At 69.5% G+C, this 55,430-nt stretch carries 50 protein-coding genes (2 of these 50 cut by a window edge); 21 read left to right on the top strand and 29 right to left on the bottom strand.

Annotated features, from left to right (window positions below; translation table 11 throughout):
• Positions 1-1,175, bottom strand: partial view of an acetyl-CoA C-acetyltransferase gene (locus QWJ38_RS21340; RefSeq protein WP_290361157.1) — the 5' portion only. 4 nt of this gene lie to the left of the window's left edge; 1,175 of the gene's 1,179 nt are visible here — the first part of the coding sequence; the start codon lies at positions 1,173-1,175; the stop codon falls past the left edge of the window.
• Between the two features lie 67 nt (positions 1,176-1,242).
• The gene (gene phaC, locus QWJ38_RS21335; RefSeq protein ID WP_290361156.1) at positions 1,243-2,949 is read right to left on the bottom strand and encodes a class I poly(R)-hydroxyalkanoic acid synthase; all 1,707 of its coding nucleotides are present in this window, start codon (positions 2,947-2,949) and stop codon (positions 1,243-1,245) included.
• Between the two features lie 107 nt (positions 2,950-3,056).
• Here phaC and QWJ38_RS21330 point away from each other — a divergent pair, with 107 nt between their 5' ends.
• Entirely contained in the window at positions 3,057-3,350 is a 294-nt protein-coding gene (locus QWJ38_RS21330; protein ID WP_290361155.1) for a hypothetical protein, read from the top strand.
• On the opposite strand, the gene pgeF is transcribed toward QWJ38_RS21330, so the two are convergent.
• Together pgeF and maiA are read right to left on the bottom strand one after the other, a co-directional pair.
• Positions 3,282-3,989, bottom strand: a complete 708-nt coding sequence (gene pgeF, locus QWJ38_RS21325; RefSeq protein WP_290361154.1) for a peptidoglycan editing factor PgeF — start codon at positions 3,987-3,989, stop codon at positions 3,282-3,284. The two genes, QWJ38_RS21330 and pgeF, sit on opposite strands and share 69 nt — an antisense overlap.
• Before the next feature lie 136 nt (positions 3,990-4,125).
• Positions 4,126-4,761: a maleylacetoacetate isomerase gene (gene maiA, locus QWJ38_RS21320; RefSeq protein WP_290361153.1), complete on the bottom strand. Its 636-nt coding sequence runs from the start codon at positions 4,759-4,761 to the stop codon at positions 4,126-4,128.
• Positions 4,762-4,980: 219 nt separating this feature from the next.
• On the opposite strand from maiA, the gene QWJ38_RS21315 reads away from it, so the two are divergent.
• Together QWJ38_RS21315 and QWJ38_RS21310 are read left to right on the top strand one after the other, a co-directional pair.
• Positions 4,981-5,541, top strand: coding sequence for an NUDIX hydrolase (locus QWJ38_RS21315; protein WP_290361152.1), 561 nt, complete (start codon positions 4,981-4,983; stop codon positions 5,539-5,541).
• 69 nt (positions 5,542-5,610) lie between these two features.
• Positions 5,611-6,378 (top strand): TspO-related membrane protein, encoded by a 768-nt coding sequence (locus QWJ38_RS21310; RefSeq protein WP_290361151.1) that lies wholly within the window; start codon positions 5,611-5,613, stop codon positions 6,376-6,378.
• Between the two features lie 10 nt (positions 6,379-6,388).
• Here the strand turns inward: QWJ38_RS21310 and QWJ38_RS21305 are convergent, their stop codons facing one another.
• Entirely contained in the window at positions 6,389-8,290 is a 1,902-nt protein-coding gene (locus tag QWJ38_RS21305; RefSeq protein ID WP_290361150.1) for a bifunctional diguanylate cyclase/phosphodiesterase, read from the bottom strand.
• A gap of 34 nt (positions 8,291-8,324) precedes the next feature.
• Positions 8,325-9,023: a transglutaminase-like cysteine peptidase gene (locus tag QWJ38_RS21300; protein ID WP_290361149.1), complete on the bottom strand. Its 699-nt coding sequence runs from the start codon at positions 9,021-9,023 to the stop codon at positions 8,325-8,327.
• A gap of 137 nt (positions 9,024-9,160) precedes the next feature.
• Between QWJ38_RS21300 and QWJ38_RS21295 the strand changes: the two genes are divergently transcribed.
• Positions 9,161-10,036 carry an HDOD domain-containing protein gene (locus tag QWJ38_RS21295; RefSeq protein ID WP_290361148.1) on the top strand — a complete coding sequence of 292 codons (876 nt, stop codon included), beginning with the start codon at positions 9,161-9,163 and terminating at the stop codon, positions 10,034-10,036.
• Positions 10,037-10,051: 15 nt separating this feature from the next.
• Here QWJ38_RS21295 and QWJ38_RS21290 read toward each other — a convergent pair whose 3' ends face one another.
• Genes QWJ38_RS21290 through QWJ38_RS21275 form a run of 4 tightly spaced genes read right to left on the bottom strand, consistent with a single transcriptional unit; the run spans position 10,052 to position 12,957 of the window.
• Entirely contained in the window at positions 10,052-10,519 is a 468-nt protein-coding gene (locus QWJ38_RS21290; RefSeq protein ID WP_290361147.1) for a DUF6152 family protein, read from the bottom strand.
• 10 nt (positions 10,520-10,529) lie between these two features.
• A complete protein-coding gene (locus QWJ38_RS21285; protein WP_290361146.1) occupies positions 10,530-10,937 on the bottom strand; it encodes a hypothetical protein in 408 nt (135 codons plus the stop codon).
• Positions 10,934-11,812, bottom strand: a complete 879-nt coding sequence (locus tag QWJ38_RS21280; RefSeq protein WP_290361145.1) for a delta(1)-pyrroline-2-carboxylate reductase family protein — start codon at positions 11,810-11,812, stop codon at positions 10,934-10,936. The genes QWJ38_RS21285 and QWJ38_RS21280 overlap by 4 nt, the downstream gene beginning before the upstream one ends.
• Positions 11,813-11,826: 14 nt before the next feature.
• Positions 11,827-12,957, bottom strand: coding sequence for a DUF3667 domain-containing protein (locus QWJ38_RS21275; RefSeq protein ID WP_290361144.1), 1,131 nt, complete (start codon positions 12,955-12,957; stop codon positions 11,827-11,829).
• Between the two features lie 75 nt (positions 12,958-13,032).
• Between QWJ38_RS21275 and QWJ38_RS21270 the strand changes: the two genes are divergently transcribed.
• Positions 13,033-13,593, top strand: a complete 561-nt coding sequence (locus tag QWJ38_RS21270; RefSeq protein ID WP_290361143.1) for a hypothetical protein — start codon at positions 13,033-13,035, stop codon at positions 13,591-13,593.
• On the opposite strand, the gene QWJ38_RS21265 is transcribed toward QWJ38_RS21270, so the two are convergent.
• From QWJ38_RS21265 to aceE, 4 genes are read right to left on the bottom strand one after another with little or no spacing between them, the layout of a single operon-like run.
• Positions 13,587-14,504 (bottom strand): TIGR01777 family oxidoreductase, encoded by a 918-nt coding sequence (locus QWJ38_RS21265; RefSeq protein WP_290361308.1) that lies wholly within the window; start codon positions 14,502-14,504, stop codon positions 13,587-13,589. The genes QWJ38_RS21270 and QWJ38_RS21265 overlap by 7 nt on opposite strands.
• Positions 14,505-14,522: 18 nt before the next feature.
• Positions 14,523-16,310, bottom strand: coding sequence for a dihydrolipoyl dehydrogenase (gene lpdA, locus QWJ38_RS21260; RefSeq protein WP_290361142.1), 1,788 nt, complete (start codon positions 16,308-16,310; stop codon positions 14,523-14,525).
• Positions 16,311-16,325: 15 nt separating this feature from the next.
• The gene (gene aceF / locus QWJ38_RS21255; RefSeq protein ID WP_290361141.1) at positions 16,326-17,999 is read right to left on the bottom strand and encodes a dihydrolipoyllysine-residue acetyltransferase; all 1,674 of its coding nucleotides are present in this window, start codon (positions 17,997-17,999) and stop codon (positions 16,326-16,328) included.
• 27 nt (positions 18,000-18,026) lie between these two features.
• Positions 18,027-20,732, bottom strand: coding sequence for a pyruvate dehydrogenase (acetyl-transferring), homodimeric type (gene aceE / locus QWJ38_RS21250; protein ID WP_290361140.1), 2,706 nt, complete (start codon positions 20,730-20,732; stop codon positions 18,027-18,029).
• 206 nt (positions 20,733-20,938) lie between these two features.
• Between aceE and QWJ38_RS21245 the strand changes: the two genes are divergently transcribed.
• The 4 genes from QWJ38_RS21245 to QWJ38_RS21230 all read left to right on the top strand — a co-directional run bounded on the left by QWJ38_RS21245 (position 20,939) and on the right by QWJ38_RS21230 (position 27,068).
• Positions 20,939-23,503 (top strand): PAS domain-containing sensor histidine kinase, encoded by a 2,565-nt coding sequence (locus tag QWJ38_RS21245; RefSeq protein WP_290361139.1) that lies wholly within the window; start codon positions 20,939-20,941, stop codon positions 23,501-23,503.
• Positions 23,500-24,123, top strand: a complete 624-nt coding sequence (locus QWJ38_RS21240; RefSeq protein WP_077037755.1) for a response regulator transcription factor — start codon at positions 23,500-23,502, stop codon at positions 24,121-24,123. Before QWJ38_RS21245 ends, QWJ38_RS21240 begins: the two co-directional genes overlap by 4 nt.
• Before the next feature lie 62 nt (positions 24,124-24,185).
• Entirely contained in the window at positions 24,186-25,040 is an 855-nt protein-coding gene (gene folD / locus QWJ38_RS21235; RefSeq protein ID WP_290361138.1) for a bifunctional methylenetetrahydrofolate dehydrogenase/methenyltetrahydrofolate cyclohydrolase FolD, read from the top strand.
• 12 nt (positions 25,041-25,052) lie between these two features.
• Entirely contained in the window at positions 25,053-27,068 is a 2,016-nt protein-coding gene (locus QWJ38_RS21230; protein WP_290361137.1) for a M3 family metallopeptidase, read from the top strand.
• Between the two features lie 16 nt (positions 27,069-27,084).
• Here QWJ38_RS21230 and QWJ38_RS21225 read toward each other — a convergent pair whose 3' ends face one another.
• Complete coding sequence (locus QWJ38_RS21225; protein ID WP_290361136.1) at positions 27,085-27,675, bottom strand: GNAT family N-acetyltransferase; 591 nt, start codon at positions 27,673-27,675, stop codon at positions 27,085-27,087.
• A 51-nt stretch (positions 27,676-27,726) separates the two neighbouring features.
• Between QWJ38_RS21225 and QWJ38_RS21220 the strand changes: the two genes are divergently transcribed.
• Positions 27,727-28,551 carry an SDR family NAD(P)-dependent oxidoreductase gene (locus QWJ38_RS21220; RefSeq protein WP_290361135.1) on the top strand — a complete coding sequence of 275 codons (825 nt, stop codon included), beginning with the start codon at positions 27,727-27,729 and terminating at the stop codon, positions 28,549-28,551.
• A 305-nt stretch (positions 28,552-28,856) separates the two neighbouring features.
• Complete coding sequence (locus tag QWJ38_RS21215) at positions 28,857-30,242, top strand: VWA domain-containing protein (RefSeq protein WP_290361134.1); 1,386 nt, start codon at positions 28,857-28,859, stop codon at positions 30,240-30,242.
• Positions 30,243-30,257: 15 nt separating this feature from the next.
• On the opposite strand, the gene QWJ38_RS21210 is transcribed toward QWJ38_RS21215, so the two are convergent.
• From QWJ38_RS21210 to QWJ38_RS21200, 3 genes are read right to left on the bottom strand one after another with little or no spacing between them, the layout of a single operon-like run.
• Positions 30,258-33,080, bottom strand: a complete 2,823-nt coding sequence (locus tag QWJ38_RS21210) for a M16 family metallopeptidase (RefSeq protein ID WP_290361133.1) — start codon at positions 33,078-33,080, stop codon at positions 30,258-30,260.
• 57 nt (positions 33,081-33,137) lie between these two features.
• Positions 33,138-34,319, bottom strand: coding sequence for an MFS transporter (locus tag QWJ38_RS21205; protein WP_290361132.1), 1,182 nt, complete (start codon positions 34,317-34,319; stop codon positions 33,138-33,140).
• Positions 34,316-35,689 carry a DNA recombination protein RmuC gene (locus QWJ38_RS21200; protein WP_290361131.1) on the bottom strand — a complete coding sequence of 458 codons (1,374 nt, stop codon included), beginning with the start codon at positions 35,687-35,689 and terminating at the stop codon, positions 34,316-34,318. The genes QWJ38_RS21205 and QWJ38_RS21200 overlap by 4 nt, the downstream gene beginning before the upstream one ends.
• 90 nt (positions 35,690-35,779) lie before the next feature.
• On the opposite strand from QWJ38_RS21200, the gene QWJ38_RS21195 reads away from it, so the two are divergent.
• Together QWJ38_RS21195 and QWJ38_RS21190 are read left to right on the top strand one after the other, a co-directional pair.
• Positions 35,780-36,319: a hypothetical protein gene (locus QWJ38_RS21195; protein WP_290361130.1), complete on the top strand. Its 540-nt coding sequence runs from the start codon at positions 35,780-35,782 to the stop codon at positions 36,317-36,319.
• Between the two features lie 169 nt (positions 36,320-36,488).
• Positions 36,489-37,250 (top strand): hypothetical protein, encoded by a 762-nt coding sequence (locus QWJ38_RS21190; RefSeq protein WP_290361129.1) that lies wholly within the window; start codon positions 36,489-36,491, stop codon positions 37,248-37,250.
• Here the strand turns inward: QWJ38_RS21190 and QWJ38_RS21185 are convergent.
• The 5 genes from QWJ38_RS21185 to QWJ38_RS21165 are packed head-to-tail and all read right to left on the bottom strand — an operon-like array spanning position 37,247 to position 41,721.
• Positions 37,247-38,242, bottom strand: a complete 996-nt coding sequence (locus QWJ38_RS21185; RefSeq protein ID WP_290361128.1) for a 2-hydroxyacid dehydrogenase — start codon at positions 38,240-38,242, stop codon at positions 37,247-37,249. The genes QWJ38_RS21190 and QWJ38_RS21185 overlap by 4 nt on opposite strands.
• A gap of 24 nt (positions 38,243-38,266) precedes the next feature.
• Complete coding sequence (locus QWJ38_RS21180; protein WP_290361127.1) at positions 38,267-39,610, bottom strand: sodium:proton antiporter; 1,344 nt, start codon at positions 39,608-39,610, stop codon at positions 38,267-38,269.
• Positions 39,611-39,612: 2 nt separating this feature from the next.
• The gene (locus QWJ38_RS21175) at positions 39,613-40,329 is read right to left on the bottom strand and encodes a nitroreductase (RefSeq protein WP_290361126.1); all 717 of its coding nucleotides are present in this window, start codon (positions 40,327-40,329) and stop codon (positions 39,613-39,615) included.
• Complete coding sequence (locus QWJ38_RS21170) at positions 40,323-40,775, bottom strand: acyl-CoA thioesterase (protein ID WP_290361125.1); 453 nt, start codon at positions 40,773-40,775, stop codon at positions 40,323-40,325. The genes QWJ38_RS21175 and QWJ38_RS21170 overlap by 7 nt, the downstream gene beginning before the upstream one ends.
• A gap of 4 nt (positions 40,776-40,779) precedes the next feature.
• Positions 40,780-41,721, bottom strand: coding sequence for a histone deacetylase family protein (locus QWJ38_RS21165; protein ID WP_290361124.1), 942 nt, complete (start codon positions 41,719-41,721; stop codon positions 40,780-40,782).
• 226 nt (positions 41,722-41,947) lie between these two features.
• Here QWJ38_RS21165 and QWJ38_RS21160 point away from each other — a divergent pair, with 226 nt between their 5' ends.
• The gene (locus tag QWJ38_RS21160; RefSeq protein ID WP_290361123.1) at positions 41,948-42,499 is read left to right on the top strand and encodes a phasin family protein; all 552 of its coding nucleotides are present in this window, start codon (positions 41,948-41,950) and stop codon (positions 42,497-42,499) included.
• 69 nt (positions 42,500-42,568) lie between these two features.
• On the opposite strand, the gene QWJ38_RS21155 is transcribed toward QWJ38_RS21160, so the two are convergent.
• The gene (locus QWJ38_RS21155) at positions 42,569-43,270 is read right to left on the bottom strand and encodes a TetR/AcrR family transcriptional regulator (RefSeq protein WP_290361122.1); all 702 of its coding nucleotides are present in this window, start codon (positions 43,268-43,270) and stop codon (positions 42,569-42,571) included.
• A gap of 163 nt (positions 43,271-43,433) precedes the next feature.
• Between QWJ38_RS21155 and QWJ38_RS21150 the strand changes: the two genes are divergently transcribed.
• Entirely contained in the window at positions 43,434-44,981 is a 1,548-nt protein-coding gene (locus QWJ38_RS21150) for a methyl-accepting chemotaxis protein (protein ID WP_290361121.1), read from the top strand.
• A 144-nt stretch (positions 44,982-45,125) separates the two neighbouring features.
• Here QWJ38_RS21150 and QWJ38_RS21145 read toward each other — a convergent pair whose 3' ends face one another.
• Together QWJ38_RS21145 and QWJ38_RS21140 are read right to left on the bottom strand one after the other, a co-directional pair.
• Entirely contained in the window at positions 45,126-45,773 is a 648-nt protein-coding gene (locus QWJ38_RS21145; protein ID WP_290361120.1) for an LON peptidase substrate-binding domain-containing protein, read from the bottom strand.
• Positions 45,774-45,784: 11 nt separating this feature from the next.
• On the bottom strand, positions 45,785-46,735 hold the full coding sequence (locus tag QWJ38_RS21140; RefSeq protein WP_290361119.1) for a patatin-like phospholipase family protein: 951 nt from the start codon (positions 46,733-46,735) through the stop codon (positions 45,785-45,787).
• A 59-nt stretch (positions 46,736-46,794) separates the two neighbouring features.
• On the opposite strand from QWJ38_RS21140, the gene QWJ38_RS21135 reads away from it, so the two are divergent.
• Positions 46,795-47,124 carry a cupin domain-containing protein gene (locus QWJ38_RS21135; RefSeq protein WP_290361118.1) on the top strand — a complete coding sequence of 110 codons (330 nt, stop codon included), beginning with the start codon at positions 46,795-46,797 and terminating at the stop codon, positions 47,122-47,124.
• Positions 47,125-47,146: 22 nt separating this feature from the next.
• Here the strand turns inward: QWJ38_RS21135 and QWJ38_RS21130 are convergent, their stop codons facing one another.
• Positions 47,147-47,572 carry an Lrp/AsnC family transcriptional regulator gene (locus QWJ38_RS21130; RefSeq protein WP_290361117.1) on the bottom strand — a complete coding sequence of 142 codons (426 nt, stop codon included), beginning with the start codon at positions 47,570-47,572 and terminating at the stop codon, positions 47,147-47,149.
• Positions 47,573-47,706: 134 nt separating this feature from the next.
• Between QWJ38_RS21130 and ocd the strand changes: the two genes are divergently transcribed.
• Complete coding sequence (gene ocd / locus QWJ38_RS21125) at positions 47,707-48,777, top strand: ornithine cyclodeaminase (protein WP_290361116.1); 1,071 nt, start codon at positions 47,707-47,709, stop codon at positions 48,775-48,777.
• A 9-nt stretch (positions 48,778-48,786) separates the two neighbouring features.
• Here ocd and QWJ38_RS21120 read toward each other — a convergent pair whose 3' ends face one another.
• A complete protein-coding gene (locus tag QWJ38_RS21120; RefSeq protein ID WP_290361115.1) occupies positions 48,787-51,729 on the bottom strand; it encodes an HD domain-containing phosphohydrolase in 2,943 nt (980 codons plus the stop codon).
• A gap of 115 nt (positions 51,730-51,844) precedes the next feature.
• Entirely contained in the window at positions 51,845-51,991 is a 147-nt protein-coding gene (locus QWJ38_RS21115; RefSeq protein ID WP_290361114.1) for a hypothetical protein, read from the bottom strand.
• A gap of 63 nt (positions 51,992-52,054) precedes the next feature.
• On the opposite strand from QWJ38_RS21115, the gene ybiB reads away from it, so the two are divergent.
• From ybiB to QWJ38_RS21095, 4 genes are all read left to right on the top strand, one after another.
• On the top strand, positions 52,055-52,975 hold the full coding sequence (ybiB, locus tag QWJ38_RS21110; protein ID WP_290361113.1) for a DNA-binding protein YbiB: 921 nt from the start codon (positions 52,055-52,057) through the stop codon (positions 52,973-52,975).
• 213 nt (positions 52,976-53,188) lie between these two features.
• Entirely contained in the window at positions 53,189-54,895 is a 1,707-nt protein-coding gene (locus QWJ38_RS21105; RefSeq protein ID WP_290361307.1) for a nitrite/sulfite reductase, read from the top strand.
• 22 nt (positions 54,896-54,917) lie between these two features.
• Complete coding sequence (locus tag QWJ38_RS21100) at positions 54,918-55,421, top strand: DUF934 domain-containing protein (RefSeq protein ID WP_290361112.1); 504 nt, start codon at positions 54,918-54,920, stop codon at positions 55,419-55,421.
• A 1-nt stretch (position 55,422) separates the two neighbouring features.
• Positions 55,423-55,430: the beginning of a phosphoadenylyl-sulfate reductase gene (locus tag QWJ38_RS21095; protein WP_290361111.1), read on the top strand. 775 nt of this gene lie beyond the right edge of the window; 8 of the gene's 783 nt are visible here — the first part of the coding sequence; the start codon lies at positions 55,423-55,425; its stop codon lies beyond the right edge, outside the window.

Raw genomic sequence — 55,430 nt, 5'->3', positions numbered from 1 at the left:
CGCTCCACGGTCAGCGCCACGCCCATGCCGCCGCCGATGCATAGCGAGGCGATGCCCTTCTTGGCATCGCGGCGCTGCATCTCGTGCAAGAGCGTCACCAGGATGCGCGCGCCCGAGGCACCGATCGGATGGCCCAGCGCGATCGCGCCACCGTTGACATTGACCTTGCTGGTGTCCCAGCCCATCTCCTGATGCACCGCGCAGGCCTGGGCCGCGAAGGCCTCGTTGATCTCCAGCAGATCGAGATCCTGCGGCTTCCAGCCGGCGCGCTGCAAGGCCTTCCTGGCCGCCGGCACCGGGCCCATGCCCATCAGGGCCGGGTCGAGGCCGGCGCTGGCGTAGGAGGCGATGCGCGCCAGCGGCGTCAGGCCCAGTTCGCGCGCCTTGGCCGCGCTCATCACCATCACCGCGGCCGCGCCGTCGTTCAGGCCCGAGGCATTGCCGGCGGTCACGCTGCCGGCCTTGTCGAAGGCGGGCCGCAGGCTGGCCAGCGCCTCGGCATTGGTCTTGCGGTTGATGAACTCGTCCTTGTCGAAGACGATGGGGTCGCCCTTCTTCTGCGCGATGCTGAAGGGCACGATCTCGTCGGCGAAGCGGCCGGCGTCCTGCGCCGCGGCCGCCTTCTGCTGCGAGGCCAGCGCCAGCGCGTCCTGCGCCTCGCGGCTGATGCCATGCTTCTTGGCCACGTTCTCGGCCGTGATGCCCATGTGGTACTGGTTGTAGACGTCCCAGAGGCCGTCGACGATCATTGTGTCGATCAGCTTCCAGTCGCCCATGCGCTGGCCCTCGCGCGAGTTCGGCAGCACATGCGGGCTCATGCTCATGCTCTCCTGGCCGCCGGCGATGACGATCTCGCTGTCGCCGTCGCGGATCGCCTGCGCCGCCAGCATCACCGCCTTCAGGCCCGAGCCGCAGACCTTGTTGATGGTCATGGCCGGGATGCTGTTGGGCAGGCCGGACTTGATGACGGTCTGGCGCGCCGGGTTCTGGCCGCAGCCGGCCTGCAGCACCTGGCCGAGGATCAGCTCGCTGATCTGCTCGCCGGCCAGGCCGCTGCGGCGCAGCAGGTCCTGAACGACGGCCGCGCCCAGGTCGACGGCCGGCGTCTTCGCCAGCGTGCCACCGAATTTGCCGATGGCGGTCCGCGCCGCCGCCACGATCACGATTTCAGTCATCACCATCTCCTGTCGGGTCCAACATCAACAACAAATCGAATCCGGCGGCCCGGGCCGCGCGGACGCCTCAAGCCTTCTGCTTCACATAGCGGCCCGGCGCCGGCTCGATCGCCTTGTAGCCGCGGCCGCCGGGGGCCTTCGGTGCGGCCTTCTTCTTGCCGGCATGGCCAGCCAGCCAGTCCGCCCAGTCGGGCCACCAGCTGCCGGCATGCTCGACCGCCGTGTCCATCCAGCCCTGCGCCTCGGCCGGCAGCGCGGCCGTCTTGCCGGTCCAGTAGCTGCGCTTCTTCTTCGCCGGCGGATTGATCACGCCGGCGATATGGCCCGAGGCCCCCAGCACGAAGCGCTTCTTGCCCTTAAAGACCTGGGTCGAGCGGTAGGCGGCGTCCCAGGGCACGATATGGTCCTCGCGCGAGCCGTAGATATAGAGCGGCGCCTCGATCTTCGTCAGGTCGATCTTCTCGCCGCAGACGGTCAGTCGGCCGGGGATCTTCAAATCGTTCTGCAGATAGGTGTGGCGCAGGTACCAGCAGTACATCGGTCCGGGCAGATTGGTCGCGTCGCCGTTCCAGTACAGCAGGTCGAAGGGCGGCGGCGCCTCCCCCTTCAGGTAATTGCCGACCACATAGTTCCAGACCAGGTCGTTCGGCCGCAGGAAGCTGAAGGTGGTCGCCAGCTCGCGGCCCTGCAGCAGGCCCGGCCCCTGCGCGGCCTGCGCGCCTATCGTCATCTCGCGCATCTGCACCAGCGCCTCGTCGATGAACAGATCGAGCACGCCGTTGCTGGAGAAATCGACCAGGGTGGTCAGCAGGGTCACGCTGGCGGCCGGCTGCTCGCCGCGCGCGGCCAGCACGGCCAGCGCCGTCGACAGAATCGTGCCGCCGACGCAGAAGCCCAGCGTGTCTATCGTCTTGGTGCCGCCGATCTCCTGGACCACCGAGATCGCCTTGATCGCCGCCTGCTCGATGTAGTCGTCCCAGGTCCAGTGCACACAGCCCTGATCCGGGTTGCGCCAGCTGACGACGAAGACGCGGTGGCCCTGCTCGACCGCGTAGCGGATCAGGGAGTTCTCCGGCTGCAGATCGAGGATGTAGAACTTGTTGATGCAGGGCGGGATCATCAGCAGCGGTCGCTCGAAGATCTCCTTCGTCAGCGGCTTGTACTCGATCAGCTGGAAGAAGTCGTTCTCGAACACGATGCTGCCTTCGCTGCTGGCCACATTGCGGCCGACCTCGAAGGCGCTCTCATCGGTCTGCGACAGATGGCCGCGCTGCACATCGCCCCACAGCTGTTGCAGCCCCTTGGCCAGGCTCTCGCCCTGGCTGCCCAGCGCCAGCGCCTGCGCCTCCGGGTTCAGCGCCAGGTAGTTGCTCGGCGAGACCGCATCGCTCCATTGCTGGACCGCGAAGCGGATGCGTGAGCGCGTCTTCTCGTCGCCCTCCACCTTCTCGGCCATCTGCTGCATGGTCTTGGCATTGAGCAGGTACAGGCGCGCCAGGAAGGCGCTGGCTGGATTGGCCTGCCAGGCCGGGTCGGCGAAGCGGCGGTCGCCGAGCGGTTTGCGCTCGCCCTCGCTCGCGCCGCCCTGCAGCGACTCGTTCCACAAGGCGGTCGCCTGCTTCAGATAGTCGGCCTGCAATTCGGCCAGGGCCGTCGGCGATATTTGCGGCAACTGCGTGCCGGCCGCGGCCTTCCACATCTCGCCCAGGCCGCTGATCGCCTGCTGAAGTTCCTCGATCGGTTTCTCGGCTTTGCTCTTGCGCGTCGTCGTCATAGCGTTCTTCCTGAACTGACCCAGGCAAGAAGCTTGCCACATTGCCGCGGGATCGGGGGGTCGCGACGATGTTGTACGCTCGCCCTCTTACCCGCCGATGACACCGCATGTATCTCGTTGCAATCGCCTGGTTCTATGTGGCGCTGATGATGGCACTGGCCGAAGCGGTCAGCAGCCAGGGCAGCGTGCTGGGCGCGCTGATCACCTTCACGCTCTACGGCCTGCTGCCCATCGGCATCGTGCTCTATGTGATGGGCGCGCCGCGCCGGCGCGAGGCGCGGCGGCGTCAGGAGCGCGAGGAACTGCTGCAGGCGCAGCAGCGGGCCGCCGCCTCAGCGCAGGGAGATGGCGGCGACCATGCGGCCGCCGAGCCGCTCGCGCCGGTAGGAAAAGAACCGTGAGGGCTCGCTGACGGTACACCAATGCCCGCCGCCGATGCCGGCCAGGCCCAGCGCCTGCAGGCGCCGGCGCGCCAGGCCGGCCAGATCGGCGCGCCAGCGCGGCTCGCCGGCCGCATTGGGCCGGTAGACGAAGAACTCCGCGCCCGCCTCGCTGGGCTCGACGCCGAAGGCCTGCAGCACGTCGGCGCCGACCTCGAAGGCCGCCGGTCCGATGCAGGCGCCCAGCCAGGCATGAATGTCGGCCGCGCGACATTGGGCCGCCTCCATCAAGGCCGCGACGGTGTTCTCCAGCACGCCGCCGGCCAGGCCGCGCCAGCCGGCATGGGCGCCGCCGACCCCCGCGGGCGCGGCGAACAGCACCGGCAGGCAGTCGGCCACCTGGATCGCCACGCCCAGCGCCGGATCGGTGCTGACGCTGGCGTCGGCGGCGGGAATCGTCGCGCCGGGCTCGGCATGCTCGGGCCGCAGCCGCAGCACCTCGACGCCGTGGACCTGCGGCATGAAGATCGCCGATGCGCCGAGCGCGCGGCTGACGATGGCCCGGTTCTCGGCCACTGCGGCCGGATCATCCTCGACCGCGCGGCCGATGTTCATGCTGGCATGGGCGCCCTGGCTGACGCCGCCGGCACGGGTGCTCATGAAGGCGTGCACATGCGGCAGCGACCAGTCCGGTCTCAACCAGTCACGGTGGGCCCCTCGGCCGCCGGTTACGTCGTCCGATCCCTCGGGGGGATGGAGCTTGGCTTGGGAGCGGCCCGGCGCTCGACCTGCTGGCTCATTCCGCATCGGGGCATTCCGACGGTTGGGTGCCCGCGAAGGCCTCGTGCGCCATGCAGTTCGCATGGACGCGCATCACTTCCGGCAGCGCATCGAGCTTGCAGTCGAAGCGCTGGGCATTGAAGACCTGCGGCACCAGCACGCAGTCCGCCAGGCCCGGCCGCTCGCCGAAGCAGAAGCGCCCGGCCGTCGTGCGCAGCCGCTGCTCGACGACGGCCAGGCCGCTCTCGACCCAGTGGCGGTACCAGCGCTTTTTCGCGTCCTCGTCGATCTGCAGTTCGCGCACCAGATAGCGCAGCACGCGCAGATTGTTCAGCGGATGGATCTCGCAGGCGATGTCCTGCGCCAGCGCCCGCACCTGGGCCCGGGCGACCGGCTCGGCCGGCAGCAGCGGCGGCTCGGGATGGGTCTCGTCCAGGTATTCGATGATGGCCAGCGACTGCGTCAGCAGGCTGCCCTCATCGAGCTTCAGCAGCGGCACCAGATGCGAGACCGAAGCAGTGGCAAAGGGCTCGGCGTGCTGCTCGTTCCTGACCAGATGGACCGAGCGGTAGTCGTAGTCCAGGCCCTTCAGCGCCAGCGCGATGCGCACCCGCCAGGACGCCGAGGAGCGGAAGTAGTTGAAGAGTTCCATGAGCGTATTGTGAGCCCCTCGCCCGGCGCCGCGGCGCGGCGCCAGTCGGTCCCCCGACGGGACGCCGATCATTGCCGGCCTGGGCCGGCAATGACATCGGCTGCGGGCCTTGCTTGGGGCGGCCCGGCACGGCGGCCCTAGTCCGTTCGCCCTCGCCCGCGGGTGCGCAGGCGATTCCCGACGGTCGCCTCGATGCGGCGCACCACTACACTTGCGCGCATGTGGCTGCCCCATCGCTTCAAGCATTGCTCCGCCTGCGGCGCCGCCGTCGAATACCGGGTGCCGGCGGACGACAACCGCGAGCGCGCCACCTGCACCGCCTGCGCCAGCATCCACTACCAGAACCCGATCAATGTGGTCGGCACCCTGCCGGTCTGGGGCGAGGGCGCGGACGCGCAGGTGCTCTTGTGCAAGCGCGCGATCGAGCCGCGCTACGGCCTGTGGACGCTGCCGGCCGGCTTTCTGGAGCTTGGCGAGACTGTTGCCGAGGGCGCCGCGCGCGAGACCGATGAGGAGGCCGGCGCCCAGATCGAGCTGGGGCCGCTGTACTGCCTGCTGAACGTCGTCAAGGTCGGCCAGATCCATCTGTTCTACCGCGCGCGCCTGCTGTCGACCGAATTCGCGCCGGGCCCGGAGACGCTGGAGGCGCGGTTGTTCCGCGAGGAAGAGGTGCCCTGGGATCAGCTGGCCTTCCGCACCATACGCGAGACCCTGCAGCGCTTCTTCGAGGACCGACGTCTGGGCCGGCCCTTCGCCCTGCACAGCGCGGACATCGCCTGAAGCAGTCCGAACCGGCTGAACCGGCGGGAAGCCGGCCGGCGGGCACGCCGCTTGCCCGCGCCGCGGTTCATGAAACTGCTGTTGCTGCTTGCCGCCTTGGCGATGCCGCTGATCGCGTTGCTGTCCGAGCAGGGCCAGTTCGGCCCGGACGCCGGCGTGCTGTCGGCGCGTTACCCGACCCTGCTGCTGGCGGCCGGCTATGCCTTCGCGATCTGGAGCCTGATCTTCGCGCTGGACCTCGCCTTCGCCGTCTGGCAGGCCCTGCGCCGCGGGCCGCTGGCGCCCGCGCTGCGCCGGGCGCGGCCGCTGGCCCTGGCCGGCTTCGTGCTGACGACCGCCTGGATGCTGGTGTTCTCGCAGCGCCTGTTCTGGCTCGCCCTGCTGATCATCTGGAGCGCACTCGCCTGCCTGCTCGGCGCGGCGCAGCTGATGGCGCGCATGACCGATCCGAACGGCGAGCTGTGGCTGGGCCTGCTGCCGCTGGGCCTGCATGCCGGCTGGCTGTCGCTGGCAGCGATCCTGAACACCGCCCAGGTTGTCGTCGCCTACCAGTTGCTGCCGACCGGGGACATGCTGCCCTGGAGCCTGATGCTGTGGGCCATCGCCGCCCTGCTGCTGCTAGGAGCCAATGCGCGGCTGCAGGGTCATCCGGCCTATGCCTTCGCCGTGCTCTGGGGCCTGGTCGGCGTGGTCATCGAGCAGTCGGGCAGCAGCCTGCCCGGCGCGCGCACCTCGGCCGGTGTCGCCCTGAGCCTGGCCGCCCTGTTGCTGGGGCAGACCCTTTATCTGCAGTGGCGCGCGCACCAGCGCGAGGGCGGCACGGCCGGCGCCCTATAGTCGGCCGGCTCTAGGCGGCGGCGCCACGTTGCGTCGCCCAGGGGCCGGTGACGCCGTCCAGCTCGCAGTCCCACAGCGCCTGCACATCCATCGCATCGACCAGACCTTCGGCATAGACCTTCAGCGCCAGGCTGCGCAGCATGATCAGCATGCCGCGCACGAAGGCGGCCCGCGAGGCATCACCGGAAACGCCGGCGACGACGGCGACGTCCAGCTTCACGTAGTCGAGCCCGGCCTGGTAGAGCCGCTCGACATGGGACAGGCCGGCGCCGGCATGCTCCAGCCCCAGCTTGATGCCCAGCGGCCGCAGCTGCCGGCCCAGCTCCTGCAGCAGATCGAACTGGTTGATCGCCGCACCCTCGGCCAGCTCCAGGCTCAGCTTGCGCGCGGCCGGCGGCGACTGGAACACCAGCTCGCGCAGGCGTGCGACGAAGCTGCCGTCGGTCAGCGAGGCCGGCGCCAGATTGATGCAGCGCGGCTGGCCGTCGGCGCTGATCGCCTCCAGCGCCAGCGCGACGGCCAGCAGATCGACCTCGGCCGTCAGCCGGCTGCGCAGCGCCAGCCAGCGCGCGGCCGGCTCGAACTCGCCTTGCGGGTCCAGCCGCAGCTGCAGCGGGCATTCCAGATGCAGCAGGCGGCCGGCGCGGTCCAGCACCGGGAACTCGACCAGGCGCGCGCGGCGCTCCTTCAGCGCCGCCTCGATCTGCGCGCGCCAGGCGCGCTCGCCCTGGCTGCGGCGCGGCGGCGTGCGCACCGACTCGATCGCGAAGCCCGGATGGGTCTCGGCGCGCGCCAGCGCCGCATCGGCCTCGCCGAACCAGCTGCTCAGCGGCCGCTCGCGCGGCAGGTCGACCGCGCCCAGCGCCACATGGATGCCGCCGCCAAAGGCCGGCAGGCTGGCATGCAGGGCCTCGGCCAGCGCCTGCGCCGTCTCGGCCGCGACGCCGGGCGCCGGCAGCCAGAGCGCGAAATCGGCGCCGTTCAGCCGCCCGGCCAGACAGCCCTGCACCCGCTCCGGATAGACCTTGATCGCATGCGCGATCGCCACCAGGATCTGGTCGACCACCGGCCGGCCCAGTTGCTGGTTCAGCTGCGCCAGATCGCGCAGGCGCAGCAGCACCAGGCCGGCCTCGGCCGGACCCTCGTCGCGGCTCAGCGCCGAATCGAGCTCGGCAATGAAGTGCTTGCGCGAGCTCATGCCGGTCAGCACATCGGCGTGCGCCTGCTGGCGCAGCACCTGCAGCTGCTCGGACTGCGCCTCGAACATGCTCTTGATGCGCAGCACCATCGCGTTCATCGCGCGCGTCAACGGCTGCAGCTCGCGCACCCGCGCTTCCTCGACGGTGGTGAAGCTGCCGTCGATGACCGCCTGCGCCTGCGCGACCGCGTTGTCCAGCGGGCGGCGGATGCGCCGCAGGATGGCGAAGGCCACCAGTCCGGCCACCACGCCGATGCCGCCCAGCAGCAGCGCATGGCGCCGTGTGCTGCGCCAGAGCTCGTCGTGCGCATAGGCCGAATGGCTCTGCACCTCGATCGTGCCGATGGCGTTCCAGCCGCTGGACAGCTGGGCCACGCCCGGCTGCACCTCGATCGGCAAGAGCGCGACGAACCAGGCCGGCGCCTGACTGGCGCGCGCCGGCGCGACGCGCTCGAAGCCCAGCTCGCCATTGGCCTTGCGCCAGCGCACGCGCTGGTAGTGCCCGGTGTCGAACTGGGCCGAGATCAGCAACTCCATCAGGGCCGGATCGCCCTGCTGCTGCGACAGCGCCAGCGCCAGCGACTGCGCGTTGTCGGCATTCTTCTGCTGCAGCTGCGCCTGCAGCAGCTGGCGCACCGAGCCGGCCGACACGGCCACACTGCCCAGCAGCGCGGCGAGCACGACGCCCAGCAGCAGCAGACCCACTTGACGCATCAAGGACATTGCGGATTTCCCCTCGTTGTCTTCATTAGAACCCCTCCGCGCGCACCTTGGCCAAGAGATCGCGCCACAGCGACAGGCGCTGCAGCGGATCGCCCTTGGAACTGATGCCGACGCCGTCCCACAGGCCTTCGCTATTGAAGCTGAAGACCGGCTGCAGATCGGCGCGTCGCGAGGCCGGCCGCAGCTCGGGGACCAGATTGTCCAGAATCAGCGGCTCGGCGCCCGGCTGCGCATAGTAGGCCAGCACCATATGCGCGACCGAGCGCCCGTCCAGCAGGGCGCGCACATAGACCATGCGCAGCTTGGCCACCGGCATGCCGGCAGCGACCAGGCTGAAGTACTTGGCGATCGCATAGTCCTCGCAGTCGCCGCGGCCCTTGGCCAGGCTTTCCAGCGGGCTGGCCCAGTAGTCAACGCGGCCCCAGACCTCGCTGTCCTCGGCGAAGGCGATGCGGCGGTTGAAGAAGTCGTTGATCTGGGCGAGCTTGCGCGGCTCGTCCAGCGCGCTGGCGCGCTCGATCAGCTGCAGCAGCGCCGGCGTCTCGGCGACCGCGCGCGGGCCGACCTGGGCGGCCGCCTCCTGCAGCCGCGCGGCGTCCAGCGCCAGCCCCGGCGGCGCCCAGGTCAGCAAGCCCAGCAGTACGCCCAGCGCCCAGCCATGCAGCACTCGGCGCGGCGTCCACGCGCCTTGCCGTCGTCGGTGCTTGCTGATCGAAAAAGCCATGCGCGGGCGCAGCCAAACGTGGAGGATTGCGCGGGCACGCGCGCGGGGCCTGAGCGTGTTTCGGGTAATCTGGCGGCACTGTACAGGCTGCTCCGAGCGATCCGGCCCCGCCCTGTGCCTCCAGCGATCGGTATTTGATGAATAGCCAGGAAATCCGCCAAGAAGTTGACAAGTCGCGCAGCAGCGGCGGACTCAAGCAGATCGTCATCCCGCCCTGCCCGGAGGCGCTGATCCAGTTGCAGCAGGCGCTCGCCCATGAGCAGCCGGACCTGAATGTGATCCAGCGCATCGCCGCCGCCGATGTGGCGATGTCGGCCACGCTGCTGCGCACGGCCAACAGCCCGCTCTTCAAGCCGATCGGCAAGCCCTGCACGACGGTCGGCCAGGCGATGACGCGCATCGGCCTGCAGGCGACCCTGGCGGTGATGATGGGCTTCCTGGTCAGCAATGCGATCCGCGTCAACCACCCGCAGTTGCACCGCTTCTGGCAGCGTTCGACCAAGCGGGCGATGGCCTGCGCCTTCGTCGCCGCCCAGCTGCCGGATCTGCCGGCCGGCCTGGCACCGGGCCTGGCCCATACCTTCGGCCTCTTCCTGCATGTGGGCATGGCCGTGCTGATGCAGAGCGTGCCCGGCTACGGCGGCACCCTGGTCGAGGCCGGCGCGCGCATCGACCGGCCCTTCATCGCGACCGAGAACGCCAACCACCGCACCGACCACGCCGTCGTCGGCGCCCTGGTGATGCGGGTCTGGAACATGCCGCCGGAGCTGATGGCCGGCATCCGCCTGCACCATGACTTCGCCGTGCTCGGTGGCACCAGCGTCGAGCCGCTGGTGCAGGGCCTGATCGCCGCCGGCCATGTGGCCGAGCATCTGATGCGCCGCCACGAGGGCCTGCCCGCGGACGCCGACTGGATCGCGCACCGCGCCGCGGCCCTGGCCTGGCTGCGCATCGACGAGGCGCGCCTGGCCGAATGGGACGAGCCGCTGCGGCCTGTGCTGGACGCGGCCTGACGCGGCGCCGCCGGATCAGGCCGGCGAGGACCTCATGCCGTAGACCTTGCCGCCGAGGAACAGGTACTCGGCGCGCAGCACCGCCTCGCCCTTCTCGCCGGGAAAGGTGAAGCCGATCACGGCCAGCTCGGTGCCGGGCTTGATCTCCGCCACACCCCAGGCCTCCAGCCGCGTCAGCGGCGCCAGCTCGATTTCCCAGCGCTTGTCGGCGCGCGTCGGCAGCTGCGTGCGTGCCAGCAGCGCCGGGCCGTCGACGTCGGCGCTCTGCTTGGGCAACTGGCGCTGTGGCAGATCGGCCGGCAGCGTGAGCCTGGCCGGCAATTCGAGTTCGATCTCGCCGTGCGGGTTGCGCCACAGCACCTTGGCCGCGCGGCCCTCCAGATAGAGCGGGCGCTGCTGGTCGAAGCTGCTCCAGCCATGGTGGGCCCAGGCCGGCAGGCCCAGCGCCGACAGGCCGGCAACAAGGAGGGAACGTCTCTGCATGGGGCTCTCCTTAGACGTAGGCGATCGAGCGTCCGCAGATGATGACAGCGAGCCAAAACCCCAGCGAGAGCAGGCCCTGGGCCCGGCCCCAGCGATCGGCGCGGCCGCTGCCGCCGCGCAGATGGAACAGCCCCGCATTGAGGCCGGCCAGCGCGATCAGCAGCAGCTTGAGCCGGAAGGCGGCATTGCCAAGCAGCTCGCCCGGTTGGGTGGAGAACATCGCCAGGCCGGTCGCGGCACAGAGGCCAAAACCGACGAGCGCCAGCGGCAGTGTCAAGCGCGCCAGGGCCGGCAGGGGCAGGGCCGGCGCACGACCGAGCAGGCACAGCTCGAAGATCAGCAGGCCGCCGAACAGCAGCGCGATGCCGACGATGTGGACGACCTCGAAGGCCGGGTAGGCCCAGGCGGCGACATTCATCGCGCTGGCACCCTCACCGCCAGCCGCGCGGCGGCCAGGTCCCAGCGCGCGCAGCCGACGCTCTTGAACACCCGCGTGCGGCCGTCCGTGGCCGGCCGCCGGCCCAGCACCAGTTCCTCGAGGCTGGGCAGCGGCCCGGTGAGCCCGGCCGCCAGCAGATCGCCGGCCTCGGCCCGGGCGCCTTCGGGATCGTCGACGAAGACCTCGGCCGCCGCGACGAGGGCCGGCGGCAGCTCGACCATGTCGTGGCGGAAGGCGCCGACGCCGATCACCAGCGCGCCCTCGCCGACGCCGTCGGCCAGCACCGGCTCGCGGCTGCTGGTCGCGGCGATGAGCAGGTCCCAGCGGCGCTGGGCCTGCTGCGCCGCCGCGATCGTCTCGGCGCCTTCGATGGCCACCGGCCTGCGCGCCTGCACGCAGATTCGCGCCTGCGGGTGCAAGGCCCGCAAGGCCTCGACATGGGCCAGCGCCTGCGCGCCGCTGCCGACGACCAGCACCTCGCGCGGTGGCCGCGTTGCCATCAATTCGACGGCCAGCAGGCTGACGGCGGCCGTGCGCCGCGCGGTCAGCGTCGGGCCGTCGAGCAGGGCCAGACGCTCGCCGCTCGCGCCGTCGATCACGATCACCTCGCCGGCAATCGTCGGCCGGCCGCGCGCCGCGTTGTGCGGATGGACGGTGACCAGCTTGGTGACGGCGATGGCAGCCGAGCGCGCCGGCATCACCAGCAGCGTGCCGTCCTCCGGCAACGGCAGCACCAGGCGCGGCGGGCAATCGATATTGCCGGCCGCATGTTCGCGGCAGACGGCGGCAATCTCGGCCAGCAGCGGCGCCCAGGGCAAGGCGGCGGCGGTCGCGGCGGCGTCCAGCACTCGCATCGGCTACGGCCTCCTCAGACGCTCAAGGCGGCCACCAGCAGCATGTACAGGGTCAGCACGATGCAGGCGATGATCAGCAGGAACAGCGTGCGCCAGGCGGCGCCCCAGCGTCCCAGCGCATAGGTGCCGCGCAGCTGGGCATACATATGCAGCGGCGGGCCGAAGCAGATCAGCAGGCCCATGGCCCATTGCAGGCCCAGCACATCGAACAGGGCCAACGCCGACATCATCAGGGCCATTGCCGACAGCGAGTAGAGCGCGAACACCGCATGGTCGAACAGGGTGAAGCGGCGCTTGAAGACGAACAGCAGCCAGATGAAGGGCAGCGAGATCGGTAGCACCAGAAAGGCGAACTTGGCGGCGCCGCTCTTCATCTTGTACAGGGTCAGCTCGTGGTTCTCGACCGCATGCAGGATTCGCTTCTCCAGCGTCGAGTTGGCCAGCCCGGGCATATTGCGGCTCAGCTCCTCGTGCAGCCGCGCCTCGGTCAGCGGCGCGTCGCTGGTGTCGGGCTGACCCTGGGCCCGGGCCTCGGCCTTGCGCAGCCGCTTCTCGAGCCGCTGGCTCTTGCGCTCCTGGCTGGCGATCTGCTCGTTCAGCTCTTCGCGCAAGTCCTGACCCTTCGCCTCGCCGGCCGGCAGCTGTTCGAGCCGGGCCTGCAAGGCCGCGAGGCGGGCGCGGGCCTCCTCGAGTTCGGCGGCGATCTCGGTCGGCGTCCCCGAGGGCGCAGCGCTGTCGCTGCTGACGAAGCTCATGTCCGAGCCGGTCAGCGAGAACACGAAGAACATCAGGAAGACCAGGAACAGGTAGAGCGCCAGTGGCGACACATAGCGGACGCGCCGGCCGGCGATGTATTCGCGCGTCAGGCGGCCGGGCTGGAACAGCAGCGCCGGCAGCGTGCGCCAGAGCCTGCTGTCGAAATGCATCACGCCCTGCAGCCCCTGCTCGCCCAGATGCCGCAGCGAGCGGTGCAACTGCGCCTTCTGGCCGCAGACATGGCAGAAGGCGCCCTGCAGCGCGGCGTCGCAGTTGGCGCAATGGCTGGGCCCGGCCTGCGCCGCTGGCTTCGCGCCACCGCCCCTGGCCGCCTCGTCGGCAATCACCGCCTCGGCCAGCACATCGCCCGCCACATCGACACCCGCCATGCCCATCCCCATCCAGATAGATTGATCGTTGCGCCTCGGCCGCAGTATCGCGCAGCGCCCGCCGACAATGCGACGATGGACAAGGAAGAAGGCCGCCACCCGGTGCTCGCGCGCGCCCCCCGCCGACTGCGCTGGGCGCTGCCGCTGATCGCCCTGCTCTTCCTGCCGCTGGGCTGGGCGCTGTTCGGCCCGCGCGGCGTGACGGTCGAGGTCGAGGCCAAGCGCTGGCGGTTCGAGCTGGAGGTCGAGCAATACGTGTCCGAGTTGGGCTCGGACTGGTGCGAGGCGCTGCCCGCCGATGCGCGCGACGTCAGCCGCCGCTGGATGGACCGGCCCGACGGCCAGCGGGCCGAGCATTGCCGCTACAGCCAGATGCAGTGGCGCCGCCGCTGGGGCGCATTGAAGGAAGGCGGCGAGGCCGAGCCGCCGGCCTGGCCGGAGCCGCGGCTGAAGGAGGGCGAACGCCTGGGCCAGCGCAAGACGCGTTACGAACTGCTGCTGCGCGCCGACGATGGCCGGCTCTGGACCTGCGCGCTGGCGCCGGAGGCCTGGCGGCGCGTGCCGCGGCAGGCACGCTTTCGCGTCCAGGTCGACCGCCAGGGCACGGCCGACTGCGCGACCCTGCCGGCCTACTGAGACGCGGCGGAGGGGCCGAGCAGATCGGCCAGGGCCGGGTCCAGCATCGGAAACCTGAAGCGATAGCCGAGTTCAAGCGCGCGAAGCGGTGTCAGCCGCTGGCCGCCGAGCAGCAGCACCGACATCTCGCCCAGCGCCAGCCGCAGCAGCCTGGCCGGCACCGGCAGCAGGGCCGGTCGATGCAGCGCCCTGGCCAGGGCGCGGGTGAAGTCGGCATTGCGCAGCGGCGTCGGCGCGCAGGCATTGAGCGGCCCCTGGCAGGACGGCTGATGCAGAGCGAAATCGATCAGGCCGACCTGATCGTCCAGATGGATCCAGGGCATCCACTGTGTGCCGGACCCCAGCCGCCCGCCCAGGCCCAGGCCGAAGGGCAGCCGCAGCCGGGCCAGCATGCCGCCCTCGGGCGCCAGCACCGGCGCCGTGCGCAGCAGCACGACCCGCAGGCCCAGCGCCTCGGCGCGCAGCGCCTGCTGCTCCCAGGCACGGCACAGGGCCGCGCCGAAATCTTCGGGTCCGGCCGCGCTCTGCTCGTCGAGCGGGCGCTCGCCGCAATCGCCATACCAGCCCACGGCCGAGCCGGACAGCAGGACCGGCGGACGCTGGGCCTGCCGGCCCAGCCAATCGACCAGGGCGGCGGTGGCCGTCACCCGGCTGTCCCACAGCAGCTGGCGCCGGCCGGCGGTCCAGGGCCGGTCGGCGATCGGTGCGCCGGCCAGATTGACCACCGCATCGAGCGGCGGCTGGCCCTCCAGCCGCTGCAAGCCGTCGATGCCCTGTGCGCCGCTGCACAGCGCCGCGACCCGCTGCGGCGACTGCCGGCTGAGGACCGTCAGCGCATGGCCCTGCGCCGCCCAATGCCGGCACAGCGCCCGGCCGATCAGGCCGGTGCCGCCGGTCAGCAGGATGCGCAGGCCCATCGGCCGCTTGCCTCAGCGGCGGGCCGGCGGCACGTCGGTGCAGCTGCCGTGCGCGACCTCGGCCGCCAGGCCGATCGATTCGCCCAGGGTCGGGTGCGGGTGGATGGTCTTGCCGATGTCGACCGCGTCGGCGCCCATCTCGATCGCCAGCGCGATCTCGCCGATCATGTCGCCGGCGTGCGTCCCGACGATGCCGCCGCCGATGATGCGGTGGCTCTCCTCGTCGAACAGCAGCTTGGTGAAGCCCTCGTCGCGGCCGTTGGCGATCGCGCGGCCCGAGGCCGACCAGGGCAGCAAGCCCTTCTTGATCTTGATGCCCTTGGCCTTGGCCTCGTCCTCGGTGATGCCGACCCAGGCCACTTCCGGATCGGTGTAGGCGACGCTGGGAATCACCCGCGCATCGAACTGCGCGCGCGCCAGCTTCTCGTCGCCCAGCAGCTCGCCGGCAATGACCTCGGCCGCCACATGGCCCTCATGCACCGCCTTGTGGGCCAGCATCGGCTGGCCGACCAGATCGCCGATCGCGAAGACGTTCGACACGTTGGTGCGCATCTGCACGTCGACCGGGATGAAGCCGCGATCGCTGACGATGACGCCGGCCTTGTCGGCGCCTATCTTCTTGCCGTTGGGCGAGCGGCCGACCGCCTGCAGCACCAAGTCGTAGAGCTGCGGCTCCTTCGGCGCGCCCTCGCCTTCGAAAGTGACCTTGATGCCCTCGGGCGTCGCCTCGGCCGCCACCGTCTTGGTGTTCAGCATGATGTTGTCGAAGCGCGGCGCGTTCATCTTCTGCCAGACCTTGACCAGGTCGCGGTCGGCGCCGGTCATCAGGGTCGGCAGCATTTCGACGACGTCCAGGCGTGCGCCGAGCGTGCTGTAGACGGTGCCCATCTCCAGGCCGATGATGCCGCCGCCGACGATCAGCATGCGCTTCGGCGCCGTCGTCAGCTCCAAGGCACCGGTCGAGTCGATCACGCGCGGGTCGTTCGGCATGAAGGGCAGGCGCACCGCCTGCGAGCCGGCCGCCAGGATGATGGCCTTGAACTTCAGCGTCTGCGTCTTGCCGCTGCGCTGCTGGCCTTCGCCGGCGGTCTCTTCGACTTGCACATGGTTCGCATCGAGCAGCGTGCCGTAGCCGCGCACGACGGCGACCTTGCGCATCTTGGCCATCATGGCCAGGCCGCCGGTCAGCTTGCCGATCACCTTCTGCTTGTGCTTCAAGAGCTTGGGCAGTTCGACCTTGGGTTCGCCGAATTCGACGCCCAGATCGGCGAAATGCTTGACCTCGTCCATCACCGCAGCGACGTGCAGCAAGGCCTTGGACGGGATGCAGCCGACATTCAGGCAGACGCCGCCCAGGGTCGCATAGCGTTCGACCAAGGCCACCTTGAGCCCGAGGTCGGCGGCGCGGAAGGCGGCCGAATAGCCGCCGGGGCCGCCGCCGAGCACGACCACGTCGTAGTCGCCATCGGCGGCGCCGGCGTAGCTGGCGGCCTGCGGTGCGGGAGCCGGCGCAGCGGCGGCGGCTGAGGGAGCCGGTGCAGCGGGCGCCGGCGCGGCGGCGGCGTCGCCCTCCAGCGTCAGGATCAGCGTGCCCTCGTTGATCTTGTCGCCCAGGGCCACCTTCAGCTCCTTGACGACGCCGGCGGCCGAGCTCGGAATCTCCATCGAGGCCTTGTCGCTTTCGACGGTGATCAGGCTTTGCTCGGCCTTGACCGTGTCGCCGGGCTTGACCAGCAGCTCGATGATCGCAACGTCCTTGAAGTCGCCGATGTCCGGGACCTTCACTTCGATGATTGCCATGTGGGGCTCCTCTCCTTACAGGGCAATCCGACGGAAGTCCGCCAGCAGCGAGGCGAAATAGACATTGAAGCGGGCCGCGGCCGCGCCGTCGATGACGCGGTGGTCCCAGCTCAGGCTCAAGGGCAGGATCAGGCGCGGCTGGAAGTCCTTGCCGTCCCAGACCGGTTCGATGCTGCTCTTGCACACGCCCATGATCGCCACCTCGGGCGCATTGATGATGGGCGTGAAGTACTTGCCGCCGATGCCGCCCAGCGACGAGATCGAGAAGCAGCCGCCGCTCATATCGGCCGGACCCAGCTTGCCGTCGCGCGCCTTCTTGGCCAGCTCGCTCATCTCCTGGCTGATCTGGAAGATGCCCTTCTTGTCGGCGTCCTTAATCACCGGCACCACCAGGCCGTTGGGCGTGTCGGCCGCGAAGCCGATGTGGAAGTAGTTCTTCAGCACCAGGGTCTCGCCGTCCAGCGAGGCATTGAACTCGGGGAACTTCTTCAGCGCCGCGACCGCGGCCTTGATCATGAAGGCCAGCATCGTCACCTTGATGCCTGCCTTCTCGTTCTCCTTGTTCAGCTGGACGCGGAAGGCCTCCAGCTCGGTGATGTCGGCATCGTCGTGGTTGGTCACATGCGGGATGACGACCCAGTTGCGGTGCAGATTGGCGCCGGAGATCTTCTTGATGCGCGAGAGCTCCTTGCGCTCGACCGCGCCGAACTTCTCGAAGTCCACCTTGGGCCAGGGCAGCAGGCCCGGGAAGGCGCCACCAGCGCCAGCGCCCGCGGCAGCACCGGCCGGTGCGGCCGCCTTCTGCGCGGCCGTCTGCAGCGATCCGGCCATCACCGCCTTGACGAAGCCCTGCACATCGCTCTCGACGATGCGGCCCTTGGGGCCCGAGCCCTTGACCTCGGCCAGCGGCACGCCCAGCTCGCGCGCCAGCTTGCGGATGCTGGGCGAGGCGTGCGGCAGCTTGCCGCTGGGCGCCGTCGGCTCATGGGCCGGCAGCGCGGCCGTCGGCAGCGCGCGATGCTCGGCCGGCGCGGCCGGGGCGACGACGGTATTGGCGCTTGGCGCGGCGGCGGCAGCGGGCACGGGGGCCGGCGCGGCCGGTGCGCCACCAGCGGCTTCGAGCAGCGCCAGCAGCGAACCCTTGGACACCTTGTCGCCGAGCTTGACCTTCATCTCCTTGATCACGCCGGCATGCGAGCTCGGTATCTCCATCGAGGCCTTGTCGCTCTCGACGGTCACCAGGCTCTGCTCGATCTTGACCGCGTCGCCGGCCTTGACCATCACCTCGATGACGGCCACCTCGTCGAAATCGCCGATGTCAGGCACCAGGACCTCGACCGTGCCGCCGGCGGCGGCTGCCGGCGCGGGGGCAGGCGTGGCGGCGGCGGGCGCGGGGGCCGCCGCTGCCGCGGCCGGAGCCGGGGCGGGCGCCGGCGCGGCGGCCGCGCCGTTTTCAGCTTCGAGCAGCAGCAGCACGCTGCCCTCGTTGACCGTGTCGCCGATCTTGACCTTCAGTTCCTTGACGACGCCGGCGTGGCTGGACGGGATCTCCATCGAGGCCTTGTCGCTCTCGACGGTGATCAGGCTCTGTTCGGCCTTGACGGTGTCGCCGGGCTTGACCAGCAGTTCGATGACGGCCACGTCCTTGAAGTCCCCGATGTCGGGGACCTTGACTTCAAGCAATGCCATTTTCTTGTTCTCCGTTGTCGCGGCCGATCAGGCGTAAAGCGGGTTGATCTTGCTGACGTTGATGCCGTACTTGGCAATCGCCTCGGCCACCTTGGCCGCCGGGATCTTGCCTTCATCGGCCAGGCTCTTCAAGGCGGCGACGACGATGTAGTGGCGATTGATCTCGAAATGCTCGCGCAGCTTGCTGCGGAAGTCCGAGCGGCCGAAACCGTCGGTGCCCAGCACCTTGTAGGAGCGGCCGGCCGGGATGAAGGCGCGGATCTGCTCGGCGTAGTTCTTCATATAGTCGGTCGAGGCGATCACCGGGCCCTGCACCTTGGACAGCTGCTGCGTCACATAGGGCACGCAGGCCAGCTCGGTCGGGTGCAGGAGGTTCCAGCGCTCGGCGTTCTGGCCGTCGCGGGCCAGCTCGTTGAAGCTGGGGCAGGACCAGACATGGGCGCCGACACCCCAGTCGGCCTCCAGCAGCTTCTTGGCCGCCTGGCTCTCGCGCAGGATGGTGCCGGAGCCGAGCAGGTTGACCGTCAGCGGTTGTGCGGCAGCTTCCTCAAGCAGGTACATGCCCTTCAGGATCTGCTCTTCCGTACCCGGCTTCAGGCCCGGCATCGGGTAGTTCTCGTTGAGCAAGGTCAGGTAGAAGTAGACGTTCTCCTGGTTCTCGACCATGCGCTTCAGCCCGCTGTGCAGGATCACCGCCACCTCGTGCGCGAAGGTCGGATCGTAGGAGATGCAGTTGGGGATGGTGCCGGCCAGGATGTGGCTGTGGCCGTCCTCGTGCTGCAGGCCCTCCCCGTTGAGCGTCGTGCGGCCCGAGGTGCCGCCCAAGAGGAAGCCGCGCGCCTGCATGTCGCCGGCGGCCCAGGCCAGGTCGCCGATGCGCTGGAAGCCGAACATCGAGTAGTAGACGTAGAACGGGATCATCACCCGGTTGTTCGTCGAGTAGCTGGTCGCCGCGGCGATCCACGAGGCCATGCCGCCGGCCTCGTTGATGCCTTCCTGCAGGATCTGGCCGGCCTTGTCCTCGCGGTAGTACATCACCTGGTCCTTGTCGACCGGCGTGTAGTTCTGGCCCGCGGGGTTGTAGATGCCGATCTGGCGGAACAGGCCTTCCATGCCGAAGGTGCGCGCCTCGTCGACCAGGATGGGCACCGTGCGCGGGCCCAGTTCCTTGTCGCGCAGCAACTGGGTCAGGAAGCGGACATAGGCCTGGGTCGTCGAGATCTCGCGGCCCTCGGCGGTCGGATCCAGCACCGCCTGGAAGGTGGCCAGGTCCGGCACCTTCAGCGCCTCGTCGGTCTTGGGGCGGCGCTTGGGCAGGTAGCCGCCCAGGGCCTGGCGGCGCTCGTGCAGGTACTTCAGTTCCTGCGAGCCCTCGGGCGGCTGGTAGAAGGGCAGATTCGGCAGATCGGCATCGGAGACCGGGATGTTGAAGCGGTCGCGCATCGCCTTGATGTCGTCGTCCTGCAGCTTCTTGGTCTGGTGGGCGGTGTTCTTGCCCTCGCCGATCTTGCCCATGCCGAAGCCCTTGACGGTCTTGATCAGCATCACGGTCGGCTGGCCGACGGTGTTGACGGCCTTGTGATAGGCCGCATAGACCTTCTGCGGATCATGGCCGCCGCGCTGCAGGCGCCAGATGTCCTCGTCGCTCATCTTGGCGACCATCTCGAGCAGCTTGGGATGGCGGCCGAAGAAGTTCTTGCGCACGAAGGCGCCGTCGTTGGCCTTCATCGCCTGGTAGTCGCCGTCCAGCGTTTCCATCATCACCTTGCGCAGGATCTCGTCCTTGTCGCGCGCCAGCAGCGGATCCCAGTAGCTGCCCCAGATCAGCTTGATGACGTTCCAGCCGGAGCCGCGGAACTCGCCCTCGAGCTCCTGGATGATCTTGCCGTTGCCGCGCACCGGGCCGTCCAGGCGCTGCAGATTGCAGTTGACGATGAAGATCAGGTTGTCGAGCTTCTCGCGCGCGGCCAGGCCGATCGCACCCAGCGATTCCGGCTCGTCCATCTCGCCGTCGCCGAGGAAGACCCAGACCTTGCGCTTGCTCGTGTCGGCGATGCCGCGGGCATGCAGGTACTTCAGGAAGCGCGCCTGGTAGATCGCCATCAGCGGGCCCAGGCCCATCGAGACGGTCGGGAACTGCCAGAACTCCGGCATCAGCTTCGGGTGCGGATAGCTGGACAGGCCCTTGCCGTCGACCTCCTGGCGGAAGTTCAGGAGCTGCTCCTCGCTGATGCGGCCCTCCATGAAGGCGCGCGCATAGATGCCGGGCGCGCTGTGGCCCTGGATGTAGAGCAGGTCGCCGCCGTGAACGCCGTCGTCGCCATGCCAGAAATGGTTGAAGCCGCAGCCCAGCATGGTCGCCAGCGAGGCGAAGGAGCTGATATGGCCGCCGAGATCGCCGCCGTCCTCCGGGTTCAGGCGGTTCGCCTTGACGACCATCGCCATCGCGTTCCAGCGCATGATCGCGCGCAGCCGCTCCTCGATCTCGATATTGCCGGGGAAGCGCTCCTCCTGGTCGGCGGGAATCGTGTTGACGTAGGCGGTCGTGGCCGAGAACGGCACCTCGATGCCGGCCTGGCGCGCATGGTCAATCAGCGTCTCGAGCAGGAAGTGGGCGCGCTCGCCGCCCTCCTCGCCGATGACGGCCGACAGCGCGTCCAGCCATTCCTTGGTTTCGAGGGCATCGGTGTCGTTGGCGGCGGCGCCGAGAAATTCTTGCGGTTGCGCGGACATGCTGCTTGTCTCCTGTCGAGGATTGCCGGTGGAGCAAGCGGGTCGCCCGTCCACGACTGTTTTAGAGGATTGCGTCGAAAGCAATGCGTCGGGCCGAGTGTCGCACAAGTTTGCCGCACTCTCAAATGGTGCGATTGCATTTCACATTATGAACTTGAGGACATTCCAGCAGCGGCAGCGGCCGCTTGCGCCGGGATAATCGCGCCATGCCCCATTTCTCGAATTTCCGCGGCTCCCTGCGCCGGCTCGCCCTGCCGACGCAGCGCCTGGTCGCGAGCTGGTGGCGGCGCCAGTCGCCGGCCCGCCAGGACCGCTTCGCCACGCTCGGTCCACTGATCTCGGTCCTGCTCTTTCTCGCGGCCATCATTTCGGCCTTCTGGTATTTGCGCAACGAGGAAATCGAACGCGAGACCGAGGCGGTCAAGCGCGATACCGAAATCGCCCAGCAGCAGATCCGCCTGCGCCTGATCGAGAACCAGGAGCAGCTGGTGCGGATCGCTCGCGAAATAGTCACCCGCACCGTCGATGCGCATGACTTCGGCGCCCAGGCCAAGACCTTTGCGCGCGAACGCCCCGAGCTGACCCATGTGAGCTGGCTGTCGGCCCGCCGCGAGCGCCGCGCCAGCGTCAGCGCCGCCGGCTTCCAGGACGACAGCCTGATGGCCACCGACGGCAGCGACCCCTCGATGCCGGTCGCCAATCAGTCCAGCCCGGCCGAGCTGGCCTTCCAGGCCGCCAAGGAGCGCCGCCAGCCGGTCTATTCGCCACCTTTTGCCGACAACAACGGCACGACCGTGTTCCAGATCCAGGTGCCGCTGATCGACCGCACCGGCTTTTCCGGCGTGCTGATCGCCGAGTACGCGGTCGAGGGGCTCTTGCGCTACTCGGTGCCGACCGAGGTGGCGACCCGCCATGCGATTGCCGTGCTCGATGCGCGCGAGCAGGTCGTCAGCAGCACCGTCACCCCGATGCCGGGCCAGCGCATCCAGCGCGCGTCCATCCTGCACGAGGTGCCACTGGCGCCGGCGATGAACGGCCTGATCCTGCGCGGCCAGGGCTACCGCACCTCGATCGGCCTGATCTCGAACACCTTGTTCTGGATGGTGGTCGCGCTGTCGGTGCTGACCGTCTGGATGCTCTTGGGCACCTGGCGCCATATGCGCCGGCGCCTGCAGATCCAGACCGCGCTAGCCTCGGAGACGAACTTCCGCCGCGCAATGGAGAACTCGATGCTGACCGGCATGCGGGCCATGGACATGGATTCGCGCATCTCCTATGTGAACCCGGCCTTCTGCGCGATGACCGGCTTCTCCGAGGCCGAGCTGATCGGCCGCAAGCCGCCCTTCCCCTACTGGCCGCCGGATCGCTACGAGGAAAACGCGCGGCTGCAGCAGCAGGAGGTGCAGGGCCGCAGCCCCGCCGGCGGTGCCGAGGTGCGGGTGATGCGCAAGGACGGCACGATCTTCGACGCGCGCATGTATGTGAGCCCCCTGGTCGACACCAAGGGCAAGCAGAGCGGCTGGATGGCCTCCATCACCAACATCACCGAGGCCAAGCGCGTGCGCGACCAGCTGAGCGCCTCGCACGAACGCTTCACGACGGTGCTGGAAGGTCTGGACGCGGCGGTGTCGGTGCTGTCGGTGCAGCAGGGCGAGCTGCTGTTTGCCAACCGCAGCTACCGGCTCTGGTTCGGCGCCGATCCGGCCGGCCATGCGCTGCTGGCCGGCAGCCAGCTGGGTCGCGGCAACAGCCCGGACGCCGACGAGGAGGTCGACGACTACAGCGGCCTGCCGGCCCAGCACCTGACCGACACCGGCTCCGATCCGCGCGAGGTCTATGTGGACTCGCTGGAGATGTGGTTCGACGTGCGCTCGCGCTATCTGCAATGGACCGACGGCCGTCTGGCGCAGATGCTGATCGCCACCGACATCACCGTGCGCCGCCATGCCGAGGCGCTGGCCGCCCAGCAGGCCGAGAAGGCGCAGGTGACCAGCCGATTGATGACGATGGGCGAGATGGCCTCCTCGGTCGCGCATGAGCTGAACCAGCCGCTGACGGCGATCACCAACTACTGCAACGGCATGGTCTCGCGGGTGCGCGGCGACGCGATCAAGAAGGACGATCTGCTGGCCGCGCTGGAGAAGACCGCCAAGCAGGCGCAGCGCGCCGGCCAGATCATCCACCGCATCCGCAACTTCGTGAAGCGCAGCGAGCCGCAGCGCCAGGCGGCCCAGGCCTATGCGATCGTCGAGGATGCGGTCGAGCTGGCCGGCATCGAGCTGCGCCGCCGCAATGTCGCGATCCACACCTATGTGGCCCAGCGCCTGCCGCAGCTGATGGTCGACCCGATCCTGATCGAGCAGGTGCTGATGAACCTGCTGAAGAACGCGGCCGAGGCGATCGACAATGCCTCGCTGCCGGTCTCGCGCCGGCATATCGAACTGCGGGTCGTGCCCAAGCATACGCCCGAGCTCGGCGGTCATATCGAGTTCAGCGTCACCGATATGGGGCCGGGTTTGCCCGAGGAAGTCATTTCTCGGATGTATGAGGCATTTTTCTCGACAAAGGCCGATGGATTGGGCATCGGCTTAGGGTTATGCCGGTCTATCGTGGAGTCCCACCAGGGCCGGATCCGGGCCGAGAACCTCTACAATGGATCGCTTGTGGTGGGGTGCCGGTTCGCCTTCACCATCCCGGTAGATATCTCCCGCTCGGAGCCCCTGACAGCAGGGCCGGCGGGGCTAGCAGTGAACGAAAAAGCGACACCATGAGCCTGATTCCTAAGAAGGGTAATGTCTACGTCGTCGATGACGACGAGGCCGTCCGCGACTCCCTGCAATGGCTGCTGGAAGGCAAGGACTACCGCGTCAAGTGCTTCGATTCGGCCGAATCCTTCCTGTCGCGCTATGACCCGCGCGAGGTCGCCTGCCTGATCGCCGACATCCGCATGGACGGCATGAGCGGCCTGGAGCTGCAGGACCGCCTGATCGAGCGCCGCAGCCCCCTGCCGGTCGTTTTCATCACCGGCCATGGCGACGTGCCGATGGCGGTGCAGACGATGAAGAAGGGCGCGATGGACTTCATCGAGAAGCCCTTCAAGGAAGACGAGCTGCTGGCCCTGGTCGAGCGCATGCTGGACCAGGCGCGCAATGCCTTCTCGACCCACCAGGAAGCCGCCAGCCGCGACGCCCTGCTGTCGCGCCTGACGACGCGCGAGGCCCAGGTGCTGGAGCGCATCGTCGCCGGCCGCCTGAACAAGCAGATCGCCGACGACCTGGGCATCAGCATCAAGACGGTGGAGGCGCACCGCGCCAACATCATGGAAAAGCTCAACGCCAACACCGTCGCCGACCTGCTCAAGATTGCGCTCGGCGCACCGGCCAAGGTCTGATCCGCACAAACCCTGAAGAGGCCGCCTGACAGCGGCCTCTTGCACTTCTGGAGTCCCGATTCATGACTGCAACTCTCATCGACGGCGTCGCGCTGTCCAAGCAAGTCCGCGCCGAAGTCGCGCTGCGCGCCGCCGCGCTGACGGCCAGGGGCACCAAGCCCGGCCTGGCCGTCGTGCTGGTCGGCGACAACCCGGCCAGCCAGGTCTATGTGCGCAACAAGGTCAAGGCCTGCGAAGACGTCGGCTTCCACTCGGTGCTGGAGAAGTACGAGGCGACGATGAGCGAGGCCGAGCTGCTGGCCCGCGTCGAGGCGCTGAACAACGACCCGACGATCCACGGCATCCTGGTGCAGCTGCCCCTGCCCAAGCACATAGCCTCCCACAAGGTCATCGAGGCGATCTCGCCGGCCAAGGATGTCGATGGTTTCGCCGTCGAAAGCGCTGGTGCGCTGATGGTCGGTGAGCCGGGCTTCAAGGCCTGCACGCCCTATGGCTGCATGAAGATGCTGGAGAGCATCGGCATGGCCGATCTGCGCGGCAAGCATGCGGTCGTGATCGGCCGCAGCAATATCGTCGGCAAGCCGATGGCGATGATGCTCTTGCAAGCCAATGCGACGGTGACGATCTGCCACAGCGGCACGGCCGACCTCGGCGCGATGACGCGTCAGGCCGACGTGATCGTCGCCGCGGTCGGCAAGCAAAAGGTCTTGACCGCCGACATGGTCAAGCCGGGCGCGGTCGTCATCGACGTCGGCATGAACCGCAATGACGAGGGCAAGCTCTGCGGGGACGTCGACTTCGAAGGCGTGAAGCAGGTGGCCGGCTGGATCACCCCGGTGCCCGGCGGGGTCGGACCGATGACGATCACCATGCTTTTGGTCAACACGCTAGAGTCGGCCGAACGCGCGACTTCCTGAGTTCGAGACACCATGAGCAACCCCCTGCTGAGCACCGCCCCCCTGCCCGCCTTCGCGACGATCAAGCCCGAACACATCCAGCCGGCGATCCAGCAATTGCTGGACGAGGCGGACCGGGCGCTGGCGCTGGCGACCTCGGAGGCGACGCCGGCCGATTACGACGCGCTGTCGGCGACCCTGGGCGTGGCGACCGAGCGCCTGGGCCATGCCTGGGGCGCGATCGGCCATCTGAACGCGGTCGCCAACACGCCCGAGCTGCGCGAGGCCTATAACGCGATGCTGCCGGCCGTCACCGAGTTCTTCACCCGCCAGGGCGCCGACGAGAAGCTCTATGCCAAGTACAAGGCGATCAAGGCCAGCGGCGCGCCGCTGAACCCGGCCCGCCAGCAGGCGCTCAAGCATTGGCTGCGCGATTTCGTGCTGTCCGGCGCCGAACTGCAGGGCGCCGCCAAGGAGCGCTTCGCGGCGATCCAGGAGCGCAGCGCCGAGCTGGGCCAGAAGTTCTCCGAGCATGTGATGGACGCGACCGATGGCTTCGCCTACTACGCGACGACCGAGGAGCTGACCGGCGTCCCGGCCGATGTGGTCGCCGCCGCGCGCGCGGCCGCCGAGGCCGAGGGCAAGCAGGGCCACAAGATCACCCTGCACTTTCCCAGCTATATGCCGGTGATGCAGTACGGCGAGAACCGTGCGCTGCGCGAGACGCTGTACCGTGCCTACGTGACCCGTGCCAGCGAGCTGGGCGCCAAGCCCGAGCTGGACAACAGCGCGCTGATGCAGGAGCTGCTGATGCTGCGCCAGGAAGAGGCGCAATTGCTCGGCTTCAGCAACTTCGCCGAGGCCTCGCTGGTGGCCAAGATGGCCAGCTCGCCCGCCCAGGTGCTGGACTTCCTGCGCGACCTGGCGCGCCGGGCGCGACCGTTCGCGGAAAAGGACCTGGCCGAGCTGCAGAGCTTCGCCCGCGAGGAGCTGGGCCTGGCCGAGCTGCAGGTCTGGGACAACGCCTATGCGTCCGAGAAGCTGAAGCAGGCCCGCTACGCCTTCAGCGACCAGGAGGTGCGCCAGTACTTCACCGTGCCGCGCGTGCTGCAGGGCCTGTTCGACATCATCGAGCGCCTGTTCAATGTGAAGATCGTCGAGCAGCAGGCCGAGGTCTGGCACGACACGGTCAGGTTCTACCGGCTCGAACGGGAGGGGCAACTGGTCGGCCAGTTCTACCTCGACCTCTACGCCCGCCCCGGCAAGCGCCCCGGCGCTTGGATGGACGAGGTGCGCAGCCGCTGGGCGCGGCCGGAAGGCGTGCAGCAGACGCCGGTCGCGCAGCTGGTCTGCAATTTCGCCTCGCCGGTGGGGGACAAGCCGGCGCTGCTGACGCACGACGATGTGACCACCTTGTTCCACGAGTTCGGCCATGGCCTGCATCATCTGCTGACCCAGGTCGACGAGCTGGGCGTGTCGGGCATCTCGGGCGTCGAATGGGATGCCGTCGAGCTGCCCAGCCAGTTCATGGAGAACTTCTGCTGGGAATGGGAAGTGCTGCAGCAGCTGACCGCCCATGTCGACACGGGCGAGCCGCTGCCGCGCGCGCTGTTCGACAAGATGACCGCGGCCAAGAACTTCCAGAGCGGCCTGCAGACGCTGCGCCAGATCGAGTTCGCGCTGTTCGACATGCGCCTGCACGCGGAGCCCGGCAGCGAGGCGGCCGTGCAGGCCCTGCTCGACGAGGTGCGCAGCGAAGTTGCCGTGATCCGCCCGCCGGCCTTCAACCGCTTCCAGCACAGCTTCTCGCACATCTTCGCGGGCGGCTACTCGGCCGGCTACTACAGCTACAAATGGGCCGAGCTCTTGAGCGCCGATGCCTGGAGCGCCTTCGAGGTCGAGGGCGTGTTCAATGCCGACACCGGCCGCCGCTATCTGCAGAACATCCTCGAGGTCGGCGGCTCGCGCGACGCGATGGACAGCTTCAAGGCCTTCCGTGGCCGCGAGCCGCAGATCGACGCCTTGCTGCGGCATCAGGGCATGGCCTGACCCGTCGCGGACGCCTTCAGGCCTCGCCCGGCCGGTCGCGGGCGACGAGGGTCAGATATTGCGCCGGCGTGCCGCCAGCCAGCGGCTTGACCATCACCCGCAGCATCTGCTGGCGCTGCCCGATGGTCAGCGGGCCGCGCTCGCGCGTCTGCACGAAGCCCTGCCGGTGCCAGAAGCGCTCGGCGCGCGCATTGCCGATCACGACGCCCAGGCGCAGCCATTGCGCGCCCTGCCCGTTCATCCAGCGCTCCAGCGCGTCGTAGAAGGCCTGGGGCCGGCCGCTGCCGTGCAGCGAAGTGGCAGCGATGAACAGGCCCAGATGCCAGACCCTGGGCGCCAGGAAGTCCGACAGCAGCGAGGCCATCGCCTGCAGCCCGCCCCCGGCGTCGGCGAAGCCGATCACCCAGCGCCCGGTGTAGCTCATGCCGGCCGGCGGCAGATCGTCCATCTCGCTCTGCGCCTCGTTCGCGCCGGGCGGCGCACCGCCGGTGAGGACAAAGTAGTCCGGATTGGCCTCGAAGAAGCGCTGCAGCGCCGGCACGTCGGCAGCGGCCAGCGCGCGCGCCGTCACGGCCCCGCCCTCGATGCTGAATAGTCCGGAGTCCATCGCCGCGATTGTGCGGTCAGAATCGGATCATCTTCGCATTCAGACCGCAGCATGCCCAAGACCGTCCTCATTACCGGTTGCTCCAGCGGCATCGGCGCCGCGCTGGCGCGCGAGTTCCAGCGCCGCGGCCACCGGGTGATCGCCAGCGCGCGCCAGCCGGCCGCGCTCGCCGAGCTGGCCGCCGCCGGCCTGCAGACGCTGGCGCTGGACGTCAACGACGCCGCCAGCATCGAAGCCGCCGTCGCCGCGCTGCAGGCGAGCGCGCCGGACGGCCTCGATCTGCTGATCAACAACGCCGGCTACGGCCAGTTCGGCGCCGTCATCGATCTGCAGGCCGAGGATCTGCGCGCGCAGTTCGAGACCAATGTGATTGCGCCGGTGATGCTGAGCCGCGCGCTGCTGCCGCTGCTGCGCCGACGGCCGGGGGCCTGCATCGCCCATGTCGGCAGCATCTCGGGCCTGCTGACCACGCCGTTTGCGGGCGCCTACTGCGCCAGCAAGGCGGCCCTGCATGCGCTGGCCGACGCGATGCGCATGGAGCTGGCGCCGCTGGGCCTGCGGGTGGTGACGGTGCAGCCGGGCGGCATCGCCTCGCATTTCGGCGCCGCGGCCAAGGAGCGCGTGCGGCTGCCGGACGACTCGCTCTACCGCGGCATCGCGGCCTTCGTGCGCGGCCGCGCCGACGCCCAGCAGCACGGTGCCACCCCGGTCGACCAGTTCGCGGCCACCGTAGCCACGCATCTGCTCGATCCACGGGCCGGGCCGATCTGCCGCACCGGCTCGCAGAGCCGCAAGCTGCCGCTGTTCAAGCGCTGGCTGCCGACGGCGCTGCTGGATCGCAAGCTGAGCGAGCGCTTCGGCCTGGACCGACTCTGAGCTGCGGCGCCCGCCGGCTCAGCGCATCAAGCCGGGCGATGCCGTCTGTGTCTCGCGGGAGCACAAGATGCTATCGGCATTTGCAATCCTGAAGGCAAACGCTTGATTTCAGCGGATATGGCGCCGGCGATTCTGCGCTAGCGCTGCCGGTCCTCCAGACACCGCATCGGCGACACCGCTCATTTGAGGGGTCCGGCGCGTCCGGGGCCCGATGTCGGCACGCCGAATGCTCTCCTCCGGCTGCCGCGGGGCCGACGCAAGGTCTGGCCCCGTACCGGCGCCGTTTGCCGCAAAAGGAGTCAATCATGCCTAAGCGCTCATACCCCACGATGGGTCGCGCGCCGCTGCCGGCGGCGCTGCTGGCCGGGCTCTTGCTCTCCGCCTGCGGCGGGGGCGGCGGCGGCAATCCGGCCCCGCCGACGCCGGGCGTGGTCAAGCTGACCGTCAAGGACAGTTTCGGCGCGCCGGTGCCCGGCGTGACCGTGCAGGGGCCGCAGGGCCAGCAGGTCCGCACCGATGCGCAAGGCACGGCGCTGGTGCCGCTGGATTCACCCACCGCCAGCGCCACGCTGAGCCTGTCGCGCGACAGCTTCGTCCCCGGCAGCGTGACCGTGTCCGGCTCGGCCAGCGAGGTCAAGGAAACGGCGGTCACGCTGGAGCGCTCGACCGCGCCGGCCGGCGGATCGCTCGCCACGCGCAGCGGTGCGGCACCGGGCGTTGACGCCGCCGGCCAGCAGATGAGCTTCGAGATCGAGTTGCTGGTCGTCGACGGCAAATCGCAGCCCATCACCAACCTGACGGCCGCCGATTTCAGCCTGCGCGCCTGCAGCCCGCTGGCCAGCACCGAGGGCCACGACTGCGTGGACGGTCCCGGCAGCAGCCCGGACACCGGCTACACGCCGCTCACCGCGCAGCCGCAGGCGCTGGCCCTGATCGCCGGCGCGCCACTCACGCCCTTTGCCACCGCCCTCTTGCTGGACCAGAGCGGCAGCATTGCCGATACCGATCCGACCGGCGCCCGGCTCTACTCGACCAAGGCCTTTGTGCAGGGCCTGGGCAGCGGCGACCAGGCGCTGCTGGCCGCCTTTGCCGGCATGCCCGGCGCCGCCATCCCGAGCTCGCCGCTGAGCGTCTACGGCCCCTTCCGCGACCGGGCCTCGGCCAGCAGCGCCTATTTCCCCATCCTGGACGGGCTGGCCATGCAGCTGGGCGGCAACACGCCGCTGTACGACTCGATCGACGGCCTCCGCCAGCAGATCGCGACGACGCTGCCGGCACCAGCCGGCCTGCCCAAGGCCATCGTCATCTTCACCGATGGCGCCGACACCAGCTGCAACGGCGCCGAGGCCTGCCGCCTCGCCCGCGAGCGCACGATCGCGGCGGCCCGGCAGGAGGGCACGCGGCTGTTCACCATCGGCCTGTCCAAGCGGGTCGACCCGGTCGCGCTCGCCGAGCTGGCCAACGGCACCGGCGGCGCCTTCCTCTATGCCGACAACACGCAACAATTGCTGCCGCTGTACGGCAGCGTCGGCAATCTGGTCAGCCTGGGCCAGCCGGTCTACCGGCTGCGCTGGACCATCAATGCCGAGACGGCGGGCAGCCTGCGCTCCGGCGCCGCCCTGCTTGGCCAGGTGCAGGTCAAGGCCGGCCAGAGCAGCTTCGATATTCCCTTCGTGGTCGGCATTCCCTGAGGGCCGCCGGGACCGCTACTTGAAATCGCCGACGGTCGAGATCACGAAGCCGTCCGGCCGGATCAGCCTGCGCCAGGCGGCGTTCGCCTGCTCGACGCTGACCGCCTGCAGCTCGGCCTCGCGTCGCGCCACCTCGGCCCAGCTCTCGCCGTCGTCGGCCATGCGCAGCAGGCTGCTGGCCAGCACCGCCTCGCGCGCGCGGCTTTGCCGGCGCGCCTCCAGCACATCGGTCTTGGCGCGCGCCAGCTCGGCCTCGGTGATGCCCTGCTCGCTGAGCCGGCGCAGTTCCTGCTGAACCAGGTCCAACACCTGATCGCGGTTCTGCGGCGCAAAGCTGCCGCCTATCGTCAGCCCGGCCGCATGGCCGAAGTGGCTGACCGCCAGGCCCGAGCCGATGCCGTAGCTGAGGCCCTCGCGCTGGCGCACCCGCGTCGCCAGCCGGTTCTCCAGCGCGCCACCGCCGAACACATGGTGGGCCAGCAGCAGCGGCAGATAGTCCGGGTCGCGGTCGTTCAGCGCGAAGTCCTGCCGCCATTGCGCCAGCGCATTGGCCTTGTCGCGTGCCGGCACGTCGAAGCGGGCCGGCGCCACCGTGATCGCCGGCGCGATGTAGCGCACATAGCGCGGCGCGGCCGGCTTCTTCCAGCCGCCGAACAGCTGCTCGATCGCCGCGGCAAGGCCCTCGGGCAGCGCGCCGACGACGGCCACGCGCGCCTCGTTGGCCGACACATAGTCGGCATAGAAGCGCCGCACATCGTCGAGGCTGGTCGCCTTCACGTCCTCGAGGCGCTCGTCGATGCTGCGCAGATAGTCCGGATCGCCGCGGCCGACGCCGCGCGCCTGGTTGTAGTGCGCGCGCACCGCCTGCTGGCGCAGGCTCTCGGGCTCCTGGCGCGCCGCCTGCAGCGCGGCCAGCGCCGATTGCTGGCCGCGCTCGAAGGCCTCGCGCGGCAGCAGCGGCGCCTGCAGCACATCGGCGGCGATCTTCAGCGCCTCCAGCAAGCTGTCCTGCTCGGCACTCAGCGACAGCAGCAGGCCCTGGTCGGCCGTGCCTATGCTCATTGAAGCCTTCAGGCGCTGCAGCGCATCGCGCAATTGCTGCTTGTCGTAGCTGCGGCTGCCCTCGGACATCAGGCGACCGACCAGGTCGGTGCCGCGGCGCGCGAAGGTGGCGCGCCGTTCGCCCCAGCGCAGCTGCATCTCCAGCCGCACCGTGTTGCCGCGCGTTCTCTTGGCCAGGGTGTGCAGCTCGATGCCGCTGGGCAGGACCTCGCTGCGCGTGCGCGCGGCCAGCTGCTCGGGCGTCGGGTCGAAGCGCTCGCCGTCCTCCAGCCTGGGCGGCCCCTTCAGCGCGGCCAGGCGTTCGTTCAGCGGCGGCGCCGCCGGGATTTCCACCCGCTCGACGCTGGCCGAGGGCAGATAGCGGCCCAGGCTGCGATTGGCCGGGCGCAGGTAGGCGCGGCGCACCCGCTCCACATCGGCCAGGCTGACCTTGGGCAGGTCCTCCATCAGCTGGAACAGCAGCCGCCAGTCGGCCGCCCCGAGGCCGGAGATCTGCTGGATCAGCGCCTCCGGGTTCTTCATCTGCTCGCGGTAGGACAGCAGCGCCAGCTCGCGCACCCGCTGCAGCTCGGATTCGTCGAAGGGCTTGCCGGCGCGGCCCTCGATCAGGTCGAGCAGGCGCTGCTCGACCTTGGGCAGATCGGCATCCGGCGGCAGCACCGCGACGGCGCGCATGCCGCCCGGCTCGACGCCGCCGAGCCCGCCGATACCGGCCGACAGCGCCAGCCGCGGCTCGACCAGCTCCTTGTAGAGCTGGCCGCTGGGCTGCAGCGACAGCATCAGGCCCAGCACCACCAGCGGCGCCGAATCCGGATGCGCCAGCGCCGGCACATGGTAATAGGCCATCAGCGCCGGCTGGCCGCCGACGCGGCGCACCACCACCAGGCGCTCGCCGTCCTGCGCCGGCTCGACCGTGTAGGGCTCGGGCACCGGCCCGGCCGGATTGCCCAGCGGGCCGAAGGCGGCGGCGATGCGCTGCAGCGTCGCCTCCTTGTCGAAGCGGCCGGCCACCATCAGCATCGCGTTGTCGGGCCGGTAGAAGCGCTTGTAGAAGGCCTGCAGGCGCTCGATCGGCACGTTCTCGATATCGCTCTTGGGCCCTATCGTCGAATGACCATAGGCATTCCAGTCATAGGCCAGCGCCTGCACCCGCTTGTTGAGCACCTGCATCGGCTCGTTCTCGCCGCGCTCGAACTCGTTGCGCACGACGTTCATCTCCTTGTCCAGATCGGACTTGGCGATCAGGCTGTTGAGCATCCGGTCGGCCTCGAAGCGCAGCACGAAGTCCAGCGTCTGCTCGTTGGCGTTGAAGCTGGCGAAGTAGTTGGTGCGGTCGGCGGTCGTCGTGCCGTTCCAGCGCATGCCGCGGCGCGCGAATTCCTCCGGAATGTCGCGCAGGCTGGGCGTGCCCTTGAACAGCAGATGCTCGAGCAGATGCGCCATGCCGTACTCGCCCTGCGACTCGTGCCGGCTACCGACGCGGTACATGATGTTGACCGTGGTCGTGCTCTGCGCCTCGTCGGGGAACAGCAGGATCTGCAGGCCGTTGGCGAGCCGGTATTCCTCGATGCCGCCGATCTCGCGCAGCAGGCTGGGTGGGGCCGGCGGGGGCGGCGGCAGCGGGGCCTCCGGCGCGGGCGCGGGCTTCGGCGCCGGCAGGGCGGCGGCCTTGGCCGGCGCCTTCGGCGGACTGGGCGGACTGGGCGGATTGGCGGTCTTGGCCTCGGCAAGGCCCAGGCTGGCGGCCAGGGCCAGGGCGATCAGGATCGGGCGCATCGTGGCGGACTTTCTCGGCGATGGTCGGCCGGCCCATTGTGCGGCCTATCGCGCCGCTCAGGGTTCGAGGCGGTGCAGGCGCACCTGGCGCGCCGGCCATTGGGCCGCGACCAGCACCGAGGCCATCAGCCACAGCGGCGCGGCGGCGACGCTGGCCGCGGCCAGCAGGCCGAAGCCCAGCGGCATCGCCACCGTCGCTCCATTGGTGGCCAGCATGCGCAGGCCCAGCGCCTGGCCATGGCGCTCGGGCGGCGTCACCTGGTGCAGGGTCGCCAGCACCATCGGCTGCACCGAGCCCAGCGCCAGGCCCAGCACCGCCGAGCCGAACATCAGACCGGCCGTGCCCGGCAGCCAGGCATAGACGGCCAGCATGCCGGTGGCCAGCAGCATCGCGGCGCGCAAGGCCTTCAGCTCGTCGATATCGTCGGCCCAGCGCACGATCGCCAGGCGCACCAGGGTCGCGGCGACGGCAAAGGAGCCCAGCACCAGGCCGATGCTGGCGGCCGACAGGCCCTTGGCATGGCCGACCACCGGCACGACGAAGCTGTGCGCATCCCAGCAGGCCGACAAGGCGATATTGAGCAGCAGCAGATGGCGCAACGCCGGCGCCCGCAGCAGGTCCCAGGCCGGCCGGCTCTTCTCGCCCCCGGCATGCTGCTGCGGCGGATGGCGCGGCACCTTCTGCGCCAGCGCCCAGGACAGCGCCGGCAGCACGACGGCCAGCGCGAAGGCGCTGCGGTAGCCGGCATGGTCGATCAGCAGGCCGGTCGCCACCGGCGCGATCGCGTTCGACAGCGCCGGCCCCAGCGCGACCCAGCTGAACACCCGCTTCAGGTCGCCGGCGTCATCGGCCATCAGCCCCGCCTCGCGCTGGATCGCGACGGCCGCCAGGCTGATCGCGCCGCCGCTGGCCAGGCAGGACAGACCGATCGCCCACAGCTGCTGGCTGGCCAGCGCGATGAGGGCGCCGGCGCTGGCCAGCAGCACGCCCATGCCGACCGGGCGGTGGAAGCCATGCCGGTCGGCCAGCCGCCCGGCCCACAGCGACAGCACGATGGGCGCGACCGCGAACAGGCTCAGCAGCACGCCGACCGCCCATTCGCCGTGACCATGGTCGAGCACCCAGAGGCTGGCCGCGACCCGGGTCACCGCCATGCAGGCATGGACGGCGATCAGGGTCGCGACCAGCCAGGGGAAGGCATGCCGCAGATGCGTCGGCGGCGGCCGGTCGGAGTTCAAACCTCGGCCTCGTCGGCGTCCTCGCCGGGCAACTCCAGGCGCAGCAGGCGCGCGGTCGACTCATCGCTGAGCGCCTCCACGCTCTTCAGCTTGCGCGACATCTGACGGGTGCGGGTCTCGGCCTGCTCGATCGTGTTGCTGGCCTCGTCGAGCTTCTTCTTGGTCTTGGCCAGCACCTCGCCGAACTTGCCGAACTCGGTCTTGACCGCGCCCAGCACCTCCCAGACCTCGGCCGAGCGCTTCTCCAGCGCCAAGGTGCGAAAGCCCATCTGCAGGCTGTTGAGCGTGGCCAGCAGGGTGGTCGGGCCGACCAGCATCACCTTGTGCTCGCGCTGCAGCGCCTCGACCAGGCCGGGCCGGCGCAGCGCCTCGGCGTAGAGGCCCTCGGTCGGCACGAACAGCATGCCGAAGTCGGTCGTGTGCGGCGGGGCGATGTACTTCTCGCGAATCGTGCGCGCCTCCAGGCGCAGCCGCGACTCGATCGCGCGCGCCGAGCTCTCGGCCACCGCCGCGTCGGCGCGCTCCTGCGCATCGAGCAGGCGCTCGTAGTCCTCGCGCGGGAACTTGGCGTCGATCGGCAGCCACAGCGGCTGGCCATCGTCGCGCTGGCCCGGCAGCCGGATCGCGAACTCGACCCGCTCGTTGCTGCCCGGCACCGTCGCCACATTGGCCGCGTACTGCTCGGGCGTGAACACCTGCTCCAGCAGGCCTGCCAGCTGCACCTCGCCGAAGATGCCGCGCGTCTTCACATTGGTCAGCACCCGGTTCAGCGAGCCCACGTCGCGCGCCAGGTTCTGCATCTCGCCCAGGCCCTTGTGCACCTGCTCCAGCCGCTCGGCCACCTGCTTGAAGCTCTCGCCCAGGCGCTGCTCCAAGGTCGCATGCAGCTTCTCGTCGACGGTGGCGCGCATCTGCTCGAGCTTCTTCTCGTTGTCCTGCTGGATGCTGGTCAGGCGCTGCTCGACCGTGCCGCGCAGCTCGGCCAGGCGCTGCTCATTGCTCGCCGACATGGTGCGCAGCTGCTCGCGCATCGCGTCGGTCAGGCGCTGCATCGCCTGATCCAGCGCGCCGCGCGAGGCCAGCGCCTGGCTGGCCAGCGATTCGTTGCTGGCCTGCAGGCCCAGGCTCAGCGTCTGCTGGAACTGGCTCATGCCCTGCAGCAGCTCCTGGCGCGTGCCGCTGGCGCTGCGGCCCATCTCGTCGCGCAGCTCGCGCTCGAGCCGCTCGCTCGATTGCGCGATGACCGGGGCCAGGGCTTGCGCGAGCTGCGGCCCCGGATCGACGGCCGGCCGCTGGCGCGCGAGCAGCAGGACCAGCAGCACAAGAACCAGGGCCAGGGCGGCCAGCAACAGCATCTCGATCGTCGTCATCGGGCGATTGTCTCAGGCCGCCGGCGCGGCCCGCCGTGCCGCTTGCGCACAGCGCCCGCGGCTGCCGACAATCGGGCCGACGGAGCCGCGATGGACAGCAAGGACAAGCCCAACGCCAGCGACGGCGGCCTGCGCGCCGCCGTGCCGGTGATCGTCGCGGCGCTGAGCCTGGTCGGCGTGCTCGGCGGCGCGCTGCTGTCGAACTGGGACAAGGTCTTCGGCCATCGCGCGGCGGCGCAGCTGCCGCAAGCGCAGCCGGTCGACCGGCTGCAGGGCGTCTGGCACAGCGGTCTCAGCGAACACCCGTATCAGCCTGGTCAGCGCTTCCGGCTGCGGCTGGAGGTGCAGCGCCTGGCCAGCGGCGGCATCGCCGCGCTGGTGGCCGACATCCCCGAGGGTCGCGAGCAGGCCCAGACCTACGAGGCGCAATCGCTGCAGAGCAGCGCCGACGGCCTGGACTTCAGCGTCGAGCGCCGCTGGTGCTGCGAGAACGGCCAGGAGCGGCCCTACCAGGTCCGCTACCGCCTGAGCCTCGATCCGCGCGACGCCTCGCAGCTGCTGCTGAGCCGGCGCAGCAATGCGCCCGGCGCCGGCCAGGTCGAGCGTTTCGTGCTGGAGAAGCGGCTTTGAAGCAGCGGAGCCGGGGTTTCCCCCAGGCGTCTGAGCTCCGTCACCCGCCGGTGCTGGCTTCACAATCCGCCTCGCCCGCGCGCTGCGCGCATCAAACAGGGAGACCGGCAGGATGATGAAGATGACATTCACACGACGAGCCCTTGTCGCCGCAGCCATGCTGTCGGCCATGGCCGGGACGAGCCGGGCCGCGGAGAGCCCCACGCCGGCCACCTCACCGACCTATGCGGTGATCTCGCTGATCGGCGATCAGCTCGGCCTGATCGGCTTCCAGCCGCAGGTGGGCAGCCGGCTGAACCAGAACCGGCGAGGCTCGGCGACCATGCCCGATGCCGGCTTCGACGCGACGGCCTTGCGCACGATCCAGCAGACCATGCAGCAGGCCGACCCCAAGGCCAATGTGCTGCTGTACAGAATCACCTCGGCCCGGCTGTCGGCCAATCCCGCCCTGCTCTTCAATGGCGAGACGGCGGTGATCCCGCCCGCCTTCGAGGAAGGCATGAAGGCAGACGGCGCGAACTATCTGATCCTGCTGACGCGCCGACGCGGCGAGGCCAATATGAAGGCGAGCTTCAACGACCAGGGCTCCGGCGTCAGTCTGGGTTCCGGCAATGTCGAGGGCATCGGCTATTTCGCCGACGCGCTCACGCCGATGGTCAATGTGGACACGAACTTCAGCAGCACCGGCTATCTGGCCGCCTATGTGTCGCTGCAGCTGTCGCTGATCGAGCTGTCCACCAGCAAGGTGCTCGCGCAGATCCCGGTCGTCGAATCACGCGCGCTGGCGGCCGACGGCAGCGACAGCAGCGCCGACCCCTGGCAGATCGTGCCGCACGAGAAGAAGGCGGCCTACACGAACCAGCTGATCGAGTTCGCGGTCGGCCGCAGCCTGCCGGGACTGCTGAAAGCGGTGCCGGCCAAGGCTCGCTAGCTGCGCCCCAGCACCTCGGGGTTCAGGGGCGTCGGCGGCTTGCCGCCGGTCAGCGCGGCGATCAGGTTGTCGACGGCCAAGCCGCTCATCGCGCGGCGGGTCGGGATCGAGGCGCTGGCGATATGCGGGGTCAGCACGATATTGGGCACCGTCAGCAGGGCCGGGTTCAGCGCCGGCTCGCCCTCGTAGACGTCCAGACCGGCGGCCGCGATCGTGCCCGCTGCCAGGGCCTGGGCCAGCGCCGCGTCGTCGACGATGCCGCCGCGGGCGATATTGGTCAGCGTCGCGGTCGGCTTCATCAACGCCAGTTCGCGCGCGCCGATGATGTGGTGAACGGCCGGGCTGTAGGGCAGCACCAGCACCAGATGGTCGGCCTGGCGCAGCAGTTCCTCCTTCTCGACCCAGCGCGCGTTCAGAGGCGCCTCCTGCTCGGCCGGCAGCCGGCTGCGGTTGTGATAGATCACCTGCATGCCGAAGCCCAGCGCGCCGCGTTTGGCGATCGCCTGGCCGATGCGGCCCATGCCGAGGATGCCCAGGGTCGCGCCATGCACATCGCTGCCGGCGAACATCGTCACCGACCATTGCTTCCACTCGCCGCGGCGCAGGAAATGCTCGCTCTCGGCAATGCGGCGCGCGGCCGCCATCATCAGCGCGAAGCCGAAGTCGGCCGTGGTCTCGGTCAGCACATCGGGCGCATTGGTGACCAGCACGCCGCGCGCCGTGCAGGCCGGCACGTCGATATTGTTGTAGCCGACCGCCATCGTGCTGATCACCTTCAGCGCGGGGCAGGCGTCGAGCAGGATCTGGTCGATCTTCTCGCCGCCGGCGATATAGACGCCGGCCTTGCCCTGCAGGCGGCGGATCAGCTCGGCCTGCGGCCAGCCGTCCTCGCTGTCATTGGTCTCGACCTCGAAATGCGGCCGCAGCCGCTCGACGATGTCGGGGAAGGTCTTGCGTGCCACCAGCACCTTGGGCTTTTTCTCCGTGCTCATCGATGATCGTCCTTTGCTTGCTTGTCAGCGAAACCAGATCCAGCCCATCAGCGCACACAGCGGCAGCAGCAGCGCGCAGGACCAGCCCATATAGCCGAAGAAGCCGGGCATGCGCACGCCGCGCTGCTCGGCCACCGCCTTGACCATGAAGTTGGGCGCATTGCCGATATAGCTGAGCGCGCCCATGAAGACGGAGCCGGCCGAGATCGCGGCCAGGACCAGCGCCTGCGTGCCCATCAGCTGCTGCGGATCGCCGCCGGCCAGATTGAAGAAGACCAGATAGGTCGGCGCATTGTCCAGAAAGCCCGACAGCAGGCCGCTAGCCCAGAAATAGGCCTGCGGCAGCGGCCGGCCCTCGGCGTCGGCGACCGCGTGGACGACGGCGGCGAAGGCGCCCGCCTCGCCCGCCTGCAGCGCCGCCAGCACCGGCGCCATGGTCAGGAAGATGCCGGCGAACAGCTTGGCCACCTCGGCCATCGGCGCCCAGGAGAACTGGTTCTTCTCGCGCACGCCGCGCGGCGTGATCGCCAGCGACCAGGCGATCACCGCCAGCAGCAGCGCGTCGCGCAGCAGCGCCTGCAGCTCGAAGCGGTTGTGCAGCAGCTCGATCGCGATGCCCGGCTTCCAGCTGCCGCTCATCAGCACCAGGCCGGCGATCGCCAGCAGCGGCAGGAAGTTGATGCCGCCCTCGATGCCCAGGCGCCCGGTATCCGGCGTCGGGTCCTGCAGCGGCGGCCCCTCGCGCCGGAAATGGAAGCTGTCGATCGCATAGAAGATCGCCAGCAGCGCGAGGTTCAGGAACAGCGCCTGCGGCCACAGATGGCGCAGCGGCCAGAGGAAGTCGACGCCCTTCAGAAAGCCCAGGAACAGCGGCGGGTCGCCCAGCGGCGTCAGGGCGCCACCGGCATTGCCGACGATGAAGATGAAGAAGATCATCACATGGGCATTGCGGCGCCGGTTGTCGTTGGTGCGCAGCAGCGGCCGCACCAGCAGCATGGCCGCGCCGGTCGTGCCCATCAGGCTGGCCAGCAGCGCGCCGATCGCCATCAGGCCGGTGTTCAGCCCCGCGCTGCCGTGCAGATTGCCGCGCAGATAGATGCCGCCGGCGGCGGTGAACAGCGCGGTCAGCAGGATGATGAAGGGCAGGTAGTCGGCCAGCAGCGTATGCACCAGCAGCTCGGCCGTCGCCTCCAGGCCCTGGCCGCGTGCGAAGGGCAGCAGGAAGACCAGCGACCAGGCGGCGGCGATCTTGCCGAAATGCGCATGCCACAGCCGCGGCGCGGCCAGCGGCAGCACCGCGATCGACAGCAGCAGGCCGCCGAAGGGCAGCGCCCACAGCGCGCCGAACTGGCTTCCGTCCAGCGCCATCGTCAGGTGTCGAGGAAGCGGGTGAACTGCTCGACCGGATCGCGCTCGGTCACCAGGTCGTTCTCGACCGCGGCCGGATCGGCCCAGCCCAGCGCCATGCCGCACACCAGCATCTGATTCGGCGCCAGCTGCAGTTCGTCGGCAATGATGCGGTGGAACTGCGTGAAGGCCGCCTGCGGACAGGTGTGCAGGCCGCGGCCGCGCGCGGCGACCATGATGCTTTGCAGGAACATGCCGTAGTCCAGCCAGCTGCCCTGCTGCATGATGCGGTCGATCGTGAAGATCAGGCCCACCGGCGCGTCGAAGAAGCCATAGTTGCGGCCATGCTGGTCGTGCATGCGCGACTTGTCGCCCTTGGCGATGCCCAGCAGCCCGTACAGGTCCCAGCCGACCTTGCGGCGCCGGTCGATATAGGGCGACACCCATTCGCGCGGGTAGTAGGCGTACTCCTCGCTGTGCGTGGCCAGCTCCTCCGGATCGTCGTAGACGGCCATGATGCGTTCGGAAAAGCGCTTCAGCGCCGCGCCCGTCAGCACATGGACCTGCCAGGGCTGGGTGTTGGTGCCCGAGGGCGCGCGGGCGGCGACGCGCAGGATGTCCTCGATCGTCGCGCGCGGCACCTCGCGCGGCAGGAAGGCGCGCATCGAGTGGCGGGTCGTGATCGCCGCGTCGACGGCGGCGGTCTGCTCCGGCGTCGCCGGATCGAATTTGTTCAGCATGGTGGGCTCAGCTTTTGCAGGGCTTGTTGATAGGCCGGCGGCAATTCAGCCACCGGGCGGCGCGTCTCGCGATCCACATAGACATGGACGAAATGGCCCAGCGCCGCGCAGCGCCCGGCGCCCTCGGCAAACAGGCCGATCTCGTAGCGCACGCTGGAGCGCCCCAGCCTGCCGATGCGGATGCCGGCCTCGATGCGCTGTGGGAAGGCCAGCGATTCGAAGAAATTGCAATGCGTCTCGACCACCAGGCCGATCACCGCGCCGCCATGGATGTCCAGCGCGCCGGCGCCGATCAGATAGCGGTTCACTGCGGTGTCGAAGAGGCTGTAGTAGACGACGTTGTTCAGATGACCGTAGATGTCGTTGTCCATCCAGCGCGTCGTCAGCGGCTCGAAATGGGCAAAGGCCTCGCGGCCCTCGGCTTGCGGTCGGGTGGGTTCGCTCATGGCCTCATTCTTCCATTGCTTGCCGGTCGCGCCACAGCGACCAATGGCGAGCCGCCTCGTTGAGCGTGTTGACCTGGCAGGCGACCGTGGTCGCCAGGTCACGGCCATAGCCGCCGGCCATGCTCAGCGCCACCGGAATGCCGCGCTCGCGCAGCGCCGTCAACACGCGGCGATCGCGCTCCAGCAGGCCGGCCGTCGTCAGCTTCAGCCGGCCCAGGCGGTCGCCCTCGTGCGGATCGGCGCCGGCCAGGTAGAAGGCCAGGCCCGGCCGCTCCTCGCGCGCCCACAGCCGCGCGAGCGTCGCATCGAGCGCGGCCAGGTAGTCGGCATCGCCGCAGCCGTCCGGCAGCTCGACGTCCAGATCGCCGGGCTCCTTGCGGAAGGGAAAGTTCTTCGCCGCATGGATCGAGCAGGTGAACACGCTGGCGTCGTCGCGGAAGATCGCCGCCGTGCCATTGCCCTGGTGCACGTCCAGATCGATCACCAGCACGCGCAGCAGCTGGCGCCGGCGGCGGTGCCACTCGGCCTGCATCAGCCGCGCGGCCACCGCGACATCGTTGAACACGCAGAAGCCGCTGCCCTTGTCCGCATAGGCATGGTGGGTGCCGCCGGCCATATTGGCGGCCACGCCCTCGGCCAGCGCGGCGCGTGCCGCGGCGATGCTGGCGCCGACCGAATGGCAGGAGCGCGCCGCCATCTGCGGCGACCAGGGGAAGCCGATCTCGCGCTGCTGCGCGGCGCTCAGGCGGCCGAGCAGCACCGCCTCGACATAGTCCGGCGTATGCGCCAGCGCCAGTTCGCCCTCGCTGGCCGCCTCGGCCGGCTGCATCCGCAAGAGCCCCGGCCGCGCCTCGAAATGCTCGCGCAGCAGCCGGTACTTGGACTGCGGGAAGCGGTGGCCCGGCGGCAGCGCCAGGCTGTGGGCATCGGAATGGAAGGCCAGCATCGCCGCTCACGATAGCCGAAGCCACGGCGGCGCGGCTGTCCAGCCGGGGACGCCCTGCGCCCGCAGCAGCGCAGCTTGCGACAGCCATTTGGCCAATGCCCCTAATTTTTGCTGCACCGCACAAAAAGCACTTGCAATGCCGTACCGTAGCCCTATACTTCGTTTCATGTTGCAGTGCAGCAAAGCTGTAAGGCAACCCGACCATCCTCAACCCTGGAGAACCTCAATGCTGACCGCTGAACAAGTCCTCGCCGCTCAAAAAGCCAATCTGGAAACCCTGTTCGGTCTGACGAACAAGGCCTTCGAGGGCGTCGAGAAGCTCGTCGAACTGAATCTGCAAGTGGCCAAGACCGCCCTGGGCGAAGCCGCCGAAACGACCCGTGCCGCGCTGTCGGTCAAGGACGCCCAAGAGTTGCTGAGCCTGCAAGCCTCGCTGCTGCAGCCGAGCGCCGAGAAGGCAGCCTCTTACAGCCGTCATCTGTACGACATCGCCACCGCCACCAATGCCGAAGTCGCCAAGGTTGCCGAAGCGCAGCTGGCCGATGTGCAGCAGAAGTTCGCCGCCGTCGTCGACACCGCCGCCAAGAACGCCCCGGCCGGCACCGAGAACGCCGTCGCGCTGGTGAAGTCGGCCGTTGCCGCTGCCAACAACGCCTTCGAGTCGGTGCAAAAGGCCACCAAGCAGGCCGCCGAAGTCGCCGAAGCGAACTTCCAGGCCGCGACCGCCCAGGCCGTCAAGGCCACGCAAGGCGCCACCACCCGCAAGCGCGCTGCCTGATCGCTGTCACCCACGTCTCCTCGGCGCCCCCTGGCGCCGCTTAAGGCCCGGTCATCGACCGGGCTTTTTTTATGCTTGGGCCGCGCCCCGCCGCGGCGTCTGCGCCGCCCCACCCACGCTGCGCAGAATTTCCTGGATGAGCAGCTCGCGCAGCGCCTCGCGGTCGAGCAGCGGATAGCGCGCCACGCCCAGCGTCAGCTGCAGATAGCCGAGCAGCTGCGCCACCAGCAGATCGGTCTGCATGCGCAGCAGCGATTCCTCGGGCTCGCCTGTGGCCTGGCCCTGCAGGCAGGCAGCGACGCGCTCGCGAGTCAGCAGCAGCAGTTGCGCATAGGCGGGCTGCCGCCCCAGATCGACCAGATCGCTGGCGCCGGCCGTCTGCGCCGCCGAAAGATAGACGAGCCGGTACTGATCGACTCGCTCCTCCCAAAAGGCGATCAGGCAGCGCAGATGCACGTCCAGGCGCTGCAGCGGCGTCGCCGATGGCTGCGCTGCCGCCTGCAGGCGCTCGACCAGGGCCTCGAAGGCCTCGACCCAAAGCCCGCTCAGCAAGGCCTGCTTGTCGCGGAAATAGCTGTACATCGCCATCGTCGACAGACCGAACTCCTCGGCCAGGCGGCGCATCGACAAGGCCTCCAGGCCCTCGTCGCGATGGATCTCGCGCGCCCGCGCCAGCATCCGCGCCTTCAACTCCGACATCGCCGCCGGGCTGCGGCGCAGTCGCGTCGGCTGGGCGGGCGCACCCCGATGTAGCTCGCTTTTCTTACTCATCTGGGCACTATCGTACACATACGCCAGCAATTCTGGAGATTCGTTAAATCGTCACAATCACCCGCTTTTCTAATGGTTTACACCAGGCCGGGCCAGCAACAATGATCGGCACGGCATGCAGCATCCCGGCAGGCCGACCCTCTCCACCGTCACTGGAATTGCCATGCAAACGCTCGATCGCCTCTCCGTCGGAGCCAAACTGGGCCTCGCCTTCTTCATCGTGCTGCTGATCACCGCGATCGCCGGCGGGGTGTCGATCACGCAGCTGAGCCGCGTCAATGACACGGCCAGCGCCATGGCCGAGAACTGGCTGCCGGCGACGCGCTCGGCCCAGGCCATGGCCCAGCACGCGACCCGCTACCGCACCCGCGAATACAGGCTGGTGATGACCGAGCAGGCCGAACGGGCGCCGGTCGTCGAATCGATCAAGAAGGCGCAGGCCGAGGTCGAGAAGCAGCTGGCCGCCTACGAGAAACTGGTCGACTCGGCCGAGGAAGCCGCCAAGCTGAAGCAGTTCAAGGAAGCCTGGGGCGAGTATCTGGAGCATGCTCGGGCGCTGCAGAGCAGCGCGCTGCAGGGTGACGAGGACGCCGCCCGCAAGGCGCTGACGGTCACCGGCCTGAAGAAATTCGATGCGTTGACCAAGGCGCTCGACGAGCTGGTCGAGCTGAACGTGGCCGGCGCCGACGCCGCCAACAAGCTCGGCGACGAGATCTATGCGCGCGGACGCTGGCTGATCATCGGCATGAGCCTGCTGGCCATCGCGCTCGGTGCCGGCCTCGCCTTCACGATCACCCGCCGCATCACCCGGCCGCTGGCCGCTTCGGTGCAGCTGGCCGAGGCGGTCGCCCAGGGCGATCTGAGCCGCCAGGTGACGGTCCAGGGCAGCGACGAGGTCGCGCAATTGCAGCGCGCGCTGATGAGCATGGTCGAGCGCCTGCGCGCGCTGGTGTCCGAGGTACGCAATGGCGTCGACTCGGTCTCCAGCGCCTCGGCCCAGATCGCCACCGGCAACCACGATCTGTCGGCCCGCACCGAGCAGACCGCATCGAATCTGGAGGAGACGGCCTCCAGCATGGAGGAGCTGACCGGCGCCGTCGCGCAATCGGCCGATACCGCCCGCCAGGCCAATCAGCTGGCCAGTTCGGCCGCCGCGGCCGCGCAGCGCGGCGGCGAGGTCGTCGGCAGCGTGGTCCAGCGCATGGACCAGATCAGCGAATCGTCGCGCCAGATCGCCGACATCATCGGCGTCATCGACGGCATCGCCTTCCAGACCAATATCCTGGCGCTGAACGCCGCCGTCGAGGCGGCGCGCGCCGGCGAGCAGGGCCGCGGCTTCGCCGTCGTTGCCGGCGAGGTGCGCACCCTGGCGCAGCGCAGCGCCGAGGCCGCCAAGGAGATCAAGGCACTGATAGTCCGCTCGGTCGAGACGGTCGAGGCCGGTGCCGGCGACGTCGCCCAGGCGCGCCAGACCATGGACGAGATCGTCGCCGGCGTGCGCCGCGTCACCGATCTGATGGGCGAGATCGCCGCCGCCGCGACCGAGCAGCGCGACGGCATCGGCCAGGTCAACCAGGCGGTCGCAACGCTGGACCAGATGACGCAGCAGAACGCCGCGCTGGTGGAGGAATCGAGCGCCGCCTCGAGCTCGCTGCAGGACCAGGCCCAGCGCCTGGCCGAGGTCGTCTCGGTGTTCAGGCTAGGCCGCTGAATCGTGGAGCCCCTCGCCCGACCGCATCCCCGCTGAACGCGGGTGCGGCCGGTCGGTCCCCCGGGGGGACGGCCTTGCCCGCGGCATCGAGCCGCGAGCAGGCCAGCGGGGCCGGCTTGGGGCGGCCCGGCGCCCGGCCCTGTTTCAGCGAATGCCCAGCCGATCCAGCTGATCGGCCACCAGCTCCAGCCTGAGCAGCGGATTGTCCAGCTGCATCAGGCGTTGGCGCTCCCCGGCCGGCAGCGGCAGCATCTCGCACCAGCGGTTGGCCAGCCAGCCGCTGTCCTCCCATCGATAGGGCGGCTGCAGCGGCAGCTCGGCCGCCGCGGCGCCCTGCTCCAGCGTGTGCAGCAGGCCCTGCAACAGACCCGCCAGCGGCCGCAGATCGTCCGGCACCGGCACCTGCGCATCGTGGTCCAGCAGCTCGGCCCTGCCGACCCACAAGCCATGCGGCAGGCAATGGCTGTCGGCGAGCCGGAAGCGCTGTAGGCCGCGGCAGCGGATCTGCAGCAGGCCCGGCTGCGGCTTCTCGCAGAACTCGATCTGCGCCAGGGTGCCGACCGGCTGGAACGATTCGCGCACGAAGGCACCGTCGGCCGCCGCCGCGTCGCGCCGGCGCACCTCGCCGCCCTCGATCAGCTGGACGACGCCGAAGGGCTCGCCGCTCTTCTGGCAGCGCGCGATCAGATCCAGATAGCGCGGCTCGAAGATGCGCAGCGCCAGCCAGCCGCCGGGGAACAGCACCGAGGCGAGCGGGAACAGCGGCAGGGCGTCCATGGTCGTCTCGCTCATCGCCTGCGCCCTCAGCGCGTCTTGGCCTCGATGCGCTGGCGGATCTGCGCCAGCGCCGCCTGCGCCGCCTCGCGGCCGGCCTGGATGCTGCGCCGGCGCGCCGTGAAGTCGGCGCTGCCGATGCCGTCCAGCCTGGGCCGCAGCACGATGTCGGCCTCGCGCAGCTCGAAATTGTTGATGCTGCGGCCCATGATGGAGACCGTCTGCAGCAGCATGCGGATCGCATCGCTGCCGGGCTTTTCCTCCGGCGGCGAGGAGATGTCGATCGCGACGATCAGCTCCGCCCCCATCTGGCGCGCGAAGCGCACCGGCACCGGCGCGACCAGGCCGCCGTCCACATAGTCGCGGTTGCCGATCTTGACCGACTGGAACACGGTCGGCACCGCGCTGGACGCACGCACCGCCGTGCCGGTGTCGCCGCTGCGGAACAGCACCGCCGCGCCGCTGGACAGATCGGTGGCGACGATGCCCAGCGGGACCGCCATCTGCTCGATCAGCTTGCCGCCGGTCTTCTCGCGCACGAAGCGGGCCAGCGCCTCGCCGCGGATCAGGCCGCGGGTCGGGAAGGCCCAGTCGCTGATCGCGCCCTCGTCCATGTTCTCGGCCAGCGTCGCCAGCTCCTTGCCGTTCTTGCCCGAGGCATAGAGCGCCGCGACCAGGCTGCCGGCCGAGGTGCCGGCGACCAGATCGACCTTGATGCCCTGCTCCTCGAAGACCTGGATCACGCCGATATGGGCAAAGCCGCGCGCCGCGCCGCCGCCCAGCGCCAGACCGATGCGCGGCGGCTTCGGCGGCGGTTTCGGGCCCGGTGGGGCCGGCTCGACCGGGGGCGGCGCGGAGCTCGCGGCGGCCGGGGTTTCGACCAGGGGCGGGGTGCTGGAACAAGCGGCCAGCGCCAGGGTGGCGGCCAGCAGGCTGCGGCGGCGCAGCGCGCCGGCCGCCAAGGCGGGAAACGGGAACATGCGCGCGATTCTAGGGTTGGCAAGGTTCACAATCGCTCATCGCCCGACCGGAGAGCGCCATGGCCATCCCGCATGCCAATCACGGACAGCTGATCGATCTGAAGCCGCTGAGCGAGAGCGGCGGCGAGGGCCAGAGCACCAGCCTGATCAAGACCGACCAGCTGCAACTGCTGCACATCGTGCTGCGCCAGGGTCAGCAACTGCACGAGCACAAGGTTGCCGGCGAGCTGAGCATCCAGTGCCTGGCCGGCCGGGTGCGCCTGGACCTGCCGGGCCGGCAGATCCCGCTGTCGGCCGGCCAGCTGACCCTGTTGCATGGCGGCGAGCCGCATGCGCTGGTGGCCGAGCTGGACAGCAGCCTGCTGCTGACCCTGGCCCTGCAGCATTGATCGCCAGCATGTCCCAGCCGCCTCAGGAGAGCTTGTAGCTCTGCAGATGGATGGAGGTCTCGGTGGCGCTGATGCCCTTGATCAGGCGGATGCGCTCCAGCACCTCGGCCAGCTCGGCCAGACTGGATGAGCGCAGCTCGGCCAGCAGGTCCCAGTGCCCGTTGGTATCGAACAGGCCGGTCACTCCCGGCTCGCCGAGCAGGATGGCGATCACCTCGCGCGTGCGGTTGCCCTCGACGGTGATGCTCATCCAGGCGGTGATCTCGCTCGGCACGACATCGGGCCGCAGGCGCACCGTGTAGCCGTTGATGATGCCGCTGTCCTCGAGCCGGGCAATGCGGTTGGTCACCGTGCCGCGCGACACCTTCAGTTTGGCCGCCAGCGTGGCGATGCTGGCCCTTGCGTTCAGGCGCAGCAGGGCCAGCAGCTGTTGATCGAGGGTGTCCATCGCGGTGTCCTTGTCATTTTGTCAATCACTACTGCCATTTTGACAAAATATATTGAAATTCTTGCCGGATTTTGCGCTTCTACTTGGCGTGCGGCTTGAGAACAATGCTGAGCAATCGCACTCGGAGACATTGCATGACCACCGTTCTGACCCCCAAGGACCTGAGCCGGATCTGCCAGCGCAAGGGCATCAAGGAAAGCCTGCGCGGCCTGCTGAGCTATATCGAGGCCGACTTCCTGCGCTGGCAGGAGTTCGACAAGAGCCCGCGCACGGCCAGCCATTCCAAGGACGGCGTGATCGAGCTGATGCCGACGGCCGATGCCACCCAGTACAGCTTCAAGTACGTCAACGGCCATCCGAGCAATGGCCGCCTGGGCCTGCCGACGGTGATGGCCTTCGGCGTGCTGGCCGAGGTGTCGACCGGCCGGCCGGAGCTGCTGTCCGAACTGACCCTGACGACCGCGCTGCGCACGGCGGCCACCTCGGTGATGGCCGCGCGCGCCCTGGCCCGGCCGGACAGCCGCGTGATGGCCCTGATCGGCAACGGCGCCCAAGCCGAGTTCCAGGCCCTGGCCTTCCACCATCTGATGGGCATCACCGAAATCCGCCTGTTCGACGTCGACCCGGCCGCCACGAACAAGCTGCTGCGCAATCTGGCCGATGTGGCGGGCCTGCAGCTGACCGTCTGCGCCAGTACCGCCGAGGCGGTGCGCGGCGCCGACATCGTGACGACGGTCACCGCCGACAAGCGGCTGGCGACCATCCTGCTGCCCGAGATGATCGAGCCGGGCATGCACATCAATGGCGTCGGCGGCGACTGCCCCGGCAAGACCGAGCTGCATCCCGAGGTGCTGAGGCGCTCCAAGGTCTTCGTCGAATACGAGCCGCAGACCCGTATCGAAGGCGACATCCAGCAGATGCCGGCCGATTTCCCGGTCACCGAGCTGTGGCGCGTGCTGCGCGGCGAGGCCAAGGGCCGCGACGATGCCGCCCAGATCACCGTCTTCGACTCGGTCGGCTTCGCGATGGAGGACTTCTCCTCGCTGCGCTGGCTGCGCGACTGCGCCGCCGAACTGGGCCTGGGCGCGCCGCTGGCGCTGATTCCCGAGCTGCAGGACCCGCGCGATCTGTTCGGGCAGCTGCGCGTCGGCAGCAGCAGCATCGGCGGCAGCACCACGCCGGCCCGGCAGCCGCTGCCGGCCTGAAGTCCGGCGTCAGCGCAGATAGTCCTCGATCTCGATCGCGTCGATCTGCTCGGCGGCCAAGAAGCGCTGCGCATAGTCGCGGCAGACGCCGGAGCGCAGGAAGAGCTCGAACAGCTGCGCATCGATGTGCTGCTCCCGGGCCATGCGAGCCATGATGCCCAGCGCCTCGGACAGGGTCTTGCCCTTTTTGTAAGGCCGGTCGTCGGCGGTCAGCGCCTCGAACACGTCGGCGATCGCCATCATCCGCGCCGGCACGCTCATCTCGGTGCGGGCGCGGCCGCGCGGGTAGCCGCTGCCGTCCATCTTCTCGTGGTGGCCGCCGGCCAGCTCGGGCACATGGCGCAGATGGCGCGGGAAGGGCAGCGACTCCAGCATCTTGATCGTCTGCACGATGTGGTCGTTGATCTTGTAGCGTTCCTCCTCGGTCAGGGTGCCGCGCGCGACCGAGAGGTTGTGCAGCTCGCCGCGGTTGTACAGGTACTCGGGCTCGCGCAGATGGAAGCCCCAGCGGTTGTCGCTGGGCATGCGCTGCAGCGGCGGCCGCTCGACCAGATGCTCGGGCTTGTCGGCCAGCAGGGTCTCGCGCACCGGCAGCGACGGCGCCGGCCGCAGCGCACGGCGGCGCTTCTCCTCGATCGACAGGCCCAGCCGGTCGTCCAGCGTGCGTTGCCAGCTGCGCGCGCCGATCTCGCGCAGCCGCGCCAGCTTGTCGCTGGCCATGAACTCGCCGCCCTCGTTGCAGCTGGCGACAAAGGCGAATTCCTCGTCCAGCGCCGCCCATTGCGGCGCCAGCCGCTCGCGCAGATGCTGCAGCTCGGCCGGGCCGCGGTTCTCCTCCAGCAGGGCGATCCAGGCATCGCGCTTGAGCACCTCGAAGCGGGTGCGGATCTCGTGGATGCGGTCGTAGATCGTCTCCAGCTTGGTGGCCTTGTCGACCACGTATTCCGGCGTCGTCACCTTGCCGCAGTCGTGCAGCCAGGCGGCAATGTGCAGCGCCTCCCAGTCGTCCTCGCTGAGCGCGAAGTCGGCGAACGGCCCCTGCTGCGTGTCGCAGGCGGCCTGGGCCAGCATCTTGGTCAGCTCGGGCACGCGCTGGCAATGCGCGCCGGTGTAGGCGCTCTTGGCGTCGATCGCGCCGGCCAGCAGCTGGATGAAGGCCTCCAGCAGCGCCTTGCGCGCGCGCAGCAGCAGCTGGTTGTCGACGGCCACGGCGGCGCTGCCCGACAAGGCCTCGACCAGGGCCAGCAGCGGCGCCGGCAGCGCGTCGGCATCGGCAAAGCCCAGCGAAAGCGCGCCGATCGCCTGGTTCTGCCGGTTCTTCAGCGGCAGCGCCAGCATGCGCACCCGCTGCACCGGCAGCGCCTCGAAGATGCGCGCATAAATCGCGCCCTGGGTCGGGCCGCCGCGGCGCAGCTCCAGCTCGACCGGGCCGTCCTGCCGCAGCGCGCGCACGGCGGCCGAGGGACTGCCCTCCTCGTCCAGCGACCAGGGCGGCAGGATCGTGATGTCGAGCACCTCGCCGCGCAGCCGGCCGGCCGCCGGCTGCAGCCGCCGTCCATCGTCGCTGAGCAGGTGCAGCGCGCCGCCGACGGCGCCGGTGACGGCAATCGTCTCGACCAGGATGCGGTCCAGCAGGCGGTCAAAGTCCTGCTCGGCCGACAGCGCGCGCGAGATGTCGAGGAAGTTCTGCAGCGACTGCTTCATGCCGCCCATGGCCTCGGAGAGCTGATCGACCTCCAGGATGCCGCTGCGCTGCGGCGGGCTGCCCTGATCGCCGCTGAAGTCGAAGCGCCGGATCGCCTCGGCCTCGCGGGCCTGGCGCACCAGCGGCCGCGAGACCAGGCGCGCGGTCCACAGCGCCGGGGGCAGGATCAGCAGCAGCAGTGCGACGCTGATCCAGGCGCTGTCGCGGCGCGCGCGCAGATAGTCGCCCTGCAGCTCGTCGCGCGGCGAGGCGATCGCCAGCCGCACCCGCGTGCCGGTCAGCTGCGGCAGCGGCTGCATGCGCACCACCCATTCGCGCTCGCCGACCACGATGATGGGCTCGGCCGCCTCGTCGGCCGCGCCGGCGCGGTCGCGCCGCCAGAGCTGGCTCAGCGCCGGCGAGCCGATCTCGTCGACCAGGGCCATGCGGCGGCCGTCGCGCGGCGTGTCGCCGGCGCCGGCATAGGCGAGCACGGCGCCGTCCTCGCCGACTATCATCAGCTCGGCCGAGGGCGTGAAGCGCTGGCGCTGCAAGGTGCGCGACAGCGCCGCCAGGCTCAGGTCGACGCCGGCGGCGGTGCGCGCCGTCGTGCCGGCATGGGCCAGGGTCAGGCCGATCTCGCCGGTGGTGAAGAAGACATAGGGCGCGGTCTGCACCGGTGCGGCGTCGGCGCCGGCGGCGACCGCCTGGGTGAACCAGGGCCGGCCGCGCGGGTCGAAGCGGTAGTCGGGCCGCTCGCGCCGCTCGATCAGGTTCAGTTCACGGTCGTAATAGGCGAAATAGCCCTGCGGCAGCGCGCCGTCGCGGTCGACCGATTGCAAGAGGAAGGCGGCCGACTGCGGCGCATCGAAGCGCGCGCGCAGCTCGGGCGTGCCCAGATGGCGCAGCAGCGCGAAGGAGCCGTTGGCCACGCCGCCATAGACGGCCGACAGCGATTCGTTGGTGCGCAGCACGCCGGCCATCAGCGGCAGCCGGCCCAGGCGCTGGCCATGATCGCCGCCGGTCAGCAGCGGCGTCGCCGCCAGCAGGGTCGCCGCCATGCCGGCCGGCCGCATCTCGGCGTCGATCACCAGCGCGATCTCTCGCCCGACGCGCTCGAACAGCTCGTTCGCCTGCGCCTGCAGCCGCCGCTGGCTGACGTAGTAGTTGTAGCCGACCAGGGCCGCGTAAAGCGTCAGGACCAGGCCGATCATGATGACGGCCAGGACCAGATAGATCGAACGCGGCTGCGGATTCCTCTTGCGCATGAGCCTCCCTCTGCTGCTGCAGCGATTGAGGCCCAAGACGGCAGCCGCCGTCAAGGCCGGGGCTGGCGGGTGTCGGGAATTGCCCGCAGACGGGGCAAGAACTGGCCCCCGGGACTCAGCCCTTCGCCTTCTTGCCGCGCTCCGGGATGACGGTGGTGATCACCGCCGAGGGCCGCTCACTGAACACCGGCGGCTTGTTGCTGCCGCTGTCCTTCTTCGGCTTCTTTGCCTCTTTCTTGCCTTGCTGTCCCTTGTTGGCCATGACGATCCTCCTTTGCGTCGCTGGCCGGAGTGTACGGACTTCGCCGGCCCCTAAACTGGCTCCATGCAATTCGCAGCGCTGATCAAGGAAATCGGCCGCGGCGCCCGGGGCGCGCGGGATATGGAGGCCGTCCAGGCCGAGGCGCTGTTCGGCGCGATGCTGGACGGCCGGGTGCCGGACATGGAGCTCGGCGCCATCCTCCTGTCCATGCGCATCAAGGGCGAGAGCGAGAGCGAACTGCTGGGCTTCGTGCAGGCCATGCAGCAGCGCACGGCAGGGGTCGAGGTGCCCGAGGGCCCGCGCTGCGTGCTGCTGCCGACCTTCAATGGCGCGCGCAAGCAGGCCAATCTGATGCCCCTGGTCGCGCTGCTGCTGGCGCGTGCCGGCGTGCCGGTGCTGATCTTTGGCCGCCACGACTTCGACAGCCGCCAGAGTCCCTTAGAGCTGCTGGCCGCGCTGGGCCTGCCGCCGGCCGCCGATGTCGCCCAGGCGGCGGCCCAGCTGCGCGAACGGCGCCTGGCCTGCCTGCCGCTGGCCGCGCTGAACCCGGGGCTGGACGCGCTGATGGCGCTGCGCCCGCGCCTGGGCGTGCGCAACAGCGGGCACAGCGTGGCCAAGCTGCTGGACGCGGCGCCCGGCCGCAGCGTGCGCGTGGTCGCCGTCACCCATCCGGAATATCTGGACAGCATGGGTCAGGCGCTGGGACCGCTGACGGCCGACGGCGGCCGGGCGCTCCTGATGCGCGCCAGCGAGGGCGAGGCCTATGCCCATCTGCGCCGGCGCGCCCATCTGATCGGCTTCGCCGATGGCCGGCGCCGCGAGCTGCACCCGGCCGACACGGCGGACCTCGATTGGCCGCTGTCGGAAGCCTGCGAGGCCGAGGCCAATGCCCGGCTGATCGAAGCCCTGCTGGCCGGCCGCGAGCCGCTGCCGCCGCGGATTGCCGAACAGGTCGAAGCGCTCAGCGCCCTGGCGCGGCACTGAATCGCTCATATGCTTATCCAAGAATAAGCAATCTACGATTCAGTAGTTCCCTTATATATAAACGCTACATAAAGTCCGCCTCCTAAGCCTTTCCAGGCATTTGGGAGCGTTGCTCGTGGACTGCACGGCGATCGTCAACGGCGTCGATGGCGGCTCGCTCTTGATGGCCGGCCGGAAGGTGGTCGCACCCTGAATGCCGAGCTCTTGACGCCTATGTACGCCTATACCGATTTCGACCGCCAGTTCGTCCACGCCCGCGCCGCGCAGTTCCGCGACCAGCTGGAGCGCAATCTGGCCGGCACGCTGTCCGACGACGAGTTCCGCCCCCTGCGCCTGCAGAACGGCTGGTATGTGCAGCGCCATGCGCCGATGCTGCGCGTGGCCGTGCCCTATGGCGCGCTGTCCAGCAAGCAGCTGCGCCAGCTGGCCCTGATCGCGCGCCAGTGGGACCGCGGCTACGGCCACTTCACCACCCGCCAGAACCTGCAATACAACTGGATCCCGCTAGTCGACGCCGCCGACGTGATGGACGCGCTGGCCGCCGTCGACATGCACGGCATCCAGACCAGCGGCAACTGCATCCGCAACATCACCAGCGATGCGCTGGCCGGCGTCGCGCCCGACGAGATCGTCGACCCGCGTCCCTATGCCGAGCTGCTGCGCCAGTGGAGCACGCTGCATCCGGAATTCGCCTTCCTGCCGCGCAAGTTCAAGATCGCGATCTCGGGCACCGTCGAGGACCGCGCCGCGATCGGCTGGCACGACATCGGCCTGCAGCTCGTGAAGAACGCGGCCGGCGAGATCGGCTTCAAGGTGCTGGTCGGCGGCGGCATGGGCCGCACGCCCATCATCGGCCAGGTCGCCACCGAGTTCCTACCCTGGCAACAGATCCTCGTCTACATCGAGGCGATCGTGCGCGTCTACAACCGCTACGGCCGCCGCGACAATATGTACAAGGCGCGCATCAAGATCCTGGTCAAGGCCGAGGGCCAGGCCTTCTTCGATGCGGTCAACGCCGAGTTCAAGGCCATCCTCGAGCAGGACGAGGGCGGCCGCGAGCACCTGCTGCCGCAGGCCGAGCTCGAGCGCGTCGCCGCGCACTTCGTACAGCCGGCCGGCGTGCAGGCCACGGCGGCCAGCGACATCTTCGCCGGCGTGCAGCCGGGCGCCTACAAGCGCTGGCTGGAGCGTAATGTGCACGCCCATGCGCTCGCCGGCTACCGCGCCGTCACGCTGTCGCTGAAGCGCAGCGGCACGCCACCCGGCGACGCCAGCGACCAGGCCATGCATGACGCCGCCGAGCTGGCCGATCGCTTCAGCCAGGGCGAGTTGCGCGTCAGCCACGACCAGAACCTGGTCCTGCCCTGGGTGCGCGAAAGCGATCTGCCGGCCTTGTTCGAGGGCGCGCGCGCCGCCGGCTTCGCGACGCCGAACATCGGCCTCCTGACCGACATGATCGCCTGCCCCGGCGGCGACTTCTGCGCGCTGGCCAATGCCCGCTCGATCCCGGTGGCGCAGGCGATCACCGAGCGCTTCGACGATCTGGACGAGCTCTACGACCTCGGCGACATCGACCTGCACATCAGCGGCTGCATCAACAGCTGCGGCCACCACCACAGCGGCCATATCGGCATCCTCGGCGTCGACAAGGACGGCAGCGAGTGGTACCAGATCACGCTGGGCGGCTCGGACGGCTCGACCCTGTCGGGCGCGGCCCAGCCGGGCAAGGTGATCGGCCCGTCGTTCGCCGCCGACGAGGTGCCGGACGTGATCGAGTCGCTGGTGCAGACCTACCGCGGCCAGCGCCAGGCGGGCGAGCGCTTCATCGACACCGTGCGCCGCATCGGCATCGAGCCGTTCAAGGCGCCGGCCAACGCGCAGCGCACCTTGACCGCCCGCGCCGACGCCATCGCCGCCTGATCGAGAAGAGGCCAAAAGAATCATGAAATTCATCGACACCAGCAAGAACGAATGGCATCGCGTGCTCGGCGAGGACGGCCCCAAGCCCGACCCCGATCCGGCGCCGCAGCTGCTGCTGACGCTGGAGCAATGGCATGCGGTGCGCGGCCACTGGCCGGCCGCACTGCCGACCGCGATCGAGCTGCCCAACGACTACGCCGTCGAGGAGCTGGCCGACGACCTGCCGCGCTTCCAACTGATCGTGCTGCGCTTCCCGAAATGGGTGGACGGCCGCGCCTACAGCCAGGCGCGCCTGCTGCGCGGCCGCTACCGCTTCAAGGGCGAGATCCGCGCGGTCGGCGAGGTGCTGGTCGACATGCTGCAGTTGCTGTCGCGCACCGGCTTTGACGCCGTCGAGCTGCGCGCTGACCAGAGCCGCGAGGCGGCCGAGCGCGCGCTGCGCTTCTTCCCGGCCTTCTACCAGGGCGCGCTGAGCGAGAACCGCCCGGCGACCAAGCCGGTCTTTGCCGAGACGGCCGAGGCCTGAGATGAGCGG

This window comes from Roseateles violae (genome assembly GCF_030410485.1).
GTDB classification, from domain to species: Bacteria; Pseudomonadota; Gammaproteobacteria; order Burkholderiales; family Burkholderiaceae_C; genus Roseateles_D; species Roseateles_D violae.
This window is presented reverse-complemented; position numbering and strand designations above follow the sequence as displayed.

Coding starts and splice junctions, on each gene's coding strand:
- phaC (WP_290361156.1), bottom strand. CDS start 2,949: ATGACGACGACGCGCAAGAGCAAAGCCGAGAAACCGATCGAGGAACTT.
- QWJ38_RS21330 (WP_290361155.1), top strand. CDS start 3,057: ATGTATCTCGTTGCAATCGCCTGGTTCTATGTGGCGCTGATGATGGCA.
- pgeF (WP_290361154.1), bottom strand. CDS start 3,989: ATGAGCACCCGTGCCGGCGGCGTCAGCCAGGGCGCCCATGCCAGCATG.
- maiA (WP_290361153.1), bottom strand. CDS start 4,761: ATGGAACTCTTCAACTACTTCCGCTCCTCGGCGTCCTGGCGGGTGCGC.
- QWJ38_RS21315 (WP_290361152.1), top strand. CDS start 4,981: ATGTGGCTGCCCCATCGCTTCAAGCATTGCTCCGCCTGCGGCGCCGCC.
- QWJ38_RS21310 (WP_290361151.1), top strand. CDS start 5,611: ATGAAACTGCTGTTGCTGCTTGCCGCCTTGGCGATGCCGCTGATCGCG.
- QWJ38_RS21305 (WP_290361150.1), bottom strand. CDS start 8,290: ATGCGTCAAGTGGGTCTGCTGCTGCTGGGCGTCGTGCTCGCCGCGCTG.
- QWJ38_RS21300 (WP_290361149.1), bottom strand. CDS start 9,023: ATGGCTTTTTCGATCAGCAAGCACCGACGACGGCAAGGCGCGTGGACG.
- QWJ38_RS21295 (WP_290361148.1), top strand. CDS start 9,161: ATGAATAGCCAGGAAATCCGCCAAGAAGTTGACAAGTCGCGCAGCAGC.
- QWJ38_RS21290 (WP_290361147.1), bottom strand. CDS start 10,519: ATGCAGAGACGTTCCCTCCTTGTTGCCGGCCTGTCGGCGCTGGGCCTG.
- QWJ38_RS21285 (WP_290361146.1), bottom strand. CDS start 10,937: ATGAATGTCGCCGCCTGGGCCTACCCGGCCTTCGAGGTCGTCCACATC.
- QWJ38_RS21280 (WP_290361145.1), bottom strand. CDS start 11,812: ATGCGAGTGCTGGACGCCGCCGCGACCGCCGCCGCCTTGCCCTGGGCG.
- QWJ38_RS21275 (WP_290361144.1), bottom strand. CDS start 12,957: ATGGCGGGTGTCGATGTGGCGGGCGATGTGCTGGCCGAGGCGGTGATT.
- QWJ38_RS21270 (WP_290361143.1), top strand. CDS start 13,033: ATGGACAAGGAAGAAGGCCGCCACCCGGTGCTCGCGCGCGCCCCCCGC.
- lpdA (WP_290361142.1), bottom strand. CDS start 16,310: ATGGCAATCATCGAAGTGAAGGTCCCGGACATCGGCGACTTCAAGGAC.
- aceF (WP_290361141.1), bottom strand. CDS start 17,999: ATGGCATTGCTTGAAGTCAAGGTCCCCGACATCGGGGACTTCAAGGAC.
- aceE (WP_290361140.1), bottom strand. CDS start 20,732: ATGTCCGCGCAACCGCAAGAATTTCTCGGCGCCGCCGCCAACGACACC.
- QWJ38_RS21245 (WP_290361139.1), top strand. CDS start 20,939: ATGCCCCATTTCTCGAATTTCCGCGGCTCCCTGCGCCGGCTCGCCCTG.
- QWJ38_RS21240 (WP_077037755.1), top strand. CDS start 23,500: ATGAGCCTGATTCCTAAGAAGGGTAATGTCTACGTCGTCGATGACGAC.
- folD (WP_290361138.1), top strand. CDS start 24,186: ATGACTGCAACTCTCATCGACGGCGTCGCGCTGTCCAAGCAAGTCCGC.
- QWJ38_RS21230 (WP_290361137.1), top strand. CDS start 25,053: ATGAGCAACCCCCTGCTGAGCACCGCCCCCCTGCCCGCCTTCGCGACG.
- QWJ38_RS21225 (WP_290361136.1), bottom strand. CDS start 27,675: ATGGACTCCGGACTATTCAGCATCGAGGGCGGGGCCGTGACGGCGCGC.
- QWJ38_RS21220 (WP_290361135.1), top strand. CDS start 27,727: ATGCCCAAGACCGTCCTCATTACCGGTTGCTCCAGCGGCATCGGCGCC.
- QWJ38_RS21215 (WP_290361134.1), top strand. CDS start 28,857: ATGCCTAAGCGCTCATACCCCACGATGGGTCGCGCGCCGCTGCCGGCG.
- QWJ38_RS21210 (WP_290361133.1), bottom strand. CDS start 33,080: ATGCGCCCGATCCTGATCGCCCTGGCCCTGGCCGCCAGCCTGGGCCTT.
- QWJ38_RS21200 (WP_290361131.1), bottom strand. CDS start 35,689: ATGACGACGATCGAGATGCTGTTGCTGGCCGCCCTGGCCCTGGTTCTT.
- QWJ38_RS21195 (WP_290361130.1), top strand. CDS start 35,780: ATGGACAGCAAGGACAAGCCCAACGCCAGCGACGGCGGCCTGCGCGCC.
- QWJ38_RS21190 (WP_290361129.1), top strand. CDS start 36,489: ATGGCCGGGACGAGCCGGGCCGCGGAGAGCCCCACGCCGGCCACCTCA.
- QWJ38_RS21185 (WP_290361128.1), bottom strand. CDS start 38,242: ATGAGCACGGAGAAAAAGCCCAAGGTGCTGGTGGCACGCAAGACCTTC.
- QWJ38_RS21180 (WP_290361127.1), bottom strand. CDS start 39,610: ATGGCGCTGGACGGAAGCCAGTTCGGCGCGCTGTGGGCGCTGCCCTTC.
- QWJ38_RS21175 (WP_290361126.1), bottom strand. CDS start 40,329: ATGCTGAACAAATTCGATCCGGCGACGCCGGAGCAGACCGCCGCCGTC.
- QWJ38_RS21170 (WP_290361125.1), bottom strand. CDS start 40,775: ATGAGCGAACCCACCCGACCGCAAGCCGAGGGCCGCGAGGCCTTTGCC.
- QWJ38_RS21165 (WP_290361124.1), bottom strand. CDS start 41,721: ATGCTGGCCTTCCATTCCGATGCCCACAGCCTGGCGCTGCCGCCGGGC.
- QWJ38_RS21160 (WP_290361123.1), top strand. CDS start 41,948: ATGCTGACCGCTGAACAAGTCCTCGCCGCTCAAAAAGCCAATCTGGAA.
- QWJ38_RS21155 (WP_290361122.1), bottom strand. CDS start 43,270: ATGAGTAAGAAAAGCGAGCTACATCGGGGTGCGCCCGCCCAGCCGACG.
- QWJ38_RS21150 (WP_290361121.1), top strand. CDS start 43,434: ATGCAAACGCTCGATCGCCTCTCCGTCGGAGCCAAACTGGGCCTCGCC.
- QWJ38_RS21145 (WP_290361120.1), bottom strand. CDS start 45,773: ATGAGCGAGACGACCATGGACGCCCTGCCGCTGTTCCCGCTCGCCTCG.
- QWJ38_RS21140 (WP_290361119.1), bottom strand. CDS start 46,735: ATGTTCCCGTTTCCCGCCTTGGCGGCCGGCGCGCTGCGCCGCCGCAGC.
- QWJ38_RS21135 (WP_290361118.1), top strand. CDS start 46,795: ATGGCCATCCCGCATGCCAATCACGGACAGCTGATCGATCTGAAGCCG.
- QWJ38_RS21130 (WP_290361117.1), bottom strand. CDS start 47,572: ATGGACACCCTCGATCAACAGCTGCTGGCCCTGCTGCGCCTGAACGCA.
- ocd (WP_290361116.1), top strand. CDS start 47,707: ATGACCACCGTTCTGACCCCCAAGGACCTGAGCCGGATCTGCCAGCGC.
- QWJ38_RS21120 (WP_290361115.1), bottom strand. CDS start 51,729: ATGCGCAAGAGGAATCCGCAGCCGCGTTCGATCTATCTGGTCCTGGCC.
- QWJ38_RS21115 (WP_290361114.1), bottom strand. CDS start 51,991: ATGGCCAACAAGGGACAGCAAGGCAAGAAAGAGGCAAAGAAGCCGAAG.
- ybiB (WP_290361113.1), top strand. CDS start 52,055: ATGCAATTCGCAGCGCTGATCAAGGAAATCGGCCGCGGCGCCCGGGGC.
- QWJ38_RS21105 (WP_290361307.1), top strand. CDS start 53,189: ATGTACGCCTATACCGATTTCGACCGCCAGTTCGTCCACGCCCGCGCC.
- QWJ38_RS21100 (WP_290361112.1), top strand. CDS start 54,918: ATGAAATTCATCGACACCAGCAAGAACGAATGGCATCGCGTGCTCGGC.